The organism is Pseudoalteromonas sp. McH1-42, from assembly GCF_022347845.1.
Classification (GTDB): domain Bacteria; phylum Pseudomonadota; class Gammaproteobacteria; order Enterobacterales; family Alteromonadaceae; genus Pseudoalteromonas; species Pseudoalteromonas rubra_D.
Genome location: NZ_JAKRFU010000015.1, coordinates 1 through 57,671, shown reverse-complemented (window position 1 = coordinate 57,671; position 57,671 = coordinate 1). Strand labels below are relative to the sequence as shown.

Genomic DNA, 57,671 nt, shown 5'->3' with positions numbered 1-57,671 from the left:
TTGTAGAATGGGATACAGCCTGTGTGGAATGCTTCGCCATTACGGATAGGGCTACCCAGAGCACGGATCCTACCGGCATTAACACCAATCCCGGCGCGTTGGCTAACGTACTTAACAATCGCTGACGACGTAGCGTTAATAGAATCAAGGCTGTCTGCTGTCTCAATTAATACACACGAGCTGAATTGACGAGTCGGAGTACGTACGCCCGACATAATTGGCGTAGGCAGTGAAATCTTAAATTGTGAAACCGCGTCGTAGAAACGCTTTATGTAATCAAGGCGTGTCTCTTTTGGGTAATCTGAGAACAAGCTTGCTGCAACCAGAATATACAGGAACTGAGCGCTCTCATAGATTTCCCCAGTCACTCGGTTTTGCACCAAGTACTTACCTTCTAGCTGTTTAACGGCGGCGTAACTAAACGACATATCACGATCATGCTCCAGAAAGTCGTTTAACTGCTCGTATTCTTCTCGAGTGTAATCAGTCAACAAACCCGCATCATAGCGCTTATCTTCAACCAGTTTAGTCACATGATCGTACAAATGCGGTGGCTCAAACTGACCATAAGCCTTTTTACGCAAATGGAATACTGCCAGGCGCGCTGCCAGATATTGATAGTCTGGCGTATCTTTGGAAATGAGATCAGCGGCGGCTTTAATGATGGTTTCATGGATGTCTTCGGTGCGAATACCATCATAAAACTGAATGTGAGATTTAAGCTCTACCTGAGAAACAGACACATTGTTCAGGCCTTCAGCTGCCCAGTTTATCACTCGATGAATTTTATCTAAATCAAGCGGCTCTTTACGGCCGTTTCGTTTACTGACAGATAATTGTTGGTTCATAGCTACGCCTGTATTCCCCCGGAATGCGGTAATTGTCATCGCATATTCATAATTGCTTAGCATTTCACCACTATATATGGTGTCCGCTAGAAAGAGGATCACAAGATAGTGGGGTTATCGCTATTTTGCAATAGAGCAACTTTCTATGGATTGTGGATAACATAGGGATAATATTTTTATGTTAGCAAACACTAACCTTCTGCTATCCAACATGGCTGCAAACAAAAAAAAATCAACTCACGACAATCGATTTTTCTCTTTTTTTAAGAAAATTTTGCAAACTGCACGACTGTTTTTTTTCTGTGCAGGTTTGTTCTCAATATAGTTCAAAACACTACATATAGTGGCATTTTTTAATCAATGCCACTAAATATACGAAATGAGTGATTCTGGGTTAGTAAGATTTAGATCTGCAGACCAGCTGTGTGCCTCTTCCAGGGAAGGAATGAATCCCCACAAGGCTGCCGCTGACCGCATTCCTGCCGCCTTTGCCGCTTCAATGTCACGTTCAGCATCTCCAACATAGGTACACATGGTTGGATCTACGCCTAATTGTTCTGCGGCGAGTAGCAGTGGCTCAGGGTGTGGTTTGGCGACTTCCAGTGTGTCGCCGCATACCACCACCTCAATACCCTTAAGCTGGCTAATCTGAGCCAGCAGGGGCATGGTCAGAAATGTGGGCTTATTGGTCATAATCGCAATTTTAATTTCTCTGCTTAATAAGGTTTGAAGCAAAGTTTCAATGCCCTCAAAGCAGCACGAGTGGACAGCGATGTGTTGTGCGTAATGGTCCAGTAGCTGTTGTTTTAATGCTGCAAAGTCGAATTTACTGAGGTGCTCCCCAAACCCGACTTCCAGCAACGCCTTTACACCATTGGAAATAGCGGGGCTATATACCGAGCGTGATACCTCGGCCATTTCGTGCTGTTTTAAAACGTGATTGAGTGCGGCGCCCAGATCATCACTGGTGTCGAGCAGGGTACCGTCGAGATCAAATATTACAGCCTGTGTCATGCGAGTTTCTCAAAGTGGAGGAGGTAATTGACACTGACGTCATTCGTCAGCGTAAAGGTTTTACCAAATGGGTTATAATTGATACCAGCAGCGCGGCGTACTTTCAATCCTTCGGCTTCGGCCCAGCCTATCAGGGTCGAGGGACGGATAAACTTGTTATGGTCGTGGGTGCCCGGGGGAACCATCTTCAGCACGCGTTCAGCCGCGACAACTGCAAGCAAAAATGCTTTGTGTGTCTTGTTCAATGTTGAGAAAAACACGTCGGCACCTGGTTTTGCTGCTTTTGCAACAGCTGCAATAATAGAAGCCGGATCGGGTACATGCTCAAGCATTTCCATGCAAGTGACAACATCGAATTGTGCGCTATGGTGTGCGGCAAATTCTTCTGCTGATACTTTGCGGTAATCAATTTTAACGCCTGCTTCTAGCGCGTGTAGTTTCGCAACATTCAGTGGCTCCTGACCGAGGTCAATGCCATGCGCTTGAGCGCCCATTTTTGCCATGCTTTCTGTCAGAATACCGCCACCACAGCCAACATCGAGCACTTTTTTCTCAAACAAACCACCACAGCGATCGTTAATAAAGTCTAGCCGTAACGGATTAATGTCATGCAGTGGTTTAAATTCGCCTTCGCGATCCCACCAACGTTCAGCTATCTCTTCAAACTTTGCAATTTCACTTAAATCCACATTTTGATGTTCGGTCATAAAAAACTTCCTCGTTGAACTGAGCGCATTCTATCGGTATTGGATGAAATTTCCGAGTCATTTAGCCACTGCATTAGCCCAGAAACTATGATAGTATCCTCAGTCGAACTAATAATAATTGAACCTTTTGATGTCTATAGTGTGACACAAAAGGAAAAGACTCTGAAGGAAAGTGGTATTAAATGACTGATCTTGCCAATGAAATCCTCCCGGTCAATATCGAAGACGAATTGAAAAATTCCTATCTTGATTACGCGATGAGCGTCATCGTTGGACGTGCTTTACCTGACGTCCGTGATGGCCTGAAGCCTGTGCATCGTCGCGTGCTATTCGCGATGAACGAGTTGCGTAACGACTGGAACAAACCTTATAAGAAATCAGCCCGTGTTGTGGGCGACGTGATCGGTAAATACCACCCACACGGTGATAGCGCAGTTTACGACACCATTGTTCGTATGGCTCAGCCGTTTTCATTACGTTATATGCTGGTGGATGGCCAGGGTAACTTTGGTTCAGTCGACGGAGACTCTGCGGCTGCGATGCGTTATACCGAAGTACGTATGGCAAAAATGTCTCATGAGCTGCTGGCTGATCTGGACAAAGAAACCGTAGATTATGTGCCAAACTATGATGGCACTGAGCAAATTCCTGACGTGTTACCAACAAAAGTACCTAATCTGCTGGTTAATGGTTCTTCGGGTATCGCGGTTGGTATGGCGACAAACATCCCACCTCATAACCTGACTGAAGTGATCAATGGCTGTCTGGCTGTGATCCAAAATCCAGATATTACTATCGATGAGCTAATTGATTATATTCCGGGACCTGATTTCCCGACTGCGGCTATCATTAATGGTAAGAAAGGTATCGAGCAAGCATACAAAACCGGTCGCGGTAAAGTATATATCCGTGCCCGTGCTGAAATCGAAACCGATGAAAAAACCGGTAAAGAAACCATCATCGTTAACGAGATCCCATATCAGGTCAACAAAGCACGCTTGATTGAAAAAATCGCGGAGCTGGTGAAAGACAAAAAGGTAGAAGGGATCAGTGCACTACGTGATGAGTCTGACAAAGACGGTATGCGTATTGTTATTGAGATCAAGCGTGGTGAAGTGGGCGAAGTGGTACTGAACAACCTGTATGCTCAGACTCAGCTACAAACTGTGTTTGGTATCAACATGGTTGCGCTGGACAACAATCAGCCGAAGTGTTTCAACCTCAAAGAAATGCTTGAGGCCTTTATTGTCCACCGTCGTGAAGTTGTAACTCGCCGTACTGTATACGACTTGCGCAAAGCTCGCGATCGCGCACACACGCTGGAAGGTCTGGCAATTGCGCTAGCCAATATTGACCCAATCATTGAGCTTATCCGTAAGTCACCGACTCCAGCAGAAGCGAAGGCTGCATTGACGTCTCGTCCGTGGGAGTTGGGTTCAGTGCGCCCAATGCTTGAGCGTGCTGGTGAAGAAAATGTCGCGCGTCCAGACTGGCTTGATGCTGAGCTGGGGATCCGTGATGGCCAGTACTACCTGTCTGAACAACAGGCCCAGGCTATTCTTGATTTACGCTTACACAAGCTAACAGGCTTGGAGCACGAAAAGATCCTTGGCGAATATCAAGAGTTACTGGATCTCATTGCAGAATTACTCTTGATTTTGTCTTCACCTGATCGTCTGATGGAAGTGATCCGCGACGAATTGGCTGAGATCAAAGAAAACTATGGTGACGAGCGCCGTACAGAGATTTCTGCAGCTGCACATGACATTAGCCTGGAAGATCTGATAAACGAAGAAGACGTGGTTGTCACCTTGTCTCACGAAGGTTATGTAAAGTATCAGCCTCTGTCTGATTACGAAGCACAGCGTCGTGGTGGTAAGGGTAAAGCCGCAACTAAGATGAAAGATGAAGACTTCATTGAACGTCTGCTGGTTGCAAATACTCACGATACAATTTTGTGTTTCTCAACCTCAGGACGTTTGTACTGGTTGAAAGTGTACCAGTTGCCACTGGCATCTCGTGCCGCGCGTGGTAAGCCGATAGTAAACTTATTACCGCTTGAAGCGGATGAACGTATCACCACTATATTGCCGGTCAAACAGTACGAAGATGATAAGTTTGTCCTGATGGCTACCGCCAATGGTGTTGTCAAGAAGACACCGTTAACCGCATACAGTCGTCAACGTGCAAGCGGTATTATTGCCATTAATCTGAATGACGGTGACAACCTGATTGGTGCTGACATCACAGATGGTAATAACGACATCATGTTGTTCACTGATCATGGTAAAGTTGTACGCTTTAATGAAAAGCTGCGCGACTCAGAGACCGGTGAAGTGAAGATTGACCCTGAAACGGGTGAAGAAATGCTGGCGCTGCGTCCTATGGGTCGTACAGCAACCGGTGTACGTGGTATAAAGATGCCGGATGACGTCAAAGTGGTGTCATTGATTGTACCTAAGAACGACGGCGCTATTCTGACTGTAACTGAAAATGGTTATGGTAAGCGCACACCGCTTGAAGAGTACCCGGCTAAGAGCCGCGCAACGCAAGGGGTTGTTTCGATTAAAGTTACAGATCGTAATGGCCGAGTTGTTGGTGCAGTACAGGTGCAAGATAACGACGAGATCATGCTGATTTCGAACCGTGGTACCCTAGTTCGTACTCGCGTCAATGAGGTCTCAACGGTAGGGCGTAACACCCAGGGGGTTATCCTGATCAGAACGGTTGACGACGAGCAGGTAGTTGGTTTACAACGTATCGAAGAGATCGAAATCGACGACACCCTGGAAGGGGAAGCAGAGCTTGTTGAAACGCCTGATACTGATGAACAGGCGCCAGAGTAATCTGGTTCAATTTAAAAAAGCGGCTTAGGCCGCTTTTTTATTCTCCGAGGTATATTCAGGGCACGTAACATCACACAGTGTGTGCCCGTTAAAAATAAATAGTACACTGCCTGGTGCAGTATAAAAACTGGAATGAGGAAACTATGAGCGTTTATAACTTTTGTGCAGGACCGGCGATGTTGCCACCTGCTGTTATGAAAAAAGCCCAACAAGAATTTATTAACTGGCAAAATTTAGGGGTCTCTGTGATGGAGATCAGTCACCGTTCTGCGCCGTTTTTAGAACTGGCGCGAGAATGTGAGGCGAGCTTGCGTCGTCTGATGAATATTTCGGATGAGTTTGAAGTTCTGTTTATGCATGGGGGAGGTCGAGGCCATTTTGCCGCGGTTCCGCTAAACCTGCATCAGGACGACGCGCCCGGCGTATACATCGAGAACGGAATTTGGTCCTGCGGTGCAACGAAAGAAGGCCAAAAGTTTACTCAGGTAGAGTCTATTGACATTCGCCGGGATCAGGATGGTACCTTTGATGTCTTGCCTGTTTCACAGTGGAACCTACCTGAAAATGCAGCATTTATTCATTACTGTCCTAATGAAACAATTGATGGTATTGAGTTGTTTGAAGTGCCTAAGCATCCAACCGCGCCGATCGTTGCAGACATGTCATCAAATATTTTGTCGCGCGAAATGAACGTTGACGATTTTGATTTAATTTATGCCGGGGCGCAGAAAAATATTGGTCCGTCAGGCTTGAGCATTGCGATTGTGCGTAAGACATTGCTTGAGCGTGAGGGCCTGCCAAGACCCGCCATCCTAGACTACGCAATCGAAGCAAAACAGCAGAGTATGTACAACACGCCACCTACTTTTGCCTGGTACCTGGCTGCTGAAGTATTCAAATATCTTGAATCAATTGGTGGCGTCAAAGCCATGGAAGCGCATAACAAAGAAAAAGCCGCGCTTTTATATGATTACATTGATGGTTCGTCATTCTATCTGAACAAGGTGGCTAAACATTGTCGTTCTTTGATGAATGTACCGTTTTGGTTGCATGATGAATCTTTAAACGAGCAGTTTTTGGCACAAGCCGAGGACAATGGTTTGATTGCTTTGGAAGGTCACCGCTTCGTAGGAGGCATGCGTGCCAGTATATACAACGCTATGCCAATTGAAGGCATTAAAGCATTGATTGCGTTTATGGAGAAATTTGCCAAGGAGAACAGCTAATGGAACAGCTTAGACTAAGCGCCATAGACAAAGTAAATGGCAGTGTCACGCTGCCAGGCTCGAAAAGCTTGTCAAACCGTGTGTTACTGCTAGCCGCGTTGTGCGATGGTGTTACACAAGTGAATAATTTGCTCGACAGTGACGATATACGCCACATGCTCCTTGCGCTTTCTGAGATGGGCGTCAATGTTGAGTTGAACGAAGACAAAACGTCAGCTCGTGTTTACGGCCAAGGCGGGCGCTTCAAAACACCATCTGAAGCTTTATTTTTGGGCAATGCTGGCACTGCTTTCAGACCACTCACAGCTGTACTAGCGGCAAGTCAGGGGCAATTTACATTGATTGGTGAACCTAGAATGGAAGAGCGACCCATTGGTCACCTGGTCGATGCGTTACATGCACTGGGCGCCGATATCAAATATCTAAAAAATAAGGATTACCCACCGTTACAGATTAATGGCGATGCAATTGAGGGCGGCGAAGTAGAAATTGACGGTAGCATATCAAGTCAGTTTTTAACCGCATTACTGATGGCTGCGCCTTTGTTTGTTAAGGACAGCACAATTCGAATTAAAGGGGAGTTGGTTTCAAAGCCCTATATTGACATTACACTCGGTGTTATGGCGCAGTTTGGCGTTACTGTTAGTCATGATAACTACCAGGTGTTTCATGTTAAAGGGCAGCAAGGTTATGTTTCTCCGGGCAGTATCATGGTAGAAGGTGATGCATCATCGGCGTCTTACTTTATTGCAGCAGCAGCCATCGCTGGCGGTGAAATTGAAATTAATGGTGTTGGACGCAAGAGTGTTCAGGGCGACATAGGGTTTGCTTCTGTGATGGAGCAGGTAGGCGCTGATATTGACTGGCATGATGAAAAACTCGTTGTTCGCAAAGGGGAATTAAACGGGGTGGATATTGATGCTAATGCGATCCCGGATGCCGCAATGACACTGGCAACTGTAGCTTTGTTTGCTAAGGGAAAAACGGCCATCCGTAATATTTACAACTGGCGTGTCAAAGAAACCGATCGCTTGTATGCCATGGCAACAGAACTTAAAAAAATCGGTGCAGAGGTGACAGAGGGGCATGATTTCATTGAAATCACACCACCTGAGACTTTTAACCTGGCAGAAATTGATACTTATAACGATCACCGTATTGCGATGTGTTTTTCTATGGTGGCCGTGGGTGGTGTCGATGTGATCATTAATGATCCTGGCTGTACCGCTAAAACCTTCCCGACTTACTTTGAGGTTCTCTCTTCAGTCAGTCAATAACGGCTGTCGGTTCTTGTGGGGTAACCTACAAAGCTTGTAGTCGGCCAATGGCAGGCAGCGTCCGTTTAGTCTAGCTGCCTGCGCTTTTGGTTCTTGCCTGCTTCTTTGCGTAAATTTTTAATCAAACAAAAAGTTACATGTCAATAAGGATCTATTCAGTAAACTTGCGTATAATACCGCAGTTAATTTTTGGTGTGCATTTCGGGAGGTTTAAATGCAGGCTGTCATGCCAGTAATCACCGTAGACGGCCCAAGCGGCTCGGGCAAAGGAACGGTTTGTCGTTTATTAGCTGAGAAGCTTGATTGGGACGTGTTGGATAGTGGTGCAATTTACCGCGTTTTGTCTTTAGCTGCTATTCATCATCATATTGCACTCGATAACGAAGAGGCTTTAGTACCTCTCGCCGCGAATTTGGACGTTCAGTTTCCGATAGACGGTGTGACGAAAAAAATTAAAGTGATCCTTGAAGGTGAGGACGTCACTCACACGATCCGCAATGAAGAGGTCGGTGCAGCAGCGTCTAAAATCGCTGCATTACCTCGGGTTCGTGAAGCTTTGTTGCGTCGTCAGAGGGCTTTTCGTAGTGAAAGAGGTCTGATCGCGGACGGCAGAGATATGGGAACGGTTGTTTTCCCTCAAGCTGAACTAAAAATTTATTTAACAGCCAGCGCGCAAGAACGTGCAAGACGTCGTTATCTGGAGTTGAAGGATAAAGGGCTGGATGTTACACTAGATGGTCTTTTAATCGAGATTGAAGCTCGTGATGATCGAGATATGAACCGTAAGGTCGCGCCTTTGGTGCCGGCACACGATGCTATCGTACTCGATACAACGGAATTAGATGCGGAACAGGTGTTTACGAAAGTCACTACGTTAGTGCAGGACACCATTGCTGCCGGCAAGTTACCTGCATCAAGCTAGATTTTTTACTGCGTTGGCAGGAGGCCGACGTTATATTAACCACCCCATGCAGCATGGTTGCTAATTGGAATGTTTATTTATGAGACGTATTTAGTATGTCAGAAAATTTTGCGCAGTTATTTGAAGAAAGCCTAAAGGGTTTTGAAGCAGAGCAAGGCTCTATCGTTAAAGGTACTGTTATTTCAATCGAGAACAACATTGTTCTTGTTGATGCTGGCCTTAAGTCTGAAAGTGCAATCCCTGCAGAGCAATTCAAAAATGCTGCTGGTGAACTAGAAGTTGCAGTTGGCGACGAAGTAGATGTTGCACTTGACGCAATCGAAGATGGTTTCGGTGAAACTATCCTTTCTCGTGAGAAAGCGAAGCGTCATGAAGCTTGGATCCGCCTTGAGAAAGCTTGTGAAGAACAAGAAACTGTTGTTGGTATCATCAATGGTAAAGTTAAAGGTGGTTTCACTGTTGAAGTTGATTCAATCCGTGCATTCCTACCTGGTTCACTTGTTGACGTTCGTCCAGTACGTGACACAACACACCTTGAAGGTAAAGAGCTTGAGTTCAAAGTAATCAAGCTTGACCAGAAGCGTAACAACGTAGTTGTTTCTCGTCGTGCTGTTATCGAGTCTGAAAACTCACAAGAGCGTGAAGAGCTGCTGGCTAACCTTGTTGAAGGTCAAGAAGTTAAAGGTATCGTTAAGAACCTTACAGATTACGGTGCGTTCGTAGATCTGGGCGGTGTTGACGGTCTACTTCACATCACTGACATGGCTTGGAAGCGCGTTAAGCACCCAAGTGAAATCGTAAATGTTGGTGACGAGATCGCTGTTAAAGTTCTTAAGTTCGACAAAGAGAAGACTCGTGTTTCTCTAGGTCTTAAGCAACTTGGTGAAGATCCTTGGGCAGCTATCGCTGGTCGTTACCCAGAAGGCGCTAAGCTAACTGGTCGTGTTACTAACCTAACTGACTACGGTTGTTTCGTTGAAATCGAAGAAGGCGTAGAAGGTCTGGTACACGTGTCTGAAATGGACTGGACTAACAAGAACATCCACCCTTCAAAAGTTGTTTCACTAGGTGACACTGTTGAAGTTATGGTTCTTGAAATCGACGAAGAGCGTCGTCGTATTTCTCTTGGTCTTAAGCAGTGTAAAGCTAACCCTTGGCAGGAATTTGCTCGTCTACAGAACAAAGGCGACCAAGTTACTGGTAAGATCAAGTCTATCACTGATTTCGGTATCTTCATCGGTCTTGACGGTGGTATCGACGGTCTTGTACACCTGTCTGACATTTCTTGGAACACGCCTGGCGAAGAAGCTGTACGTGAATACAAGAAAGGCGACGAGATCTCTGCAATCGTTCTTCAGGTTGACCCAGAGCGTGAGCGCATCTCACTAGGCGTTAAGCAAATCGAAGCTGATCCTTTCAATAACTACCTAGACGCAAACAAAAAAGGTGCTATTGTTAAAGGTAAAGTGACAGACGTTGACGCGAAAGGCGCAACTGTTGAGCTTATCGAAGGCGTTGAAGGTTACATCCGTGTTGCTGACATCGCACAAGAGCGCATCGAAGACGCAACTAGCGTTGTTTCTGCAGGCGACGAGATTGAAGCTAAATTCGTAGGTGTTGATCGTAAGAACCGTACTATCAGCCTATCTGTTAAAGCTATCTTCGAAGCTGAAGAGAAAGAAGCGCTTGAGAAGCTGAAGAAAGAAGAGCCAGCATTTGAAAATGCAATGGCTGCAGCTTTCAAAAACGCTCAAAAAGACTAATATTCAGTCTTGAATAGAAGGGCACTTTTGCCCTTCTTTTTTATCTAAAGGAAACGCTATGACAAAGTCAGAACTAATCGAAAAACTTGCTGAGCAACATATTCACGTCCCAGTCAAAGACGTTGAGAATGCGGTAAAAGAGATTTTAGAGCAGATGGCAGGTTCACTTTCAAGCTCAGATCGTATCGAAATCCGCGGCTTTGGCAGCTTTTCTCTCCACTATCGCTCACCTCGTACTGGTCGTAACCCGAAAACAGGTGAAACCGTTGAGCTGGATGGGAAGTACGTACCTCACTTTAAGCCTGGTAAAGAGCTTCGTGACCGCGTGAACGCCAGTCTAGAAAACTGATTAATGAGGTAACGTTTGATCCAGGTAGTAAGAAAAGGATTATTTTTGATACTGGTGATAATCGCTTTTGTGTTGGGTACTCAAAATCCAGCCATAGTAAAAGTTGACTATATCATCGCCAGTTCAGAGGTACCGTTGGCCAGTTTAATAAGCTTATGTGTTGTATTTGGTTTAGTGCTAGGGCTGTTACTGAGCATTGGCAAGATAACACAGTTAAAGAGGCAAATTCGCCAACAGCAGAGAGTTAATCAATCGATACAAGCGCAAAGCAGTAAATGATTGAGTTACTTTTCCTATTGCTTCCGGTAGCAGCTGCTTATGGCTATGTCATGGGGAAAAACAGTGCTAAAAATCAAGCCCATGAACAAAACCGGAAAATTACCTCAGAATACAGCAAAGGGTTAAAGTTTCTTTTAGATAGAGAAGAAGATCAGGGCCTTGAACACCTGATTAAGTTACTAGAGGTGAGTGCTGATTCTGTTGAGCACTACCTCATACTCGCCACCTTATTCCGCAAAAGAGGTGAGCTCGACCGAGCCATCCGAATCCATGAATTGCTTCTTAAACAACCTAGCCTGGACATACAGGTCATCCAGTCCTGTAAGTTGGCTCTCGCTGAAGATTATATTATGGCGGGATTACTAGACAGCGCTGAGGAGCATTTGGTTGCGTTAGTTAAAGCGGACTATGAAGAGGCGTTGACGCCCATTATACAACTTTATTCGCAAACCCGGGAATGGCAAAAGGGTGTGAATATGTATGAGAGTCACGCCGAGCTATTTACCGAACAAATTTACTGTGCTGCAATTGCTAACTTTTATTGTGAAGCTGCACTTGAAAATCAGGCTTCTGAGCAAGAAACCTCAGATTATCTCACTGATTACCTGGAGCGCGCACTTAAGTTGCCGAGAACGACGATCAGGCCGCTGTATGAATTAGGGCATGATGCGCTTAGCAAAGAAGATAATGTTAAAGCCATTTATTACTGGCGTAAGCTGGTTTCACAGTTTCCCTGTGCCATTCCTCTAGTGCTGCAAGATTTGCATGTCTGTTATCAGCGTCTCAATATCGAGCATGAGTTCCATACGCTGGTCAACGATTTGCTGAAAACCAGTGGTGTACTGGTAAAAATAAAGCATTGCGAGGGGTTGGTGGAAGCGGGGCATACTCAGCAAGCTGTGGATTATCTCACTGACAGTTTAAAGCGGGAACCTTCAATCCGAGGGTTCAGTTTTCTATTAAAGCTGCTTGCCACAAGGCAGGATAAGTTTCAGTCGGTATTAAATGAAGTCGACAATCTGGTCTCTGCCTACGTTGAAACAAAGCCAGACTACCAGTGCCGCAATTGTGGGTTTACCAGTCATAAACTTTATTGGTTATGTCCCTCCTGTAAGTCTTGGGAATCTATTTTGCCAAGTCAGGGTGTGGACGGGTATTAAAACATCGATATTTTATAAGGCGAAATAGATCAACTATGTCAAACACAGAAATGAAAAAGGTGCTAATTGCACTGGATTACGACAATGAAGCTGCTGCGCTGGCGTTTGTATCCCAGCTTTCTCCTGATGAATGTCGTTTAAAAGTCGGAAAGGAAATGTTTACCTATTTCGGCCCTCAGTTTGTCTCTAAGCTTATTGACAAAGGGTTTGACGTGTTTCTTGATTTGAAGTTTCACGACATTCCAAATACAGTTGCGAAGGCGGTCACAGCTGCTGCAGAGCTAGGTGTGTGGATGGTCAATGTACACGCCAGCGGTGGCACTGAAATGATGAGCAAAGCGAAACAAGCTCTGGAAGCCTATGGTGATAAAGCACCTCTGCTGATTGCGGTCACCGTGTTGACCAGTATGGATCAGGCACAACTGAGCAAACTCGGTGTAGATAAGACCCCTCAGGAGCAGGTGGTTTATTTAGCGAAGCTTGCTAAAGAGTCTGGCCTCGATGGCGTTGTCTGTTCAGCACAGGAAGCGCAAACACTTAAGGCTGAATTGGGCAGTGACTTTTGTTTAGTAACACCAGGAATAAGACCTGCAGGCAGTGATGCAGGAGATCAGAAGCGGATCATGACGCCGGAACTGGCGATAAAGTCGGGCAGTGATTATCTTGTTGTTGGCCGACCAATCACTCAGGCCGCTGATCCAGTTGAGGCTCTGAGCGCTATCAACGAATCAATTAAGGGTTTGTAAACTTCGTCTTATTTCAGACCAGCTTGTGCCAGCTAGCTGGTCTTGCAACCTAAATTAATTGGACTCGGTTGCAGTAATACTTTCCACTCTCACTTTTTGCTTCTTAAACCTTGTTGGAACGGTACGCATTAGCGGAAAAATAACCTAACTCAGACAAGCCTGCTACACTGATATTATTATACCAATTTCACTTAATACTTGGTCTATTTGAAGGAGCAAATAGGACGCTAACAGCGTTAAAAATTTCTCATTTAGAACCTTATACCTTAGACATAGGTTCACAAATTTTTGCCTCGCCTATAGGGATGTAGGTGCCTCAGCGGTAGCAGGACGCGGGAGCGGTGTTTTCGACCCTATTTTCTCGCCTCAAAATAGATCACTTAATTAAGCAAATTGGTATTACAGGAAGTTGACGCATTGTTATTTTTTAAATCAAGGAGCAGATATGGACCAGCAACAAGTTACCAGTATAGTATATGGCCTCGCCAATGGCATTGACCCTATCACAGGAGAAATCCTGCCCGCACAGTCGCCGTATAACCATCCCGATGTGATCAGAGCACTTTTCCAGTCTTTACAGTGGCAGCCAAAACCGAAAAAGGTAAAGAAAACCCTGGCTCAAAAACAACAGGACAACCTGGATAAAGGATTGCCCGAGAATTACGGCTTACCTTGGTCTGACGACGATATAAAGCAGGTACTTGAGCAATATAAAGGGAACGTAGAGATTGATAAAATCGCTGTTACCTTGGCTCGTAAGCCGGGTTCAATCATTGCTGTATTGAATAAGCAGGGTGTAATAAATGATTTGCAAGCTCAGCAGCTTAACCAAGCTTACAGGTACCAGGCTCCCAGGTAACTGGGATGCAGCCTAGCAGTCACGGGGATTAATACCAATTTCACTTAACACCTGGTCTATTTGAGGGAGCAAATAGGATGCTAACAGCGTTAAAAACTTCTCATTTAGAACCTTTACTAAGGTATGAGTTCGCAAATTTTTGCCTCGCCTATAGGAATGTAGGTGCCTCAGCGATAGCAGGCCGCGGGAGCGGTGTTATTGACCCTATTTTCTCTCCTCAAAATAGATCACATAATTAAGCAAATTGGCATAATCTGGACTGGGTTATTCTTATTTTATCCTCAATTGAGTGCTAGTTTAAATGATGCTGTGTTAGCTGCACAGCTTTTAAACCGAGTAACAGCAATCTGGATATGACTGAACGAGCCAGAATAATGGCCAGTCCTTGTGGAGCGTTATGGTCTCATTGAGTACAGAACACTGCGTGTGGCATCAAAGCGACAGGTTTTCTTTTTTGGACTGATATCTGATTTATGCGGATTGGTATAGCCAACATCAGGAGTACAATGATGGATAAGTTTTTAGCTGCGGCAATTGAAGAAGCGAAGAAAGGGCTTGGTACAGGTGGGATCCCGATCGGCTCTGTCCTGGTTCACAAAGGTCAGATAATCGGGCGTGGGCATAATCAGAGGGTGCAGAAGGGGAGCACCGTCTTGCATGGTGAAATGGATGCGTTGGAAAATGCCGGTCGCCTAAGTGCATCAGTTTATAAAGAGTGCACTTTATATACGACCCTGTCACCGTGCCCCATGTGCTCCGGGACAATCTTGTTGTATGGCATTCCCAATGTTGTGATTGGTGAAAACAAGAACTTTATGGGTAGCGAGACCTTGCTTGCAGAGCATGGCGTTAAGCTCGAAGTCCGCCAGGACGCTGAATGTATCGAAATGATGGATGAATTTATTAAAACCCGCCCAGAACTGTGGAATGAAGATATTGGAGAGTGAGTTTTTGGCACATGAAACTAAGTAGATACATCATTCATTAGTGTGCGAGGAGCAATATAATGATACATGTCATTAAAAGGGGAACTTAGTGCACGAATTATTCGTCCTGCGGTTGTTTTGTGACCTGAATCTTTGTTAGGCTATTGTCTGGCAGTCTCAGAACACAATTATAAGAAGAATAGTAATGGGCAATCTATTTTTGAAAGAGCGGGAGAATTGGTGGACCTGGATTGTTTGGGGTGTATTAGGGTGTATTTCAACAGGCATTATGTTACCTCACATTAGTGAAGTTTGGTTGGCGCTGTTATCACCTGCCTGTTTCCTGCTCATTTTAACCAGTTGGATGAGTTATAGTCGACGCTTTGATTTTAGTCGCGCGTTTAAAGTGCTCAGTTGTGTTGCTGTTATGTCAGTTATCCCTGTGTTGTTGGAAAACCTTCACCCGGTGATAGATCCGACACAAGGTATTGTTGATATGGCATTAGTGATACTTATGTGTGTTGGGCTAAGTGTCATAGGCGCCTGGGTCGCCAGAAGACCCAAGCAGTACTATTGATGCGCGAGCAATAACCCTGCTGATGTCCCTTCGATGTATAAAAGGTAGCCATTTAGCCAGTGAGTTTTGCAAAAAGCTGAATTAGGGCTTTACTTTTTTATCCTGGCACCATAGAATGCGCGCCAACAACGGAGAGATGGCTGAGTGGTTGAAAGCACCGGTCTTGAAAACCGGCATACGTTAATAGCGTATCTAGGGTTCAAATCCCTATCTCTCCGCCACCTCATTCCCAAAACCGCCTATACGGCGGTTTTTTTCGTTCGGAGGCAGTGATGACTAAACAGGTTGTTATTCATAGTTCGTTATGGGTGATCTTTAGTTTTTTCTATTTGAGCGGCTTGCAGGCAGCTTTGGTTTTGGCAATTGATGGGCAAGCGTATCCCAGCATCTGGATTACTTTGCTATATACCTTCGCTTTTAACTTGTTAGTTGGTCATATCATCACTAAATACGAAAAGCTGCTGCCTATGATTGCCAGTGTGGTGATTGCTGCGTTTGGGGTCGTAGGTTTCGGTTGTTATTTTACAGAGCGGCTCGCAGGCTATAGCAACGAATTAATCATTGGGTTGACATTGAGCTTACCGTTTGCGACTTTCATCGTCAGAGAGTTTAAGCTTAAAAACCAAAATAAAGCCCAGTAAGACTAGGCTATCCAATCAAGCTGTGAGGTTGCATGGTAAGTGTGGCCTTTCCACTGAACTGACTGACAGCGCCTTTGCGCGCTGTTTTATAAAGTTATTCACCTCCCTGTTAGTCATCAGTACGCTGTGATACACTGCCGCTTCTTTTAAACTGATAAATAAGTGGATCTAATATGTCAGATTTATTCAACACAGATGCTGAAAAGGCAAGTTATGGTATTGGTTTGCAAATGGGTGAACAGCTTAAGTCTAACCCATTTGAAGGTTTGAACCTGAACTCGGTATTCGAAGGTATGAAAGATGCCTACGCCGGTGAAGCATTCCGTGTAGAAATCCCTGAGATCCAGGCTGCATTCGAAAAAATCAATGCAGAAATTCAAAAGCGTCGTGAAGAAGAAGCCAAAGTACTGGCTGCTGAAGGCACTGCATTCCTGGAAGAAAATGCAAAGCGCGCTGAAATCACTGTAACTGAGTCTGGTCTGCAGTACGAAGTAATCGAAACCGGTGAGGGCGACAAGCCAGCTGCTGATTCTACAGTTCGTGTTCACTACCATGGCACACTGATCAACGGCACCGTATTTGATAGCTCTTACGAGCGTGGTCAGCCAGCTGAATTCCCGGTAAACGGCGTAATCAAAGGCTGGACTGAAGCACTACAGCTAATGCCTGTTGGCTCTAAGTGGCGTCTATATGTACCGCATGACCTTGCTTACGGCGAGCGTGGTGCTGGTGCTTCAATTGCACCATTCTCAACTCTGATCTTTGATGTTGAATTACTGGAAGTTCTTTAATTTCAGTACTAAGGCTGCTTAGTTTAGCAGCCTCTTTTATATTTAAAGGAGATAACCATGAAAAAACTATTACTACTACTTTTGCTCTTACCTAACCTTGTACTCGCTTCTAAGGAAACGTCTGGTACCGTTACGCTGTCAGGCGCTAACAACATCATTTTAGTTGATTTTAGCAAACCAAACTCTAGTTGTGGTTCACGTTACTATCTGCCGCTGAGCTCTGAGTATGAAAAGGCGCTATTTTCTATGCTACTAGCAGCACAAATGTCCGGAAAGAAGGTCTGGGCCAATGGTGCTGGTGACTGTCAGACGGGTTACCCTTACAGAAATGCTTATAAGCTAGTAAATATGAAGGTATATGACTAAAGCATGTAGCCTCTTTTACGATTTTTTGAGCAGTGTCCACAATCAATACAAGAGCTTGTGAGATACTGCATTAGGGTCAATAGACAAATCGCCTCTACTACGACATTTTTTCGTTACTCATCAAAAAATGCGTACAGTTGTTCCAATACTTTAGCCTGGTTAGCATCTCGTACATCGAACTCTAAGCCATAGTAGGCATGTTCATCTGAGCGATCTTCTTTTCTGATTACTTTGGCTGGTATTTTTAGTGGCTGCTGTTGCATATATTCGGAGTAATTTTTCTTTGGTTCGTACAGGGTCAGGACTACGGTACTGTTAATATCCAGCTCCTGGTTCAGCTGCTGACTCAAAATAACGCCACAACCAACACAGCTTAATTCCCGGGTAATCGTTGAATAGATCTGATCACCTGTTTCAATGTTTAGTTTTATTTTTGCTTCAACTCTGTCCGAGCGCCTTTTCTCGTGCTGTTGCTGAATATAGGAGTCTTTATCTTCATCGAAGAAGAAGCTGTCCATTAAGTTATTGACCAACTCTGACGTCTGATATAAATCCCCGCCAATCATAGAGACCATTTGGGCTTTTTCTGCATTTTGCTGGAGCGATGCAAACAAGTGCTGAAGTTTCAGCTGCATTTCAATCATCTGATCACTTTGACGGTTTGACCGATCGGCGATTTGCTCATTGGCGGAGACTATCCTGTCAATCGTCAGGGTCATGGCTTTCAGTGCCTGGCCACTTTCGTCAGAGCGCGTTTTACTAATATTGACCTGCTCTATGATATTAGTCATTAAATTGATGACATCCGACACTTTAGTCAGTAGTTGTGTAATGACCTGTCTGATTTCATCAGTGGAGGCGGCTGTGCGCTTTGCCAGGCTTCTGACCTCATCGGCGACAACCGCAAAGCCTCTGCCTTGTTCTCCAGCCCTGGCTGCTTCAATCGCGGCGTTCAGTGCGATCAGTGCCGTTTGATCTGCGACTGTTGAAATAGCATCTGTTACCGCTTCGATTTGCTCACTGGCAGACTGTAACTCTCCGACTTCTTTGGAGGCAACCTCAACGACTTCGACTGTCCTGTTCATTTCTTCTAAATTACTGTTTACAGCAGCGATCCCTGAGTCGGCTTCCTGCCTGGCCTGGTCCAGGACGCCCTTGCTTTGTTCTATGGCGTTACTTGACTCGTGCAGCAGCTCCATAAAACAGTCAATAACCTGCATCACCTGGTTGTAACCGTCATTTTCGCTTTTCGCGACGGAGCTGATTTCGGTCGCAATTGCTGCAACCTGGTGCGCTGAATGTCCAACCTGCCTTGACTGCCGTCGGACTGTTGAAATAGTCGAAGACAACGACAGTGTCATATGATTAAAGCTTTCCGAAAGTTGATTTAATTCATCCTTATGGTGCATTGAGAAGTAGCTTTCTTTGGTCTGAAAGTTCCCGACGGAAATATTTTGCGCTCGCTCCAGCAGCAATTGGATACGTTGTTTGAGCTTGTTACTGAACAGCAGACTGATTGAACTGGCAATAATCACTGTGATCAGGGAAGCGATTGTAATGACGATAAACATATCGCTGAGTGCGGTTTCAACGGTGGTAATCCCATTTGCAGATACCTGAGCAACATGTGAGTTTAGTTCATTGAGTTGCGCAAAGATTTGTTTAGTCAACGGAGAAATCACTTCGCGTAAGTGCTTGGTGGCGAAGTTTGCGTCCGGACTTGCTTGTTTCTCAAAGGCTAAAATCGTCAGTGGCGCAATTTTTTCCCGCTCTTCACTATAAGCGCTCCATTTCATCAGTTGAGCTTCACTGAACAACTCTTCGTAATCATCCAAAATGGCGACAAATGCATCGCTGTTTACAAACCAGGCTTGATCGAAACCGTCTATGTTTTTTTGTTCTCTTGTTAACAGGAAGGCGCGTAACTCGGAGATCGCGGTTGCAAAACTCATTTTCGAGTCAACCAGGAGCTTAAACAGCTCCATACGCTCTTCGTCGGGATCTTCTTCAAGCTCGGACTCTATGAGCTCTGATAACAGCCCCACCATAGACTCAGCCAGCGGAATGGCCTGGGTGACCAGAATTTTGACTGCGGGCTCGTTGTCTACAGTATTACTAATATCGGAGACAACTTGTTGCTCGGAATTCAGTAGGCGCAGGTTTTGTTCAATGGTACCTAAAATGCGATTTTCAAAGCCGGTTTGCTGCGCCAGTGCTTGTAATTGCGCAAAGTGCTTGTCGATATTGTTCCAGGCTGCTTGCCTGGCTGCGATGGAGTTGCGTCTTTCTTCGGGGCTGTTTCCTGTGATGATTTGTTCTTTCAAAGAAATCTGAGTTTCTAGTATCGCCATTCTTAAATCTGAATTCGCTTTCACCAGCGGTAATGACACCGATGAAAATTGCGTAAAGCTTTGTCCGATAGAGCCTGTATTCAGGTAGACGAAAAAATTACTGAAGATACCGAGCGACGTGATGATACCAAATGCAATTAACATTTGTATCGCGATACTTGGCACGATGCGTGATATATCCATCTGTTCTCACTTAATAAACTAGCACGAAGAAACTGCCTTGGCTGATAAGGCAATACTCATATAACAGGTGTTGCGTGATAGGGTTTATTTTTTTGCATTATCGAAAAATATAGTCAATCCTTGCTGTAGTTCAAAAATTAACCTTAACTTTGTTGTTGAAGGGGGGAAAATGAGCACGTTGAAAGTGGTTTTGATTGCAGCAATTTGCATAGCCAGCGTGAAAGCAGGGGCCAACGTTGATGTGAACATAGGGGGGCTAGGCACTCCCGATAAAGATGACATTGAGTACCCGGATGATGAGGAGCCAAGCGATAGAGAGATCCTGTTGGGCAAAACGCTATTCTATGATACCCGGCTTTCGCGGCACCATAATCAGTCTTGTGCAACGTGCCATAACCCTGAACTGGGGTTCAGTGACGGTCTGGCCAAAGGCATTGGTAGTGGGGGAAATATCTTGGGTCGAAATGCGCCGCACTTGTATAACCTGGCCTGGTCTGTCACTTTCTTCTGGGACGGCAGAGCCGCTTCTTTGGAAGAACAAGCTTTGGGGCCTCTGGTATCTGATATGGAAATGCAAATGACCCCCAAAGATGTGGTCAAGCGTTTAAAAGACGTTAAGTTCTATCGGGACGAGTTTGCGCAAATTTATGGCGAGATTTCTTTTGAAAATGTCGGCCGGGCCATCGCCGCCTTTGAAAGAACCATCATCAGTGATAACTCGCCCTTTGACCAATATCTGGCGGGCAATAAATTTGCTATGTCACCTTCAGCAATCAGGGGCTTAAGTGTCTTTGTCGGCAAGGGGAGGTGTACCAAATGCCATGATGGTGAAAATTTTACAGACGATAGCTTCCATAATATCGGAATAGATAATAAAGATAACGGACGTTTCGAACTGGACAAAAGTGCGCAATTCAAAGGGGCATTTAAAACCCCAGGTTTAAGAAATATTATTATGAGTGCACCTTATATGCACGATGGTTCATTGGGCACGCTCGAAGAGGTCGTGGATCACTATGACAAGGGGGCTGTGGGCACAAAAAATGTAAGCCCGCTCATTGTGCCACTCAACCTATCAACTCAGGAAAAGGCGGATTTGGTTGCCTTTATGGCCGCGTTGACCGATCCCGTTGTGATCCAACGACCAATCATTCCTCAATAAAGGAAAAAACACCATGATTAAACGTATGCTAGCGCTGGGCCTGTGCATGGTTTTTAACGCACAGGCTGCCACATTAACCGGTGAACTTACTTTTGTTAAAAAGCCGCCTTTTGCAGGTATTTTGTATGCGAAAAACGGGGCAGGGCCTAAAGCTGCTGAACTAGACCAGGCGAATAAGGTGTTCGACAAAAAAGTGGTTGTGGTTGGTAAAAATGGTGAGATCACCTTTAAAAACTCAGATGAATTTCAGCATAATATTTTTGCCAATGATCCCAATTCAGGTGTGAAATTTGATGTGGGTTTAATGAATCAGGGTCAGACAACCAAAGTGTCTGCTGATTGGTCAGAAAATACACTGACTCGTATTGGGTGCAAAATCCACCCAAAAATGCGCAGTTACATTGCCAACGTGAATTCTGACACATACCAGGTACTGCCTTTCACGAAAAAACAAAAAACTTATAAAATCGACTTAGACGCCGGATCTGCCAGCACGTTTGTGTTACAAATTCCTAAATATGAGCCGGTCGAGGTTACGCTTTCTCCTGGAGAAGCAAAGTCGGTAGAAGTGATGTACAAGGGAAAACTCAGAGCCAACTTAAGTTTAACTTTAAAATAAGGCGCAGCGTATGAAACGCGTTTTGCTATCGCTGACGGCTGGTCTTATTGCTGCATCAGGCCAGGTCATTGCAGATCCATTTGGGGTTTACCCCTTTAAAATACCGCCACAGTATCAGGCTGAGTTGAGCGATTACCGTACAGACTGGACACGCGTAACGGGGTTTGAACACTCAGGATTACATTGGCAGCAATTTATCGTCGTGTTTCTGAATAAAGATGTCAGAGTGTATGAAAGCAACTATCTGGAGTATTTGCGGCTCTACCAGGATTACGATGAGGATGAAGACGAAGAAGAGCCTGTGCCTAACTTTAAGCCCTACTCACCGGGCACGATTGTTTTAAAAGAGAATTTTTCCTCTCAGTCGGGGTCGCCCCACGAAGCTCTGACAATCACTATGATGATTAAACGTCAGCCAGGCTACTCGCCTACACACGGTGATTGGGAATATGTGCAGTTCGATAAGCAAGGTAAAGTACTGCTAGCGGGTAAAGGCACGGATAGTGCGATACAAAAAGTGTGTGCCAGCTGCCACGAAAGTATCAAAGAGCGGGATTACATTTTTGCGAACTTCTATTCAAAGAGTAAGTGAATTATTGAATATTACACTGACAAGGGCGCACTAAAATGTGTATAAGTATGCGCCCGGGTGCAAGGCATTATTATAAATCTTCATTTTTAAATTTTTTGTTAACGTGATATTTGTTGTGTTTAATATTTATACAACATGGAGCACGTTATGTTTAAGAAAACCTGTCTAACTTTAGCTGTAGCTATATCTGGTCTGTCAACGCAGGCGGCCTGGGCACAAGATTCATTTTGCCCAAGGGTGGAAGGCTTTTACTCCACCTGGGATTATCCTGCGGGTGGTCAGCTGGATGTTCAGGATCTGGCCACTGATAAACTCACTCATATTATAGTGGCATTTGCCTATCCTAATGCCGATGGTACGCTGAACACGCTTGAGGCCGACCGCTATATTGATGACATTGTGGCACACGCGCACGCTAACAATACCGGTGTAATGATTTCAGTCGGCGGTGCCGGGGTTGACTTCCTGTCAATGGACGAACAGGCAAGAGCGAATCTGGTAACAAACCTGGTTGCTTACGCTGAGCTACACAACCTGGACGGTATCGATGTCGACTGGGAAGACTGGAGTACCTACAACCAGCCAAACCCGGTTGAGAGTGGTTATTTGCTTAATCTGGTCAAAGACCTCAGAGCTGCATTACCCGCACACCTTGAAGTGAGCGTAGATGTTCAGGCTGGAGGCTGGTCTGGCATTAATTTTCATCCAGATCTGGATGAGCATGCCGATTATATTCGCTTTATGGCCTACGACTACACCGGAGGCTGGGGTGGCTCACCGAAAAACCATCACGCAGCCTGGTCGTATATCCATGATGGTCTGGTGAATCCTGCGCAATGGAGCCAGAGCATGATCACTAAGTACGACGTGAGTAAAACCAGTCTGGGGATCCCTTTTTATAACAAATCATTCCCTGATGGCGTCAGTGGCCCGGTGATAACGTACACAGCGCGTGAGATTGTAGAAACCTTTGTTGATGGGGTAGGTGTGGACTACAACGCGGGCTTTTATGAAATGGATAATTATCTGCACTTTTGGGAAACCCCTGAATTGGTTCGCACAAAGTCGCAATTTGTTGCCGACAATGGCTATCCTGGCATTTTTATCTGGGAACTCCATCAGGACGCACGCGGTGACAAGAATAAGTTGTTAGATGCCATTGGCGAGGTGCTACCTAAGTGTCAGCCTTGTAGTGACGCCTGGCAACCATACCCCAGTGTTTACCAAACAGGGGATGTTGTGAGTTTTGAAGGGAAAAACTGGCGTGTCAATGGTGGTCCATTACATGGTGTTGCACCTATGACTGAGGGTCATGCTCACAGATATACTGAATTGGGTACATGTCAGAATTATGTGGCAGCCCGATAAGGTTCAGCTTATATAAAAAAGCCCCTAAAGGGGCTTTTTAACACTCAATAAGATTAGTAGGTTGCACTGCCTTTTGTGCGCGGGAAGGCGATAACGTCACGGACGTTGCCCATACCCGTTACGTAAGCAACTAAACGCTCAAAACCTAGACCAAAGCCCGAGTGTGGCACAGTGCCGTATTTACGCAGGTCGCGGTACCAGCTGTAATCCTCTTTATCCAGACCCATTTCTTCAAGGCGCTGATCCAGAACATCAAGGCGCTCTTCACGCTGAGAACCACCAATTATCTCGCCAATACCCGGTGCTACAACGTCCATCGCTGCAACGGTTTTTCCGTCTTCATTCTGACGCATGTAGAAGGCTTTAATGTCGCGCGGGTAGTTTTTGATAACGACTGGCGCATTAAAGTGTTCCTCGGCCAGGTAACGTTCGTGCTCTGATTGCAGATCGACGCCCCAGTCAACCGGGAATTCAAACTTCTTACCACAGTTTTTCAGGATCTCGATAGCATCGGTATAGTCAACCTGTGCAAAGTCTTTGTCGATAAATGACTCAAGACGCGTGATAGCCTGCTTTTCAATACGCTGGGCAAAGAACTCCATGTCATCACGGCGCTCATCCAATACGGCCTTAAAGGCATATTTCAGCATATCTTCAGCAAGGGCGGCGATGTCGTCCAGATCGGCAAAAGCAACTTCTGGCTCAACCATCCAGAACTCAGCCAGGTGGCGTGATGTATTGGAGTTTTCAGCACGGAATGTTGGGCCAAAAGTATAAATCTTTGACATTGCGCTGGCATAGGTTTCACCGTTTAGCTGACCAGATACAGTCAAAAAGGCTTCTTTACCGAAGAAATCTTCGCTGTAATCGATGTCACCTTTGTCTGTACGTGGCAGATTTTGCATATCCAGTGTAGAAACACGGAACATTTCACCGGCACCTTCACAGTCACTTGCCGTGATGATAGGCGTACTGATCCACATGTAGCCACGCTCGTGGAAGAAACGGTGGATAGCCTGTGACAGGCAGTTACGAACACGGGTAACTGCACCAATTACGTTAGTGCGCGGACGCAGGTGAGCATGCTCACGAAGATACTCGATACTGTGACGCTTAGCGGCCATTGGATAGGTATCCGGATTTTCAACCCAGCCCAGTACTTCAACCTTGTTAGCCTGAATTTCAAATGCCTGACCCTGACCTTCAGAGGCAACCAGAACGCCGGTAACGGCTACAGAGCAGCCTGCGGTAAGACGAGTCACTTCTTCATAATTATTAAGCGAATTAGGGACTACGGCTTGAATAGGATCGAAACAAGAACCGTCATGGACGGCTAGGAATGAAATACCTGCTTTTGAATCGCGTCGTGTACGGATCCAGCCTTTTACAGTAACCTGGCTGTCTACCGCAACGGTGCCTGCTAGTAGCTCCGTTATCGCTGTGTGGCTCATCTTTACTCCAAAATGATTATTTATAATTAGTCTGTTGCGTGTGTTGTTTAACTCACTGCCATGACCACGCTTTTTGCGCAGTCAGCTATGTCGTATCTTACCTGCGATAGACACATAAAAAAACCATCAAATGCCAGAGTAAGGCAATTTCTTTGGGCTTTTTTACACCCAATGGCAACTGACAGGGGATGTGAGTTCGATAATTGACCATTTGAGCTGATTCTTCCCGGAGATAGAGAGTAGTTTGGTGATTCGATACTAAAAAACAGCTTGCAGGTACTTGATGAATTACTTAAATGCGAAAATTATGGCATTATGTCACTCTACTACTAAGAAAAACTGGATATAAGTCGTTCAATAGATGAAACAGGCATTTATATTACGGGGATTACCTGGCTCTGGGAAAACACATTACGCCTATGCGCTGGCAGACGAGCTGGTGGCAGGCGATGAGACACAATTTGTCATTTGTGCAACAGATGATTACTTTCATAATGAGCAAGGCGAGTACCATTTTGAGAAGTTCAGGTTACCGGAATATCATAATCTGAATCTGGCACGCTTTATTAATGCGATGGCTGAGGGGATCCCGCTGGTGATAGCTGATAACCCTAATATTAAACGCTGGGAGTTTGTGGCCTATGCCAGTGCTGCACAGGCGATGGGATATCAGGTAAAAGAAGTGATTGTTGGCGAAGTCAAAGATAAGTCGATGCAGCATTTATATGCCAAACGCAACACACATGGCGTCGCTCTGAGAACTATCAGCAAAATGGCGTATATGTTCGAATGGTAACCAAAAACAATGGGTTATTAAATAAAGAAAAAGCCGACATGAATGTCGGCTTTCTTATGCATTGATGATGCCCTTACATGGCGTCGTATTCGTCTTGCCAGAAGAACTTCTCCTCGCCAAATGCTGGCTTGAGGCCGTCCAGCCAGGTCGCTTCTTCATCATATTTGGCAAAGAAAGGTCTCTGAACCCAGTCCGGGTTACGTGCCTGAATGAAACGCAACACGAATACTTTCTCACCGTTGATTTCAGTCACACCTGATACCTCGACTTTACCTGGACCCGCACTCATAGAAGGTCCGCGTACCGTCCGGCTTACACCCGAAACCTCTTTATAAGCGTCACGGAAAATTTCCCAGGTTCTGTACAACGGTAACTCAAAGTAGCGCTTGGCGCCGGTGTCACGCTCAATGAACATGTAATATGGGATCATGCCCATCTGAGTTTGCTCTTTCCACATTTCAGACCACATTTCAGGGTCGGTGTTAAGGTGGTTAAGTAGCGGAGCTTGAGTCCGGATCTGGGCACCCGTTTTACGTAGCAGCTTAATCGCTTCTTTAGCAATGTCAGTGCGCAGCTCTTGCTTGTGGTTAACGTGTGCCATGATTGACACATGCTTTCCGGCATCAACCAGCTCTTTGAGCAGTGCCAACAAGTCTTGTGCGTCTGGATCTGTGACATAACGGAATGGCCAGAAAGTCAGAGATTTGGTACCAATACGGATAGTACGAATGTGATCAAAGCGCGGCTCTTTTAGCGCTTCGAGGTACTTACGCAGTTTTACTGTACGCATTACCATAGGGTCGCCACCTGTCATAAGAAGATCGGTGACTTCGGTATGCTCTTCAAGGTAGCTGTGCAGCAGCTCTTCATCGTTGTTGTTAAAGCGTGTTGCTTTACCTACGAACTGTGCCCAACGGAAACAGAAAGTACAATAAGAGTGACAGTACTGGCCCTGTGCCGGGAAGAACAAGACAGTTTCTTTATACTTGTGCTGAATGCCTTCTACACGCTCTCCGTCAAAGGTCGGGACGTTTTTGTCCATCTGACCGGCCGGGTGCGGGTTGAGCTTTTGTCTTAGTTTAGTCGACAGCTCGAAGACTTCTTCTGGCGTATGCTCGCGCTTTAGCAGCGCTGCCATTTCTTCATAAGACTCATCGTCCAGCATGCCACGTTGCGGGAAAGTAAGCTGGAAAACGGGATCATTAGGCACCTTGTCCCAGTCAATGAGTTCTTCAATAACATAGTTATTAACGCGGAAAGGGAAAACGTTTGCAACCACCTTCATCTGGAAGCGCAGGTGCTCAGGCAGTTTTTCAAGTTGCTCAATTTTATCAATCTGACGATGTTGATAAACAGTAAAGCGGGGCGGCTGATAAGCTTCAGCTGGCTGCAATTTGACGGTTTGTTGCATAGTAGCTCGATTCTCGACTTTATTCGGAATTTACAATCAAAGTCGCCTAGTCTAACAAAGCCGTGAAATGATTTCAGGTACAATCGATGAAATATCGTAAATAATTGCAAAATTGGCAAAAAAATTACCAACTTTGCATTTTTTGTCGAACTTTATTGCAGTGCAGGTCTTGATTAATATGCGTCCTGCTCGATGGCCTGATAGATGCCTTCTGCCAGATATGCAATATCTTCATCCGATGTGATATAGGGAGGCATCAGATAGATCAGTTTGCCAAACGGGCGGATCCATAAGCCTTTTTCGATAAAGAAGCGCTGTATTTTTGCCACGTCAATTGTGCGATTTAGTTCAACAACTCCAATCGCGCCGAGTACTCTGACATCCTGCACGGCATCCAGTGCTTCGCAACGCTCAAGCATCCGTAAACTTTGTTCCAGACGCTGAACGTGCTGCTGCCAAACATTACTTTGCAATAGTGTCAGGCTGGCATTGGCGGCAGCACAAGCGAGTGGGTTGCCCATAAAAGTAGGGCCGTGCATCAGTACTTTGGCTTCGCCCTGGCTGATCCCAACGGCTATCTCATCAGTGGTAAGTGTTGCAGATAGTGTCATAGTACCACCGGTCAGGGCTTTACCCAGGCAGAGAATATCTGGGCTGATATCGGCGTGCTCACAGGCGAATAACTTTCCGGTGCGACCAAAGCCTGTCGCTATTTCGTCGAGGATCAGCAAAACGTCATACTTATCGCACAGTGTACGGAGCTTTTTGAGGTAGTCCGGGTGGTAGAAATTCATACCACCAGCATTTTGCACTATTGGCTCAATGATAAATGCTGCAACATCCTGGTGATGCGCGACAAATGACGCTTCGAGCTGCTGTAATTCTTCTTCAACAGCGCCTTCATTGAAACGCCCGGATGGTGCAGGTACAAAAATATGCTCCGGCAGGAAGCCCTGATACATACTGTGCATGGAATTGACCGGATCGCACACGCTCATCGCGGCAAAGGTATCACCATGATAACCCTTTTGGGCCGTCATAAGTTTGGTTTTGCGATTATGGCCCTGGCTTAACCAGTACTGCAGGGCCATTTTAATTGCCACCTCAACACTGACTGAACCGCTGTCCGCCAGAAACACCTTATTCAGTGGTGCAGGAGTCATGGCCACTAGCTTTTTACATAGTTCAACTGCGGGAGCATGTGTGAGTCCGCCAAACATCACATGACTCATCTTGCCTGCTTGTTCAGTGATTGCAGTTACAATATCCGGGTGATTATAGCCATGAATAGCGCTCCACCAGGATGCCATACCATCAATCAATTCTTCGCCAGTCTCCAGATGAATGCGATTACCTTGTGTATGACTAGCTGGATAAACGGGCAGCGGATCCAGCATAGAGGTATAGGGATGCCAGATATGGGTTTTATCAAAGGCTAAATCAATAGTGTTATTATTGCTCACTTGTAAACCTTGCTTAAGTGGTCTGTGTTGACAATGGTAAAGCAAGAAGTAGACTAAGCCAATCACCGTCATAACAACTGACTAAAAAATGTCAGTCAAAAGAAGAGAATAATTATGGAATTGGGCACAGTACGTCACGATTGGACGCATAAAGAAGTTAAAGCACTATTTGAAATGCCATTCAACGATCTGTTGTTTCATGCCGCGAGCATCCACAGAAAAAACTTTAATCCCAATGAAGTACAGATCTCTACACTCTTGTCTATTAAAACAGGTGCTTGTCCGGAAGATTGTAAATATTGTCCTCAGTCGGGCCACTACAAAACCGATCTGGAGCGTGAACGCCTGATGGAAGTTGAAAAAGTGGTTGCACAGGCCAAAGTGGCTAAAGAAAAGGGCGCAACGCGCTTTTGTATGGGCGCAGCCTGGTCTGATCCAAAAGACCGCGATATGCCCTATATTGAAAAGATGGTTCGCGAAGTCAGAGAACTGGGCCTTGAAACATGTATGACCCTGGGTAAACTCGATAATGACAAAGCACATGCGCTCAGAGAAGCAGGCTTAGATTACTATAATCACAACCTGGACACGTCACCTGAGTACTACGAACAGATCATTACCACACGTACTTATCAGGACCGTCTGGATACACTCGATCACGTCCGTGATGCCGGTATGAAAGTCTGTTCGGGCGGGATTGTAGGCATGGGTGAGCAAGCCTCTGACCGTTACGGCCTGCTTATGCAGCTAGCGAATCTACCTAAGCAACCAGAAAGTGTGCCAATTAACATGTTGGTTAAAGTGGCTGGTACCCCCCTTGAAGACGTTGAAGATTTAGATCACTTTGAGTTTATCCGTACCATTGCGGTTGCACGTATTATGATGCCATACAGCTATGTGCGTTTATCTGCGGGTCGTACAGCAATGAACGAGCAAATGCAGTCGATGTGTTTCTTTGCCGGTGCAAACTCGATTTTCTACGGCGATAAGCTACTCACCACAGAGAACCCGGAAGCCGATGCAGATATGAACCTGCTTAAAAAGCTGGGCATGCAACCGGAGAAACGTCAGGATTACTCAGACGAAGCCTATGAAGCGTCTCTTAATTCTGCAATCGCAGATAAAGCAACGTCTGAATTGTTCTACGAAGCCAACTAAATGGCTTTTGAGTTCATCGATGCAGCCCTCCAAGCCCGGGCTGCGGCATCTTTACTGCGTCATCGTCAGTGTATAGGCAAAGTTTCAGCCCGTGAAATCGAAGTTGACGGCGAAACTTACCTGAATTTTGCCAGCAATGATTATCTTGCCTTAGCCGATGAAACGCTTAGCCAGACGGCCCAGCCCGGCAGTCGCAGTTCGGCGCTGGTGACGGGGTTTCAATCAGTCCACTCGGCTTTTGAGGCACAGTTGTGTGATGCTTTTGGTTACGACAGGGCATTATTGTTCGCCAGTGGTTTTGCTGCGAATACCAGCGTGCTTCAGGCGCTATTTAACGATCCGGCTGTAGGGCGTGAATCTGAGTTGTTTCAGGACAAGCTTAATCATGCCAGCTTGCTGGATGGCGCATTACACAGTCAGGCTAAGCTAACACGGTTCAATCACAACGATATCACCCATTTGCGTGCGCGGCTGGAAAAGTCTAAAGCAAAAAACAAACTGATCGTGACTGAAGGTGTATTTTCGATGGACGGCGATTGCGCGCCTTTGGTGGATATCGCTCAGCTTGCAAACACGCACAGTGCCTGGCTGATGGTTGACGATGCCCACGCACTGGGCGTGCTGGGTGATAACGGACTTGGCAGTATTGACAGTGGTGTTAAGCCAGAGTTGTTGGTGATCACCTTTGGTAAAGCGATGGCTTGTCAGGGCGCTGCGGTGTTATGTAGTGAGCGCGTGCAGCAGTATTTATTGCAATTCAGCCGCGAATACATTTACTCCACGGCAATGTCACCAATGCTGACAGAAATTGCAATTAAGCAGTTTATTAAGTTATGCAGTGCCAGCTCACAAAGAGCAGCATTAAAAGATAACATTGCCTATTTTACCCAAACGGCGGCGCAACTGGGTATTCCGGTTCTGCCATCGACAACTGCCATACAGCCTGTCGTGCTTGGCTCGGCAGATAACGCACTCGCAGCCCAACAGCAATTGAAAGCGCAGGGAATATGGTTGACTGCCATCCGGCCACCGACAGTACCGCAAAATGCTGCCCGGTTACGTATCACCCTGACTGCGGCGCACACCTCAGCAGACATAGATACCTTGCTCAATGCACTTAAGGAGGCGATATGAGTGTTTCAGTAAAAGCACAGGTTGCCTCGCGTTTTTCGCGTGCATCTCAGGTTTACGTGCAGCATGCGAATGTCCAGCAACAGGCCGCAGAGATCTTACTTAAGAAAATCACTCAGCGATGTAACAGACTTTTAGACTTAGGCGCAGGTCCCATGCAGCATTACGAGGCGTTAAGTCAGCGTTGTGCGCAATTAGTAGCATTGGATTTGAGTGCTGGTATGTTAGGGCAAGGTCCTGAAGATGCGCTTAAAATCTGTGCGGATATGGACAACTTACCGCTCGCGGATAACTGCGTTGATGCTATTTTTAGTAATTTTGCGATTCAGTGGAGTCAGGATCAAGCCAGGTTATTTGCAGAGCTAAAACGGATTTTGAGACCCGGGGGGAAAGCCTACCTGAGCATTGTAGCCGACGGCTCTTTGTGCGAAATACAGCAGGCCTGGCAAAGCGTAGACGCGCACTGTCATGTTAATCGCTTTACCCCATTTGATGCGCTACTGACGCACGCCGACGACGCCGGGCTTATCATTGATGATGCTGAATTGATGTGCCTGAAAGAAACCTTTAGTACGGCTCAGGCGGCCTTTAAATCAGTAAAGGCGATTGGCGCCAACCAATTACAGCATGAAGGCCAGCGTCGTGGCTTGCTGGGAAAAGCACAATATCGTAAATTATTGGCTGGGTACCCGCTTACGAATGGTCGGGCTCAGTTGAGTTATCAGGTCGCCTTAATGGAGCTAACTAAATTATGAGTGCATTCTTTATCACTGGTACAGACACTGAAGTGGGCAAAACCCATGTGTCTTCGCTGCTGCTTAAATTATTGGCGCAAAGAGGCAAGAAAGCGCTCGGCTTTAAACCGCTTGCAGCAGGCGCTGAAGAAGCCTTTGGCCAGCTTGTGAACGAAGATGCGCTGAGTCTCATGGAAGCGGCTTCTGTGCACGGCAAATATGAGCAGATCAATCCATTTTGTTTCGAGCCACCTATCGCACCACATATCGCTGCGCAGCGTGCCGGGGTGACCATTAGCTGTGAGGCATTGAGTGAAAAATATCGTGAGTTAAGTACCTTAGGTGCAGAGTATACGCTTGTTGAAGGCGCCGGTGGCTGGGCGTTACCTATCAACGACACCCAATTCTTGTACGACTGGATTAAACAGGAGCAATTGCCCGTGATCCTGGTTGTTGGGATGAAACTGGGATGTCTGAACCATGCATTTTTGACCGAGCAAGCTATTAGTGCAGCCGGTTTGAACTGCGTAGGGTGGGTGGCCAATCAGGTTGATCCTGCCATGCAGGAATATGAAGCTAACCTGGAGACCTTAAAACAACGATTAAATGCACCTCTGCTTGGGGTAGCGCCGTACAGCGAAGGGACACCTAAATTGCAAATCCACAGTGCATTGCTCGATTTATTGGGCCTTCAGCACAGCGCAAATGCGTGACCCACTTGCGTCAACCGCACCGTAGCGATAACTCGGTATTTTCTATACTGAGTTACGCGGGTCTGAGTCTGGCCCTGCTGTTACTACTGTTTGTTATTCCTCGAGAAACACCCATTCAGGTTGTGCCTGTTATTCAAGGAAAGGCAATCAACCATTGCCACTACCGTTGTGCGCATGACAGAGCGATAAAAGTGCAATTGTTAGCGAGTGGCCATCTATACTTCATGTATGAAAAGGTCAGCTATCCTCTGGCTGAGCGCCGCAAGCTTGGTGAATTAATAGATAAGTTACTCTTTGAGGACTCAACAGAAAGTGTTTGGTTGTATATATCACCAGACGCGACAGTTGAAGATGTCATTACGGCGTCAAACTTGTTCCGACAGCACTCAGTGAACCGGATCGTCATTGGCAAACTTGAAACAGGAGCATAAGCGTATGATCAGTTGTAGTGACTACGACTATTTTGAGATTGTTTGCTTGTTTCACTATCCGGTGACTATCAATCTGCGTAGCGGTGAACAGCTCTCGGGCGTGGCCCTGGACTTGTGCCGTGATGCGCAGAAGAATGAGTGTTTAAAGCTGAGTGTGGGGGACCAAGCCAGCCTAGTGCAACTGACCCAAATCACCAAATTGACAATCAATACCACCAACCCACACTTTAGTGAAAAGCTTTTTAGCTAGCCTGTCGACTTTCTTGGTCAAATAGTAAAAACTGCTTGTTATGCTTTGTTTTATTTTTAGGAGTACGGATGACATTCAGGTTTAATGTATTTGGCAAACGCATGTCAGTAAGCCGGGTTGAGGCACAATGGCAGCTATTTAATGATTCTGACACGGGTATGCGCGCCAGGGTATATGATACCAATTTCACTTAATACCTGGTCTATTTGAAGGAGCAAATATGACGCTAACAGCGTTAAAAATTTCTCATTTAGAAGAACTAAATAGCAAAATTTTTGCCTCGCCTATATGGACGTAGGTGCCTCAGCGATAGCAGGACGCGAGAGCGGTGTTATCGACTATATTTTCTCGCCTCAAAATAGAACACTTAATTAAGCAAATTGGTATGATGTCGTGATCCCTCCCGAGCTGGATGAATCTGAACTGGCCCGATATCTCGACGATATTTATCACGAACACTCTTCAGAAGCCCATCCCAGGGTGATATTGCTCGATTAGTGGGTAAGTCGCCATTCGGGGTGGTGACTAGCTGTACCCTCAAAGCGCAGACATGCCTACGATAGTCGCAGCTCAGATAGTGTCGACTTTGCAGATTTTTGACTATCTTTAATAGCAATAAGGATATCCAGTCATTAAGCAGTTGATTGGGTTCATTAAGTGAATACCGGAGACACCATGAATCTGCTTAAGCGCTTTTCTATAATTCAATTGTCTATTATTAGCTCAGCTGCCTTACTTATTTTTATTCTTATACTGCTTAGCAAAGTCTCCTATCAGTATTGGCAAGACATTGAGGCAACCTCAAAAGACATCGCTTACATAGGGTTACTGGATGCAATGGAAAAGGTGGCGCATCATCATGCTGTTGAGCGGGGGCTCACGGCTGGCTTTTTGGGCAATCCTAGCGGGCAAACCCGACAAGCGGTTGCGGCGCAACGTATCAAAGCGGATGCTGCCGTTGCTGCGCTGGAAGGTTTGTACAATGGTGCATTTAAAGACGATGACAAAGTGCAAAAGTGGCTACCTAATTTGTTTACACTGCTGAGAGAAAAGAGCGCGTTGCGTCGTCAGGTGGATCAACAGCAGGGCAAAAATGCATTTAATTATTACAGCCATGTCAATCAACTTGCTCTGAATACCGCGATGCGCATGCAGGCTTATGTTACAAACCGGGAGCTGGCGTCCAATTTGTCCATCGCATTTTTGATGGCGCAGAGTAAAGAGCGCAAAGGACAATTACGGGGCAAAGTGAATGGGGTGCTGGCCAGGCAATCTGCTGATGACGCTGTGAAACGGGATCTTGCTTATTATCAGCTGCAACTTACTTTGTTAAAAGAGCAGCTTGAAACGGCGTTGTCCGGAGACACGCTGAGTGCCTATAAACAGCTGATGTCTGATAGCCGTGCTCAGGCGCTTGATAAGGTGATCACTGCCATTGCTAAGGGCGATAATATTGACTATTCACAACTACCGAATAGCGGGCAGTGGTTTTCGCAGGCGACCGGGCAAATTAAGGACGTTAAAGCTTTACTCGACAGCCAGTGGGCACATACGCGTGAAATCAGTGAGGCGTATAAAGCAGATCTGATCAGTCAAATGACCTGGTTGTTTGTGTTGTTCATGATTTTTATGCTTATCATCATAGTGATCAATACGCATTTGTTTACTTCTTTACGCAGTGAGCTGAATGAGCTAACCGGTATTTTGACTAAAGTTGCGAATAACGGTGATTTGACCTTAGATGTGAGGCTAAAAACCAGTGATGAGCTGGGTAAAATCTCCGAGTCGATTCACAATACGGTGTATGCCTTTAAGGATCTGCTGGTGGGGTTATCCAAGTCCATTAACGTAGGGACTAAGCTTGGTAATCAAATGGAAAAAGCTGCCAGTCATGTGACCGAAGATGCGCAGCGCACCCAGAGTCTTGCTACCAATATCGCAGCGGCCATTGAGCAAATGGCGGCAACCAGCGAAGACATCGCAAAAGCGGCGTCAGATACGTTAAACGCCAGTGATCAGCTCAATGATGAATCTAAAAAGTTACTTGAAGACAACCAGCGTAATCTGGATGCCATGCATGTACTGTCGCAGAATATGGAGCAGGTCAATGAAATGGCATTGAACATGGAGCAACAGGTGGAGGAGATCAACACTATCCTGGACTCTATCCGCAGTGTGGCCGATCAGACCAACCTGTTAGCGCTTAATGCGGCTATTGAGGCGGCCAGAGCTGGTGAACATGGTCGGGGCTTCGCGGTGGTTGCTGATGAAGTCAGGGGGCTTGCCAATAACAGTAAAGGTTCATCTGAGCAGATCTCGACTTTACTCAGCAACCTGAATGACATTAGTCGCAATGTGGTGAATGCCATCAAAGAAAATACCGGGTTGGCCAGTAATATCATGAGTGAGGTGGAGCAAACCCGGCAGGTCTCCATGCAGGTGAGTGACCATAGTACTCATGTGGAGCAACTCACGACCTCAGTAGCAACGGCAGCGCAGCAGCAGTCTGTTGTTGCACAGGATATTTCCAGTAACACCACAGCAGTATTAGATGCAGCGAATGAGGAACTTGAGACCTCACAGGCATTAAAACGACTCTTTGATGACATGAAACTGAACAGTGATACACTACAGCGTACTATGGACAATTTTAAAATTGATTAAGCGCAGTATTATCAACACGCTCTGCGCGGGACATCATGTGAGTGCAGGTTATGTGGAAAAAACTATGGCGCTGGGAATCAGGAAGACAAGACTCGGGCTACGATAAAATGCTGTTAGGCGGTGCAATCTGGCCCATTAAATTCGACTGTTACCTGATCCATTTCCCGGCGGGCAGTGAAATCAAACAACACGTGGATCAGGTCACCTCCGGTAAACATTACCGGCTCAATATTATTCTCAAACACGCCAAACAAGGCGGCGAATTCATCTGCCAGAATACCTTGCTAAACTGGTCAAGGGTTAAATTATTCAGACCTGATACAGAACCTCATGCTGTAAGCAGAATCACTGAGGGTAGTCGCTACGTATTGAGTATTGGTTGGGTCCATACGTGACATAAAGCTTATTTTCTGGAGTTGTAGACGAAAAACAGGCGTGTAATAAAGCCTTCTAAAAAAGTCTGTACCCTTAATGTCATTCATACGCATTACTTAGGCATGGTGAGCGTGTGAAATACAAAATATCTGTTGAGAATCTGAGGGGTGAGAAGTACAGGGTTCAATAGGTCCCAACTGACATACTGTATAGGGTGTTCAACTGATGAAAGTAATAGTTCTTCTTTTCTTATTGTTTGTTGCTTTTTTCTCTTCTGCTAAAAACAAAATTGCTAAATACCCCCGTGATATAAGTCCCGATTGCAGAGATGGCGTTGCAAAAATATACGACGAATGTTCGGATCAAAAGAACATCATTAAAATGGCCTTGCTGGAAGCAAACTCAACCAATAAAACGGTATTGCTAGTGTATGGCGCCGAGTGGTGTATCTGGTGCCATGTTTTTGATAAGTACATTGATGGTCAGCGTCGAAAATATGTTTATGAATGGCAATATGATAATGAGCCTCTGAAGTGGAAAATGTATGAAAGGGGTTCAAGAAATATAGACCGTAAGGCACTGGACCTGAATAAATATGTCTCAGACAACTTTGTTGTGGCCTATATAGAAGCCGATTATTCACCCAATGGAGCCGAAGCAATTGAAGGTATAGGGGTAAACTCTGAAGCGATACGAACCTTTCCGTTTTTCTTTTCCATTGATTCGACCGGACAATATGCCGGACATATGCAAGCCTATAACTCAATCAGTGGTCTTGAAAAACGTACGGATAGTGGCAGGGAATATCGAGGCTTTGACAGAGTCATCCTGTTAGGCGAGCTCAAAAAGCTCCGAAGTGCAGCAATGCTTAGTGACAGGCAGCTTCAACAATCTCTCAACCAACAGGGCTAAGCATTCTTATGAAATATCTAAGGGTCTGGGAGGGTATATTCAGCATGGCTCAGGTATTGAGCCAGGAAAACAAATCAAATAAGGATAGTTATGTATTTAATCTGGCTGTTGGCAATACATCTGGTGTTGTGTGTAATTATTGGTACGCGGGTTTGTCTGACCCCGACACTAACACTTTAGACTAAGTTAAAATTGCTGCTAATTGCGCTGCTCTTGCCTGTTTTTGGTTCTATTTTGAGTTTCGCGATAAGTCGCAAGATGGAGTTTGGAAACACCGACAGTGGCTGGTACTTTAGCGGCTCAATAGACTCCCCGGGTGATGGAGGTGGCGATGGAGGTGGTGCTGGAGGTGAATAGGCTCCTGGAAATGCACAGGGTCTTCCTATGCACAAAGGCTTGTAATCCAAGCATTATGTGCTTTGCGCAATGGGTAGCGCATAGGCAATAAAGATCATGTAAGATATATTCCGCCTCAGGGCTTATGTTTATCTAATCAAGGGAAGAACAATGAGAAAAAATCTAGGCCTTGTTATTATTTTAATCGCTGTACTACTGAGTACATTCCCTTCTTACGCCGATGAAGTCTATCGGCTCAGGTTGTTCTTTGGGCTGTCATTGCCAGATGGCGGCGGTGTCTCGCTGGAGCAATGGCAAGCGTTTCAAAATGACGAGATAGTGAAGACCTTTGATGGCTTTAATGTCGTGGACTCGGTGGGTTACTACAAAGGTAAGCCAGAGCGCTCGAAAGTCGTGACCGTGATTGTAGACGAACAGGGCGTTAAAAAGGCCAAAATACTGGCATCTCTGTATGCTAAAAAATTCAAACAGGATTCCGTGATGATAGTGAAAGTGCCGGTTGCTGAATGGAGCTTTATCGGGCCTGATTATGGCAGTACTTCCAAAGGCCAATAGCCTTTTATATTTTAAAAGCATATAAAATAGGTGAGGTTTTATTCCATGAACTCAGAAGTACTGATGAAGCTTTTACTGTTTTTAAGTTTTGTCTTTTGGTCGACACTGTCACATAGCAAGAGGGAAATAAGCATTGAGGCTTCATTAACACTGGAACAAACTTACCTTGAAGAAAGTCTGGTGAAGGGCGATGAAGTTGTCATCGAGATGGTGAAGTCCGGTAATTTCTCTCCTGACCCACAGGTCAGATTTGACTATCTTAATTTCTACTTTCCTGAAAAAGAGACCCGTGTATTGGGCTATCAGCTTGTTTATTTTAATTATGAACATGCAGATAAGTATATTGGGTGCTGTGTTAACCATGGAACAGCGGTTGTACTCAGCAAACTTCCCAGTGAATCTGGCACCGATTTGCAAAAATTTGCTAAGCGTAACTTCTGCATGATCTCAAAAGGTGATCATATTTATATGCCTGAGCAGATAAAAAACCGGATCATAATGGACGGTTTCGATTTAACTAATTTGATAGAGTTATCATGCAAAGAGCGCGATAGACGCGAATTTGAAGAAGAAGCTATGGTTCAAGAGGTACAATAAACTAAGTTATGCAAATCTTTTTAGCGTTAGTTATTTTGTCAATATCATCGGCGTCGTACGCCGATACTTTGGTTACGGCTGAGTATGAAGCAACGGTCACTAGATTATGTGAAGATACAGATGTTGTGTGTGATAACGTTGTTTTAAACTTAATACACAACTTTAAAGGCGAGAAGTTACGACTGGGCGGAAAAATACGACACAAAAACTGCCTTAGCCCGGACGTTGAATGCACGTTCATAGGGTATGAATTTGAAGGAAAGCAGCTGGTTTACATGCTCTTGCCTGATGGTATGTTTCAAATCATCAACCAAGATGGCGAACTAGTATATTCAGAGCAAGGGAGTTGGCTGTAAGCTTATTATGATCAGCATGAGTATAGAAACAGCTGTTTTATTGAGAATGATTGGCTATTTGCTTTTTTTAGTATTGCCGATATTCGTGCTGTTTTTTAAAGGCCTTTGCCGAAAACCTTTCAAAGTACTGACGAGGTATACGCTCTGTGTTGTGCTAATGTATCTTGCCTTAGCAGCTCCTGTGTACAACTTAAATTATCAGCTAGATTTGGTTGTTGCACAGATGGACAGAGATGGCAATGGATCCATTAGCCCTGTTGAAGAAGCTACCTGGACTGAAGCGGAAATAAAAGCAAGAAAGATGCGGGTTGCCGACGGGGGCAGGAATGTGTTTGGTTATGCCCTTGCGCCATACCTTGCATTAGTTTATAGCGCTATTGTGTTCTTAATGAGCTATTTGTCTATATTGTTCTTTGGGAAAATTAAAACCCGAATGTTTTCTTAGCAATGTATGAGAGCATTAATGCGTAAAATAATTAGGCTTGTAGTATTGCTTTGTGCTTTAACTTTGTGCGCGTCAGCGTATGCAAACCCCTGTAAAACTGTCTCAGGTACGTTATCGGTTTGGAACGGACACCCTCCAAGCTTAAGGCTATCGGATACATCGGATGGTATCCTATATGGTGTTGAAGAAGCGGGAGATGGGCCCAGGAAAGAAGCACTACCGCCGGGGCTTTATGAACGCTTTTTATCGGGTGAAAATCACATTATAGGCACTTTTTGCTTGGAAATACTGGAAGATAAATATTCTCTTGTATATGACAGCTCTGAAATTAGGTTGGTGAGAATCCGTCTTTATTCAGAGTGAATAACCCCAGCTCACTGAAGCGAGACTTTCAAAGTCAACATCGCGGGGTTGAGCAGGGGAAATTACCCTTGCTCCTTTTCTCTTGCCTGATAATTTGGCAGTAGCTCTTCTACAATCTTCTGTGCCGCAATGGTGTAGCGCACGCCGCTGAACATCACTGAGGTGTTTTCTTCAATACCGGTGATCCCGGTCAGTGTCCAGCCTTCGCCTTTTTCCGGGCACCATACTTTGGTGGTAGGGGGAATGACAATATACTCTTCGCTCATCTTAACGACTCCTGACGGCTGTTACTTAAGGTCCGATAGTTTATACTAATTCTGAGTAAAAGAGAGGGCTTTATTGAAAGCTTTTAGATGATGGAACCCCATGCAAATTAAAACACCCAGATTACTGCTGAGGCCGGTAAATTATCGTGATGTACCGGCGCTGGTGGCGCTGTTAAATGACCCTTTGGTAAGTCAGTATAATGATTACGGAACGCAACTGACGCAGCAGGAAGTCAGAGCAATGTTACAGGCCGATTTGGAAGACTTTTATGAAGGACATGGCGGGCGCTTTGCCATTGAGCATGAGGGTGTGTTTATAGGGACTATTGGACTATATGACTGTGACGTAAAGGCAAAACATATTCACCTCGGCATCGAGCTTGAACCAAAATTTTGGCATCAGGGACTGGCCTCAGAGGCGCTCAGTGCAACCCTAAATGCGTTGGGTACAATGGTACCTGGCTGCAAGGTGTCACTGGTATTGGGTAAGGTTCAGCAAAATAATTTGGCATGCCAGCGCTTGTTGAAACACTGTGGGTTTCGAAAAGTCAGAGATGGTGCCATTGCCATCTTCGCGTTTTGTCCGTTGCGTGAAGAGGCCGGTTACTTTGATGAGTATGCAGCCTTTGTCAGTAGTTAGCTATCTATGATAGTGCTTTTTCACCTCTCGGGGCTGTTCACTGAAATACAACTGAAATTGTCGGCTAAAATAGCTGTGATCCGTAAAGCCCACCGAAAAAGCAATTTCACTGATTGAATCGTTGGTCTCTATGAGTAATTTTCGGGCTTGTTCGAGCCGTACCTGAGTCAAAAACTGTTTTGGCGTGATATTCAGGTGCTTTTTAAAGCGTCTTTCTAGTGCACTGACTGACAGGTGGCTCGCCTCTGCTATATCCGTCAGTTTTAGTGGCTGAGCAAAGTTAGCTCTGATGTATTCTACTGGTGTCTTGAGCGCGCTCATTCCAGGTTGTGTGCAGCTAGGTGCATGGAGCTTTTTTGACATACCATAAGTACCGACAATCTCGCCTTGTGAAGAATACAGAGGGCGTTTGGAAGTAACATACCAGGCAAGGTCGTCGGAGCCTTCGGGTTGGTTTACTTCAAGCCGTTCGGTAACCAACTGACCAGCCATCACTTTTTCATCATCTACCATATATTGGTGGGCGAGGTGAGCTGGTGCAAAAGCCAGGTCGGTCTGACCAAGTATTTGATGTAAAGAAGACACACCTATGTGCGCAAGGAACGCTTCATTACCGTGCACGATTTCCCCTTTTGCATTTTTTACCCAAAATAACGTACCCGGGAGTATGTCGAGCATGGCTAATAATTGAGAAAAGTGAACAGAATCGAAGAACGTATCGCTCTGATTGCAATCATTATCCATAGCTTTGTAGCCTATTCTTTTTTACTTCTTTTTATTTATACAATATACATTATTTCAAGTCACTAAATTTAAAGAACTTTGTCATTAGGGTGTCTTCTTTGAATACAATGTTGCCGATTTTCTTGCATTATTGTCCGATTTTGACCTAACGCATATATTCACTTCCTATTTACCATTGTTGCGATATCAGAAAAATAAGACAGCAGAATTAAGTAAATGAAAAAAATTAAGATGGGAATGGTCGGCGGCGGCCCGGACGCCTTTATTGGGGCTATACATCGAATGGCAGCGCAGCTTGATGGACAAATCGAACTGGTATGTGGCGTATTCAGCAGTACGCCACAACGCTCATATGAATACGGAAGACACCTGGGTTTAAAGGCATCTCGCTGCTATCGGCATTTCAATGACATGCTTGAGCAAGAGTCGTCATTGCCAGAGGGCGAGAAAATGGAGCTATTAGCCATAGTGACGCCAAACCACCTGCACTTTCAAATGGCCAGCGATGCGATTAAACATGGTTTTCACGTGATTTCAGATAAACCAGCCACCATCTCATTGGCACAGGCACTTACCTTGGCTCGTCAGCTTGCCTGTTCTGACGTGTTATATGCGCTGACCTATACCTATACAGGCTATCCAATGGTCAAGGAAGCGAGATATCGGGTACATGCCGGTGAGTTAGGAACAGTTCGCAAAATTATTGTTAGTTATCACCAGGGTTGGCTGAGTGGTAAAAACGCTGAGAGTACAAAACAAGCCAGCTGGCGACTTGACCCTGAACAGGCCGGGTTAAGTTGTTGTATGGGAGATATTGGTGTCCATGCTGCTAATCTGGCTGAGTACATCAGCGGTCAGGCTATCACTCACGTATGCGCGGATCTTGATACAGCTTACGAGCACAGGGCACTGGATGATGATGGCACTGTACTCCTCAGATTTGGTGATGAAATCAAAGGTGTATTGCTGGCAAGTCAGGTAGCAACAGGAGAAGAGAACAACCTTTCCATCAGTGTTTATGGAGATAAAGGAAGCCTAAAATGGCAGCAGCAATCCCCCAACAGCCTGACACTCAGATATGCTGACAGCTCGACGCGGGTTATCCGCAGTGGGGTTGCCAATGAATCTCCCCTTGCTATTGCAAGCACAAGATTGCCGGCGGGTCACCCTGAAGGGTATGTAGAAGCCTTTGCCAATTTATATCGTAATTTTGCAGCGCAAATTCGGGCGAAAAAATCAGTTCAACCACCTTGTGACAGTGCACGAGACGTACCCGGGATCAAAGAAGGGATCCGGGGGATGGCGTTTATCGATAGTGTCGTGCGGGCCAATGGGTCATCACAAAAATGGCATGCTGTTCAGGGAGTGCAATTACATGACTGAAATTAAAGGGCCTGGTATCTTTTTAGCTCAGTTTATCGAGGATGAGGCGCCATATAATTCATTGGAGGGGCTTGCAGAGTGGGCATCAAGCCTGGGATACAAAGCAATTCAACTGCCCACCCACATTGAATCTCTTTTCGATTTAGCGCGTGCGGCCCAAAGTAAAGATTACTGTGAGCATATCAAGGCATTACTGGGGCGCTACAATCTGGTAATTTCAGAGCTCTCAACACATATACAGGGGCAACTGGTTGCTATAGCACCTTGTTATGTTGAGATGTTTGCGGGATTTTATCCAAACACCCTGAATAATGATCCCGATTCAATTTCTTTGTGGGCGAGTGAACAACTGACGCTCGCTGCTCAGGCAAGTAAAAACTTGGGGCTCAGTGCACATGCCACTTTTTCTGGCGCATTGCTTTGGCCTATGGTTTATCCCTGGCCTCAACGGCCAGCTGGTTTGGTAGAGCAGGGGTTTGAAGCACTTGCGCGGCGTTGGATGCCGATCCTTGAGGTTTTTGATATTGCAGGGGTAGACGTTTGTTTTGAACTGCATCCCGCGGAAGATTTACATGATGGAGCCAGTTTTGAGGCGTTTCTCAGACATGTAAATCATCATCCCAGAGCCAATATATTATATGACCCCAGCCATCTACATCTACAACAGCTGGATTATCTTGCCTTTATTGATTTGTATCACGACAGGATCAAGGCGTTTCACGTTAAGGATGCGGAATATCGTATTAATGGGCGGACCGGTGTGTACGGCGGATATCTTAGCTGGCAAGACAGAGCTGGACGTTTTCGCTCCCTTGGCGACGGTCAAATCGATTTTAGCGCAATCTTCAGCAAACTCACGCAATATGGCTTCGATGGCTGGGCTGTGTTGGAGTGGGAGTGTTGTATAAAGGATCCCTATATAGGCGCACTGCAAGGGGCCCAGATCATTAAAGATCTGATCATTAAACCGACATCAAAAGCCTTTGACGATTTTGTCGGCGGAGCCAGTTGTGAGAAGACAAACAGGCGTCTCCTTGGGCTAGAGGAGCGTGAAATATGAGCAAGCAAGTCAAGCAATGGGCATTTATTACAGCGTGCGTTGCGCTGACAGTAACAGCGATGACTTTTGCTATCCGTGCAGGCATGTTGTCGCAGCTTAGCCAGGTATTGCAGCTGACCGACAGCCAGCTTGGCTGGGTTAATGCAATGGCATTTTTCGGATTTCCTGTAGCCACAATCGTCGGTGGTGCACTTTACAAAGTGCTGGGTGCTAAGCGGTTACTCATGATTGCATTTATTGGCCATATCTTGGGTTTATTATGCACCCTGTTTGCCTCTGGGTTCTATAGCCTGATGTTTGCAACCTTCCTTATAGGTCTGGCGAATGGCGCTGTTGAAGCAGGCTGTAACCCAATGGTTACCCAGTTATTTCCCGGTAAACAAACAACCATGCTAAACCGGTTTCATGTTTGGTTTCCGGGCGGTATTGTGTTGGGAGCGCTGGTTTCAATATCAATGACCTATTTGGGCCTTGGCTGGCAGTCTCAGTTTGCCTGCCTACTTGTTCCGACTTTGCTATATGGCGCATTGCTTATTCGTTTACCCGACAACCTTACCGAAGAGCAGACGCCTGCGAATCCTCAGCGCGCTGCGTTAAAGGCTCTGTTTTCACCAATCTTTTTGTTCATGCTGTTGTGTATGACACTGACAGCGAGCACTGAGCTGTTAACCCAACAATGGATTGAGCGCATACTCCGGGAGTCCGGTGCGTCTGCCATGCTGACTTTGGCGCTGATCACTGGGGTTATGGCTGTCGGGCGTTATTTTGCAGGGCCTGTCATTAAGCAACTTAACCCACTGGGTGTGCTGCTAATGTCCTCTGTGACGGCGTATACAGGGATCCGCTTTATGTCCATTGCCCAGGGCACAGAGGTGTATTACGCAGCTATCATTTTTGCCCTGGGGGTTACTTATTTTTGGCCCACTATGCTTGGGTTTGTGTCTGAGAAGCTGCCCAGGACTGGTGCACTTGGCCTGGGAGTAATGGGGGCTGCTGGCATGCTTGCTGTTAGTATCTGGAACCCTGTTATAGGCCAGTTAATCGAGCGAGAGCAGGCACCAGGCACTCAAAATGCATTCGATACTTTAGTTGCTTTGAGTTACTTCCCACTTAGTCTGATTGTGGCTTTTGGAGTGCTTTTGTTGGGCAGCTTCTATAAAGCCAGACGCCAAACTCCTAACGAGGTATGCCATGACAGCTGAACACACTAATCAATCAAGAAGGCGCTTTTTACAGGGGGTACTCATTAGCTTGGGAGCTGGTCTGAGTCAGGGGTTTATTGGTGAGAATGCTCTGGCAGCAGCGCTGAGTTATCGGATTACGCCCGACGGTGAACCCCATCAGGCTAAAGTGTTGAGTGATGAACAGCTGAAGCTGCTAAAGAGAGTATGCAACACTATAATCCCGGCAACTGAAACGCCCGGCGCTGGTGATATAGGCGTTCATGGTTTTATTGATCATCAGTTGTATCACTGCTACGACCTGAATGCACATACCCGGATGCGGGCGATACTGAGCGTTATCGAAACCAGCAGTCTGCGTATATATGGACACTCATTCGAGCAGCTTAATGGCGAAAAGCAGGTCGTTCATTTAACCCGGTTAGAGACCGCAGCCAGGCCGTTCACAGAGCAGCAACGCGCTGATTTTAAACAGCTTAAGGGACTGGTTTGCTTTGGTTACTATACGTCAGAAACCGGTGCCAGTAAGGAGCTTGTATATCAGGCTTATCCCGGTGGTTTCAAAGGCCAGGTTGCCTATAGCGGGCAACCTGGCTATGGCTCTTTGGCTTATTACTGAGGAGCTATGATGTACATCAAAGAATCAAAACAAACGTATGATGCCATTGTAATTGGCTCTGGGATAACGGGAGGATGGGCTGCAAAGGAATTCTGTGAAAAAGGATTTAAAACTCTGCTCATCGAGCGAGGGCGAGTTGTTGAGCATCGTAAAGATTACATCGGCGAAGGCAAACCACCATGGGAACAGCCGCTTCGTAGCAAAGTGTCACTGGCGGAGGTTGAACAGCAATATCATATTCAGAAAAATTGCTATGCCTTTAATGACAGTACTAAGCACTTTTTTGGCAATGATAAAGACTTACCTTTTGAAACGGCAAAGGGCACTGATTTTTGGTGGATCCGCGCCAATCAGTTGGGTGGTAAATCTTTATTATGGCATCGCTTTTCATATCGCTGGAGTGATTTTGACTTTAATGCGAATAAATTGGATGGATATGGAAATGACTGGCCTATTCGATATCAAGACCTGGTGCGCTGGTATTCCTTTGTAGAGCGTCATGTGGGTATTTGCGGGCAGAAAGAGTCATTGCCACAACTTCCCGACAGTGAATTTTTACCTCCGTTTGATATGACGGCGCCGGAGTTATACATAAAACAACAGCTTGAAGCTGCTTTTCCCGATAGAAAGCTGATCCACGGCAGGCAGGCACATTTGACTAAACCCAGCGCACATCATCTGGCTCAGGGCAGGGGACAGTGTCAGGCGCGTAATGAATGCCAAAAAGGCTGTTCCTTCGGTGCATACTTCTCGACGCAAAGCTCAACACTTCCGGATGCAGCGAAAACCGGAAACTTACACATAGCGCCAAATAGCGTGGTGCACAGCCTGATCTACGATGCCATCAGCAATCGCGTTAAAGGTGTGCGAGTCATAGATAATGATGACCTGTCACAACGCGAGTATTTTGGCAAAGTGGTGTTTTTATGTGCATCTACGCTGGGTTCTACACAAATCTTGCTTAATTCTCGTAACAAGGCTTTTCCTAACGGCCTTGCCAATCGCTCTGGCGTGCTAGGCCATTATCTTATGGATCATAACTATAACGCCTGGGCCAGAGCAGAGATCCCTGGCTTTGAAGACACTTTTTATTCCGGCAGACGTCCGGGCGGCTTGTACATACCTAATTTCTACTTCAAGCCGGATCCAAAAAGACCATTTTTACGCGGATATGGCATGTCTGCGGGAGCTTATCGTGAGGATTGGAAGGCGTTGCAGCACAAGGATGGTATTGGTGCCGCATTCAAACAGCAGTTACAAAAGCCTGGAAAGTGGCAGTTCTGGCTGGGGGCACAGGGAGAGATGTTGCCCAGATTCGAAAACAGTGTGCAACTGCACGCATTTAAAAAAGACAAATGGGGTATACCGCAGCTTGAGATTGACTGCAGTTTCTCAGAAAACGAGCGATTGATGATGCTAAACGCCGCAGAGCAGGGCCAGACAATGCTAGAAAAGATAGGCCTGGAAAATGTTTCTTCCGGCCTGCATGACAAACCACCCGGATCAGGGATCCACGAGCTGGGTACAGCCAGAATGGGCAAGGATCCTAAAGACTCTGTACTTAACGGTTTTAACCAGAGTCATGATATTCCAAATCTATTTGTTACTGACGGAGCGAGCTTTTGCTCATCCGCGGTGCAAAACCCCAGTCTGACATTTATGGCATTAACAGTCAGAGCTGTGGACTACGCGGCGAAAGAAATCGCCGCAAGACGTATTTAAACAATAAGGATACTTACTATGACGTTTTTTAAACGCTTTCTCACAACGCTGGTATGCATGGGGCTGCTAACTGCATGTAACGCGCAAAAGGATGCTCACGGCGAAGACAATCAAGCGATTTTGCGCCTTGAACGGTCACAGATCCCCGCAATTAGTGTGCAGTTATGGTCGGTCAACCATACGCTGAAAAAGGACTTTAAGGGCACTTTAGAAGCTATCTCAGCAATGGGGTTTGATGCGGTTGAGTTTGCCGGAAACTTTGGCCCTTATCACAATGATCCACTGGGGTTAAAACGCTATCTGGATGCTCTTGGTCTTGAGGTAAGTGGTGCACACGTAAAAATGCGTGATTTAACCGACGATAAGTTTGAACAGACAGTGGCTTTTTATCAGCAGTTGGGCAGTCCTATGATGATAGTGCCCAGTGATAAACGGGCAGAGCAGGCCGAAACCATAGAATCTTTTGTGGCGGAGCTGAATAAAGTAACCATAAAAATGCGGGCTAAAGGTATGCGTTTTGGTTTTCATAACCATGACCGCGAGCTGGTGCCTTACAAAAACAGCACGTACTGGGATTATATTGCTGCAAATACGCCTGAAGATTTTGTATTGCAACTGGATGTGGGCTGGGCCGAGTACGCTGGAAAAGATCCCGTGGCTTACATTAATCGCTATCCGAACAGAACCATTACTACGCACTTTAAAGCCAAATATCCAGCAACAGTGACAAATAAGAAACCCCTAATCGGACAGGATGTGACTAACTGGCCCGCGGTGATCTACGCCAATGTTAAAAGTGGTGGGACGCAATGGCTAGTGCTGGAGCAAGAAGAATACCCGGACGGATTAACTCAACTAGAGGCGGTTCAGGTATCAAAGCAAGGGTTGGACGACGTCATTGCACAACTGACTAATTAGATCAGCGCAAAACTACATAATTTAGACCTTTTTTCATTGTGAATGCCACGAAGATGGCATAGCAGTCGGGTGCGTGATTGCACCCAAAGTTACACCAGAACAACAAAGCATATCAGCCCGTACCGTCAATCATTGGGCGGGCTTTACAAAGCACTACATATCAACAACAAGGATACAACAAGATGAAGAAACGCATTATTGCGGGGCTATGCTCGTTTAGTGCCTGTATTGCACCTTTAGCAGTGCACGCAAGCGTCAAACATGCCAATACTGAGACGAACGCAGTTGAAGCGAAACTTGCGCACAATGAGTGGCCTCAGGACCCGCTCGTACCCAGCTGTGGGGCAGATCACAATGGTCAGGACTGGGCAAAATTGCAAAAATCTACAACTAAGCAACCTGTGGGGTTGATGGCACCATATGCACAGCCCATGATGGTAGCAGCACAAAGTACGCCATTGTCGCCCGAGCTATTGCGCAACAGCACCGCAGTGGCGGGGCGCTACTATATTCCAGTTGTGTTCCATGTATACGGTGACACCTACAACTGCAGCGATGACAGCCAGAAGTGCCTGACCGACGAGAAAATACAGGATGCGCTGACCAAGTTAAACAATGACTTTCAGGGGTTGTCGCTTGACTCACCTGAGGTCGCTCCTCAGTTTCAGGCGATCCGTGAAAATTTGAATATCGAATTTGTGCTGGCGGGTAAAGACCCTCAGGGCAACCCAACTAATGGCATTGTCCGTTATAGCCACGATCAGACTGGCTACGGCAACCATGATGATGAAACGCTGGTGAAAATACAGGCCGATGCCTGGGACAACTTCAGTTATATGAATGTGTATCTCATGCATGACTTGTATGATGATGGTAAGGAGACTAATTCTGGTGTTGCCTGGTATCCGGAATTAGCGATGACTAAGGAAAATACCGCACGAGTCGTCTATAACGGCCATTATGTGGGTAACAACACCAGTGAGAATTTCCGCTCGGTACTGACTCATGAGTTTGGTCATTGGCTTAACCTGATCCACACCTTCGAAACTAAGCAATGCTCGATTACGAATGAAGCGTTTTGTCATTCAACTGGCGACCGTAGCTGTGATACACCTCAGATGTCTATGCCCGGTGAAATGCAGAATAATGCGCCTAACTGCCTGGGACAGCCGACTAACACCGAAAACTTTATGCACTACTCAGACAACTACGCCATGTTCACCCAAGTGCAGGTTGAGCGAATGACCGCCGCGCTCCATAATCCAGCACGCAGTACTCTATGGTCGAACGATAATTTGATCAAAACAGGTTTGTCGCAGTATGTTAGCAATGCGGGTCACCCCTGGGATGGTAATTCGGGGCTGGATGTCGAACCGCAGGGTGAGGTACTGGCCAGTTACCAAATCCCTTTTGCCGCCAAAGGGTCGGTGGAGACCTTTGAGATAAACCTGCCGGATACCGCACACAATATCCTGTTTTATCTTAATGGTCACAGTGAAGACCCGGATCTGTATGTGTCAAAAGGTCAGATCCCGACACCACCGGCCAATGCTGATGAGCCATGGATAGCCGATCTTATCTCATTTAACAGTCCCGGAGATAGTGAAGCAGTTACGGTGGATACACCGGATGCGAACTTTCCCTATTTTGCCTCTGTCCACGCGTTTACAGCGTACACTGACACCACGCTGAGCGTCATCCAGGGTGAGGATCCCTATCTTAATGACGGTGAGCAGCGTTATACCTTGTTTAAACTCGATGGTCTTTGGGCGAATAAGAAAAATGCATCCTGGCCAGATCGTGCCGGTAAAACCTTTGACTTCCAGTTCAGTGTACCGCAAGACGCAAGCCGTACCGTAATTGTTGTACCAGGTGGTTATCAGGGGCCCAAGATGGCTGATGGGTCAATCAAGAGAAATGGCGACTTAGATATGTACGTGGCCAAAGACAGGGCAGTCTCAAAAACACAGTTTGATTGCCGACCTTTCACCTGGAAAGGGATCACGGAATACTGTGAGTTTGAGGGCGGAGGTGATTTTGAGGTGATCATCGACCCCTTTGAAACTTACAACAATGCCAGCATTCAGGTGTATTACGAAATAGCAGACACGCAAAACCAATTACCGTTCGCGAATATCAACGGCCAGACGCGTGCAGAAGCGGTAGGCCACGCACTGGCGTTTTCAAGCGCCGGGTCTAACGATCCAGATGGTGAGATAGTCTCATTCCTGTGGGATTTTGGTGATGGCACGCAAAGCACACAAGCAGAGGTTGACCATATTTATACAATGACCGGTACTTATCCGGTTAGCCTTACGGTTACTGACAATGCTGGGAATCAAAGCACAGCACATGGCAGCGCAGTGATCACTGAGCTATCTCCTGAAGATGCCCCTTTATGTGAAGACTGTGAGCGTATTTATCTGGCTGACGAGCTAAACCTGGCAGCCAGTGCTGGTGGGCAGACTTATAACTATGAGTTTGCAGTACCGGATGCGGCATCTCTGGTAACCTTTGAGCTGGTCGAGCGTTACAATGGGGACCCGGATATTCATGTTAGTCGAAATCAGGCTGTGTCTAAATCTCAGTATGACTGTCGCCCCTGGGAGGCGCCAAATCAGACCGAATTGTGTCAGTTTGAACAAGGTGGTGTGTTTAACGTGATGATTGACCCGTTCAAGGATTATGAATCGCTGCGCTTCAAGGCGTACTATGATATCCATCGTGATGCCGACCATTCCGCACCAAATCGTTTACCGATAGCCAACGCAGGCGGTAACCAAACCGTCAGAGCCGGGGAACAGATCTTACTGGATGGACGTCAGTCGAGCGATCAGGACGGCGAGCTTATTACCTATCTGTGGGATCTTGGGCATGGCACGACTCAGATGGGTGAAACTATCAGTCATCACTTCGAACGCGCTGGCAGTTACCCCGTTCGCCTTACTGTGACCGATGATAAAGGTGCGAGCAGCAGCACACAGGTTATCATTCGGGTACTTCCGATTGGCGATTTCGATGAAGACGGCAATGTTGACAGTGATGACATCAGCGCGATGCGCGCCGCCATTGCTGCAAACCTGCCACTGGACAGCTCGTTTGATATCAATGGCGATGGCGTGATTGACAATGCTGATGTCACCCAGATGACTGCTTTATGTAGCTTTGCAAATTGCTCGAACATTCCACCGCCACCTCAGCCTCCGCTTGCACAGGCTAGTGTATTGACGAGCGACATTCAAATCGGCCAGTCCGTGGCGTTCAGCAGTGTGGGTTCGGACGATGAGTTCGGTCAGATCACAGCTTTCCACTGGGACTTTGGCGATGGCACACAAAGTGACTTTGCTAACCCAAATCACAGTTACGCACAAGCTGGCGTATATCAGGCAACTTTAACAGTGACCGACAATGACAATATGACAGCCAGCGCAGTTGTCACAGTAGTCGTTGACCATCCGCCCCTGACTAACGCTTGCGAGGGCTCAGATGGTTCAGCGGTGAGACGTCTGACTCCGAGTCAACCGCACTGCATCAACAGCACCCGAGGCTATTCATTTGCAGAAATGGATCGCGGTCCAAAAACAGTTGCTGTTACATTGATTAATGCGCCCGCCGATACCCGTATTTATTTCGGTGACGGTCACTGGCCCAAAGCTGATGGCAGCGATCATGACGCGGTGTCAGTGACAGACGCTGATCAGCAGTGCCTGTTCTATGAAATCACAGATCAATCTCGCTACTGGGGCTATCTGGTGATGTCAGGTAATCCGGTCGGTGCCACCATAGTCGTTGATTATGACGTTGCAGGCTGTCGCCCACATTAATCCCTGAAGACTATAAGCCACACCCTGTGTGGCTTATTTATTGTTACACCTATCGGGCACTGTCTTGAGGGTTAACTGTGCCCGCCATATAACAACACAACTAAATGAGACAACAACATGTATAAAGTAATCAAGATGACACCTCTGGTCATCGCGCTAAGCTCAGCCCCTGGCTGGGCGCATGGTGACAGAGAAACCGCCACCCCCATAAATGACTTTAACGATGACGACGTTGCGCATATCCATGCCGAGACTGAGTATAAAGCGGACGCAATGCACAGTAACAGGCAAATCACACCAAAATCAGAACTGCCCTTTGCAAGCCGTGCCTTTATGTCTTTCAGTAATGTGCTTTCGACTTCATCCAGCTGCCCCGATGAGGTATTCAGTCATCTCAGTGGTTCAGTTTTTCTGGAGGCGATAAGACGTCATGGTAAAGTCTGTATCGATACCTTATTTAACGACAGGCCTGAAACCCTGACTCTGGGGGCCTACACAGATGCTAATTTTGCAACCGTTATCAATGAGCTAAATACCCGCTTGGTTAGCTACGATGGTCAGTCTGATGTTACCTACCTTAGCGCTCTGTTTTACTGGCTAAAAGCTTATTCGTATTACGATTTCAGACGTTTTGTGAACCCGACGACACAGCAAGCTATGGTTAGTGCTATCAATACTCTCTACGCCAATGAGCACTTCTTTGATAAAACTGAAACCAATGCTCAGCTGATCCGCAGTGCGACGGGCATCATTAAAAATGCACAAATAGGTCAGTTTCTGGTGCGACTGACGCTTGGTCTGTTGGCCAGGTATGATGAATCCTATGAGCAAATTAATGACTGGGGCCGCTCAGCAACCCCTTTGTTCTGGCAGGTTCTGAATGACTGTGCCCGTGATACAAGCTGTCGTTCGCAACAGCACACACATGCTTTGATAGACGCAATTACGAATTTCATCAACGACAACTTGATTTGGCTGAGCAAGTCAGCCAATGATTACCATTTGTTCAATCTGGGGTATCAACTGGTTAATTTTTATCGTGGAGAACAAGACGCTCACTTTGCCCAGTTAGAATCCAAGTTACGTACTGAGATCACGCGTATACTGAACAATTACGGACCGCTCAAAACCGACCGTGAACGGACTCTTTATCTGGCTGTACTCGAATCGATAAATTATAACCGTCAGTGTGATACTTACTCAGTGTGTGACAAGCCACAGGAAATCATTACCCAGGTACTTGGTAATCGCCTAACGTGCCCGTCAGGTAATCTGTTTATCTGGGCACAGGATATGACTGAGGAGCAGCTGGCATGGACCTGTAACTCGCTCAAGGTCCATGAAGAGCACTTTCATCAACTATTGCGCACTGATCGGGTCCCGGTTACACCGGATGATAATGACTCGCTCAGAATGGTGATATTCAATGATAAAAAAGAATGGGTTACATACGGTGGCGTGCTGTTCAATGTCAGTACCAGCAATGGAGGGACCTATCGAGAGGGGGATCCGTCCAAGCCGGGCGATCAGGCCACCTTTTATGCTTATGAACACGTATCTGAGCGCCCGATTTTTGATATCTGGAACCTGCGCCATGAATATGTTCATTATCTGGAAGGGCGTTATATCTCACAAGGCGACTTCAATGACAGCAATAGTGCAGGCCGTACAGTCTGGTTCGGTGAAGGGATTGCGGAATATAGCTCGCTGAAGAACTGTAACCCTTATGCTGTTGAGGAGGCCAGAAAGGGGACTTATTCACTTTCCACTATATTCAGCAACGAGTATGGAGTGGGGCAAACACGGATCTACGACTGGGGCTACCTGGCAACACGCTTTATGTACGAGCGACAAAACGCCGCGTTCTTCGATATGCTGGCGTTGTTTAAGGACGGTGATTTTGCGGGGTACCGTTCTGAACTGGTAGACAAATGGGTCGCTCAGAAGTTGTATGACGACCAGTTTTCAAACTGGCTGACACAAGTAGAGTCGACAGGGTGTGTTATTGATACCACGCGTCCTCCCTCACCAGTGGAGCCTGTGAATGTTGATGACATTCAGGGGAGTGATCAGGTTGGCATCAATGCCTGTGGGATGCAGTCAGTGTCTGACAGAACACAGGCAGGTCAGGCCAGGTGTTTGTCAGGTACAGATACCCGACAGCTTAAAGAGTACCCCATTTACGTGCCCGAAGGGCTACAAAACGTTTCTCTGGAGATCACGCTACGCCATGGCACGGGCAATGCGGATCTTTATTATGAGTATGGCCGCCCGGATAACGGCTGGCGTTATACCCATGAATCAAGAGGGCCCGATAACGATGAAACTCTGGTGTTAGATAACATTGAAAAAGGTTGGCACTATATTGCGGTTGGCACCGAAACGGGCTATCAAAATACCACTTTGTTAGCTCGATATATTCAGCAGCCCATTGCGGGTGAAAACGAACTGCAAAATGGGGTCGCTGTCCCCGTCAATGTGTCTGACAGTGGTCAACTGATGTATACCATGGCGGTGCCTGCTGGCGCGACTAATATTACCTTCAGCACCACGGGCGGAACAGGGGAGCTGGACTTGCATGTGAAGTTTGGTAGCGAGGCAAGCAAAACAGACTATGACTGTCGCCCCTGGAAAGTCGGTAACCGTGAAACCTGTCATTTTAGTACAACGAGTGGCGGCGTTTATTATATCTTGCTGAGCGCCGACCCCATGTTTAGCGGAGCTACGCTGATGGGGCATTATGATGTTAACTAGGTCAATCAGCTAAAAACTTGTCAGTGGTATTAATCGGTAAGTGTAGCGGTTTAGCTGCTACCCTAATGAGGGCATATGAGCGTTAACAATGTGCCCTTGTTTTGAAAACTCGTTCATCACTGGGAGTGCCGGCGTCACTTCGTCAGGTATCAAGAACAGATTTAAGCCAATTAATAGCATCTCTTTCGTCTGTGAAAGCTCTAAACATCTGCTCCACATCTTTTCTGTAATGCGCGAACCTGACTTCAACCTCTATACTCCATCTGCAATTGTCAACATTTGCAAAAGCGACACACCCTGAATCAAAAAAGTGCGCCATAGCTTGCGCCCCAAGCTCATAGGCATCAGCAGTGGCACCTTCGTATTCATAGTTATAGAAAAGAATTGCATACCTAGTTAAATGAGATAAGTTGATTTGCTCCTTAATATCACCAACTATCTTTTGATATCCTTCTTTATTGAAGCTCCCTTTACTCTCCACACGTATAATATTGTTGTAAATAGTCTCGCAGCGCCACTGACCATGTGTATTGAATTCTGACATGTAAACTCGATATACAGATGTTCTATCACCTATAAAAGAGTTTAGATGAATCCAGAGGAACCACACAGTAAATAAAGCTCTGGTCGTTTTTATTTAGGGGGCAAGTGACAATAAAACACAGGGGCCCCACTGTAGATAGGCGGTAAACACGAGTTGTAAGAAGCACCTTTTACGGGTACTTCGTATCGCTGAGATGCACTCAAGTACTCTGAAAGCTGAGCACCTATATCGAGGTGAAAAAATAAAGTTTGTTGCCATCCAAATCTCGAACGTACGCACCGTAAAAATGCTCACCTCTGTTTCCAGGGAAACCTTCATCCTTGCCGCCAAGGTCAATGGACTTATTATACAATGCGTCAACCAACGATGGGTCTGATACTTCAAATGCAACCATGACGCCATTGCCGACGGTTGCAGGTTCACCGTCATATGGCTTGATTAAACAAAATTTACTTTTCTCAGGTTCCGTTGCCCAAACTATAAAACGTTCTTCCACCCAAAACCTAGTAGCACCTATCTCAGCAAAAACTGCATCATAAAAACGACTACTTGTCTCCAAATTGTTGGTACCTACCGTGACATATCCAATCATATTGCTTAGCCTACCTATATAATTTCGTTTAGTTATTTTTAGTGCTTCAGCCAATCTAGTTAAGGGCTTTCAAACCTCAGACTAGCTTCTGCCATGTCCAATGATAGATGTAATTCGTATCTTTAAAAATGCACAATCTTGCACTATGATTCTGCAAAAATACACAGCTCGAGATCGTATGTTTAATTGGGATGATATGCGCTACGTTTTACAAGTAGCGAATACAGGTAGCTATTCTGCGGCTGCTAAAATACTTAAAGTTAATCACACTACGGTAGCAAGAAGAGTGTCAGCTTTAGAACAACAAATAGACCTACGGCTATTTACACAGACCTCTGGGGGATTAGTACTGACTGAAGAGGGGCTGTCTATTATTAATGATATAGAAACACTGCAAGACACTACGAATTGTATATCGCGGAAGTTGCAGGGGAATGATCAAACTCTGTCGGGCAGCATAAAGATCACGATGCCAAACGATCTCTACAAATATCTTCTGTCAGACTCAATTGCCAAATTGCTCAACGATTACCCGCAAATCGTATTGAATATGAGCTTAACGGATGCGCTTCATGACCTATCTGCACGAGAATCTGATTTAGCGATGAGGTTTACGATGTCCCCTCCGAAAGACGCGGTAGGTGTCAAAATTGCCTCCCTGAGCCATGCAATATATGGGCACAAAAGTAGACCGATTGTTCGGGAAAACTCGGTCGGACTAGTGGTCTGGGCCCATGAGGTTAATGTTCCCAAGTGGGCTACGTCGAATTTTGAATTTTGTCACATTGCTTTACGTGTCGATGATCTTGAAGGGATGTTGGCAGCCGTCGAATCCGGAGCTGGCGTTGCACTTATGCCTTGCTACTTATCAAAACTTATTCCTCAATCGAACATTGTAAAAATCAAAGACTATGATTTGAGTGTTCCCAGTTGGGAATTGTGGATTCTCTATCATGTTGATGTTAGTAATTCAAAAAAGATTCAAATTGTCAAAGAGCGCCTTGTTACTACTTTAAGAGAATTTAGCTCTATCTTTTAGAAGAGTTGGGCTCTTTCTCTAAATGAATTAAGAGCATGATTGTGTTCAAATCTAGGCATTATGAAAACCGTGCATGGAATCCGTAGTAACCAGGCGTCCGTTTTCACGCCAAAAAAGTTCGTGTTGTTAAGGCTGCTGACTTTTCAAAGACCTCCTATAATGTTGTAAGAGAATAACTACTGGATGGTTTGATGATTAATATTATTAAGCACGCCTTTGACTACATAATCAATGTCGGCTGTTATGAAGATGTCCACGATGTACACAAAGTAAAAGTTACGAATACTTTAGCACTGTTGTCGGCGTTAATAGTAGTTGTAGAACTTTTTATTCTAAGGTTTTTTTGTAATCAAAATGTTATAGTTTTAATGAGCTTGTTTTTGATTGTGATCTGTATTTCTTCAGTCTTCCTTCAGTATTTACGACACTTTTATCTTGCTAGGATGATGCTGTTTATAAGTATTATTCTGTATCTTTTTTTACAGTCGTTCTGGGTTGTAGGCAAAGACGCTGGTGTGCAAAATACTTTCTTTACTTTACTGCCAATACCATTGTAACTCCCCCATAAACTGCAACAGTTCTTGAGTAGAATTTCCATTAACAAAAGAAGGAAGTTTTACGATGAGAAAAAGCAAGTTCACCGAGTCACAA

54 protein-coding genes and 1 tRNA gene (1 of these 55 running past the window's edge) are annotated in these 57,671 nt (G+C 45.8%); 44 read left to right on the top strand and 11 right to left on the bottom strand.

All coding sequences use genetic code 11. The features are described 5' to 3' along the window. From nrdA to ubiG, 3 genes are all read right to left on the bottom strand, one after another. Nucleotides 1–848, bottom strand: partial view of a class 1a ribonucleoside-diphosphate reductase subunit alpha gene (gene nrdA, locus MHN31_RS14745; RefSeq protein ID WP_049866282.1) — the 5' portion only. 1,438 nt of this gene lie to the left of the window's left edge; only the first 848 of its 2,286 coding nucleotides appear in the window; the start codon lies at nucleotides 846–848; its stop codon lies off the left edge, out of view. Between the two features lie 366 nt (nucleotides 849–1,214). Next, nucleotides 1,215–1,862: an HAD-IA family hydrolase gene (locus MHN31_RS14740; protein WP_239444599.1), complete on the bottom strand. Its 648-nt coding sequence runs from the start codon at nucleotides 1,860–1,862 to the stop codon at nucleotides 1,215–1,217. After that, on the bottom strand, nucleotides 1,859–2,569 hold the full coding sequence (gene ubiG / locus MHN31_RS14735; protein ID WP_010384516.1) for a bifunctional 2-polyprenyl-6-hydroxyphenol methylase/3-demethylubiquinol 3-O-methyltransferase UbiG: 711 nt from the start codon (nucleotides 2,567–2,569) through the stop codon (nucleotides 1,859–1,861). Before ubiG ends, MHN31_RS14740 begins: the two co-directional genes overlap by 4 nt. A gap of 182 nt (nucleotides 2,570–2,751) precedes the next feature. On the opposite strand from ubiG, the gene gyrA reads away from it, so the two are divergent. From gyrA to MHN31_RS14655, 16 genes are all read left to right on the top strand, one after another. Continuing rightward, the gene (gyrA, locus tag MHN31_RS14730; protein ID WP_239444598.1) at nucleotides 2,752–5,415 is read left to right on the top strand and encodes a DNA topoisomerase (ATP-hydrolyzing) subunit A; all 2,664 of its coding nucleotides are present in this window, start codon (nucleotides 2,752–2,754) and stop codon (nucleotides 5,413–5,415) included. A 143-nt stretch (nucleotides 5,416–5,558) separates the two neighbouring features. After that, entirely contained in the window at nucleotides 5,559–6,641 is a 1,083-nt protein-coding gene (gene serC / locus MHN31_RS14725; protein ID WP_125559706.1) for a 3-phosphoserine/phosphohydroxythreonine transaminase, read from the top strand. After that, entirely contained in the window at nucleotides 6,641–7,918 is a 1,278-nt protein-coding gene (aroA, locus tag MHN31_RS14720) for a 3-phosphoshikimate 1-carboxyvinyltransferase (RefSeq protein WP_125559704.1), read from the top strand. The genes serC and aroA overlap by 1 nt, the downstream gene beginning before the upstream one ends. A 214-nt stretch (nucleotides 7,919–8,132) precedes the next feature. Then, nucleotides 8,133–8,840 carry a (d)CMP kinase gene (gene cmk / locus MHN31_RS14715; protein ID WP_125559702.1) on the top strand — a complete coding sequence of 236 codons (708 nt, stop codon included), beginning with the start codon at nucleotides 8,133–8,135 and terminating at the stop codon, nucleotides 8,838–8,840. Nucleotides 8,841–8,935: 95 nt separating this feature from the next. Next, a complete protein-coding gene (gene rpsA / locus MHN31_RS14710) occupies nucleotides 8,936–10,603 on the top strand; it encodes a 30S ribosomal protein S1 (RefSeq protein WP_010384522.1) in 1,668 nt (555 codons plus the stop codon). Nucleotides 10,604–10,661: 58 nt separating this feature from the next. Further along, nucleotides 10,662–10,952, top strand: a complete 291-nt coding sequence (gene ihfB / locus MHN31_RS14705; protein WP_010384523.1) for an integration host factor subunit beta — start codon at nucleotides 10,662–10,664, stop codon at nucleotides 10,950–10,952. A 15-nt stretch (nucleotides 10,953–10,967) separates the two neighbouring features. Continuing rightward, entirely contained in the window at nucleotides 10,968–11,231 is a 264-nt protein-coding gene (locus tag MHN31_RS14700) for a lipopolysaccharide assembly protein LapA domain-containing protein (protein ID WP_082225503.1), read from the top strand. Then, nucleotides 11,228–12,391, top strand: a complete 1,164-nt coding sequence (lapB, locus tag MHN31_RS14695) for a lipopolysaccharide assembly protein LapB (protein ID WP_239444597.1) — start codon at nucleotides 11,228–11,230, stop codon at nucleotides 12,389–12,391. Before MHN31_RS14700 ends, lapB begins: the two co-directional genes overlap by 4 nt. 35 nt (nucleotides 12,392–12,426) lie before the next feature. Then, nucleotides 12,427–13,137 carry an orotidine-5'-phosphate decarboxylase gene (gene pyrF, locus MHN31_RS14690; RefSeq protein WP_125559696.1) on the top strand — a complete coding sequence of 237 codons (711 nt, stop codon included), beginning with the start codon at nucleotides 12,427–12,429 and terminating at the stop codon, nucleotides 13,135–13,137. 445 nt (nucleotides 13,138–13,582) lie between these two features. Next, entirely contained in the window at nucleotides 13,583–13,996 is a 414-nt protein-coding gene (locus MHN31_RS14685) for a hypothetical protein (RefSeq protein ID WP_239444596.1), read from the top strand. Nucleotides 13,997–14,505: 509 nt separating this feature from the next. Continuing rightward, nucleotides 14,506–14,943, top strand: coding sequence for a nucleoside deaminase (locus MHN31_RS14680; RefSeq protein WP_125559692.1), 438 nt, complete (start codon nucleotides 14,506–14,508; stop codon nucleotides 14,941–14,943). A gap of 184 nt (nucleotides 14,944–15,127) precedes the next feature. Next, the gene (locus tag MHN31_RS14675) at nucleotides 15,128–15,499 is read left to right on the top strand and encodes a hypothetical protein (RefSeq protein WP_125559690.1); all 372 of its coding nucleotides are present in this window, start codon (nucleotides 15,128–15,130) and stop codon (nucleotides 15,497–15,499) included. A 130-nt stretch (nucleotides 15,500–15,629) separates the two neighbouring features. Next, nucleotides 15,630–15,720: transfer RNA gene (locus tag MHN31_RS14670), tRNA-Ser, on the top strand. A gap of 51 nt (nucleotides 15,721–15,771) precedes the next feature. Next, on the top strand, nucleotides 15,772–16,140 hold the full coding sequence (locus MHN31_RS14665; protein ID WP_138536007.1) for a hypothetical protein: 369 nt from the start codon (nucleotides 15,772–15,774) through the stop codon (nucleotides 16,138–16,140). 173 nt (nucleotides 16,141–16,313) lie between these two features. Then, a complete protein-coding gene (locus MHN31_RS14660) occupies nucleotides 16,314–16,931 on the top strand; it encodes an FKBP-type peptidyl-prolyl cis-trans isomerase (RefSeq protein WP_049865357.1) in 618 nt (205 codons plus the stop codon). Between the two features lie 57 nt (nucleotides 16,932–16,988). Next, on the top strand, nucleotides 16,989–17,297 hold the full coding sequence (locus MHN31_RS14655; protein WP_049865358.1) for a hypothetical protein: 309 nt from the start codon (nucleotides 16,989–16,991) through the stop codon (nucleotides 17,295–17,297). Nucleotides 17,298–17,410: 113 nt separating this feature from the next. Here the strand turns inward: MHN31_RS14655 and MHN31_RS14650 are convergent, their stop codons facing one another. Next, the gene (locus MHN31_RS14650) at nucleotides 17,411–19,831 is read right to left on the bottom strand and encodes a methyl-accepting chemotaxis protein (RefSeq protein ID WP_239444595.1); all 2,421 of its coding nucleotides are present in this window, start codon (nucleotides 19,829–19,831) and stop codon (nucleotides 17,411–17,413) included. 169 nt (nucleotides 19,832–20,000) lie between these two features. Here MHN31_RS14650 and MHN31_RS14645 point away from each other — a divergent pair, with 169 nt between their 5' ends. The 4 genes from MHN31_RS14645 (at nucleotide 20,001) to MHN31_RS14630 (ending at nucleotide 23,572) form a co-directional block, all read left to right on the top strand. After that, nucleotides 20,001–20,993, top strand: coding sequence for a cytochrome c peroxidase (locus tag MHN31_RS14645; protein WP_239444594.1), 993 nt, complete (start codon nucleotides 20,001–20,003; stop codon nucleotides 20,991–20,993). Nucleotides 20,994–21,006: 13 nt separating this feature from the next. After that, nucleotides 21,007–21,612 carry a hypothetical protein gene (locus MHN31_RS14640; protein ID WP_010384540.1) on the top strand — a complete coding sequence of 202 codons (606 nt, stop codon included), beginning with the start codon at nucleotides 21,007–21,009 and terminating at the stop codon, nucleotides 21,610–21,612. A 10-nt stretch (nucleotides 21,613–21,622) separates the two neighbouring features. Beyond that, nucleotides 21,623–22,204 carry a cytochrome P460 family protein gene (locus tag MHN31_RS14635; protein ID WP_239444593.1) on the top strand — a complete coding sequence of 194 codons (582 nt, stop codon included), beginning with the start codon at nucleotides 21,623–21,625 and terminating at the stop codon, nucleotides 22,202–22,204. Between the two features lie 147 nt (nucleotides 22,205–22,351). Continuing rightward, nucleotides 22,352–23,572 (top strand): glycoside hydrolase family 18 protein, encoded by a 1,221-nt coding sequence (locus MHN31_RS14630; RefSeq protein WP_239444592.1) that lies wholly within the window; start codon nucleotides 22,352–22,354, stop codon nucleotides 23,570–23,572. Nucleotides 23,573–23,625: 53 nt separating this feature from the next. Here MHN31_RS14630 and asnS read toward each other — a convergent pair whose 3' ends face one another. Continuing rightward, nucleotides 23,626–25,023, bottom strand: coding sequence for an asparagine--tRNA ligase (gene asnS, locus MHN31_RS14625; protein WP_010384545.1), 1,398 nt, complete (start codon nucleotides 25,021–25,023; stop codon nucleotides 23,626–23,628). Nucleotides 25,024–25,384: 361 nt separating this feature from the next. Here asnS and MHN31_RS14620 point away from each other — a divergent pair, with 361 nt between their 5' ends. Next, entirely contained in the window at nucleotides 25,385–25,819 is a 435-nt protein-coding gene (locus MHN31_RS14620) for an AAA family ATPase (RefSeq protein WP_239444591.1), read from the top strand. 73 nt (nucleotides 25,820–25,892) lie between these two features. Here the strand turns inward: MHN31_RS14620 and MHN31_RS14615 are convergent, their stop codons facing one another. Together MHN31_RS14615 and bioA are read right to left on the bottom strand one after the other, a co-directional pair. Continuing rightward, the gene (locus MHN31_RS14615; RefSeq protein WP_010384549.1) at nucleotides 25,893–27,230 is read right to left on the bottom strand and encodes a lysine 2,3-aminomutase; all 1,338 of its coding nucleotides are present in this window, start codon (nucleotides 27,228–27,230) and stop codon (nucleotides 25,893–25,895) included. 173 nt (nucleotides 27,231–27,403) lie between these two features. Continuing rightward, complete coding sequence (gene bioA, locus MHN31_RS14610; RefSeq protein WP_239444590.1) at nucleotides 27,404–28,693, bottom strand: adenosylmethionine--8-amino-7-oxononanoate transaminase; 1,290 nt, start codon at nucleotides 28,691–28,693, stop codon at nucleotides 27,404–27,406. Between the two features lie 114 nt (nucleotides 28,694–28,807). Here bioA and bioB point away from each other — a divergent pair, with 114 nt between their 5' ends. The 13 genes from bioB (at nucleotide 28,808) to MHN31_RS14550 (ending at nucleotide 39,371) form a co-directional block, all read left to right on the top strand. Continuing rightward, nucleotides 28,808–29,851: a biotin synthase BioB gene (bioB, locus tag MHN31_RS14605; protein WP_010384553.1), complete on the top strand. Its 1,044-nt coding sequence runs from the start codon at nucleotides 28,808–28,810 to the stop codon at nucleotides 29,849–29,851. After that, nucleotides 29,852–30,985 (top strand): 8-amino-7-oxononanoate synthase, encoded by a 1,134-nt coding sequence (locus MHN31_RS14600; RefSeq protein ID WP_239444589.1) that lies wholly within the window; start codon nucleotides 29,852–29,854, stop codon nucleotides 30,983–30,985. Further along, nucleotides 30,982–31,737: a methyltransferase domain-containing protein gene (locus MHN31_RS14595; RefSeq protein ID WP_239444588.1), complete on the top strand. Its 756-nt coding sequence runs from the start codon at nucleotides 30,982–30,984 to the stop codon at nucleotides 31,735–31,737. Before MHN31_RS14600 ends, MHN31_RS14595 begins: the two co-directional genes overlap by 4 nt. Continuing rightward, nucleotides 31,734–32,429, top strand: a complete 696-nt coding sequence (bioD, locus tag MHN31_RS14590) for a dethiobiotin synthase (protein ID WP_049865943.1) — start codon at nucleotides 31,734–31,736, stop codon at nucleotides 32,427–32,429. The genes MHN31_RS14595 and bioD overlap by 4 nt, the downstream gene beginning before the upstream one ends. Nucleotides 32,430–32,434: 5 nt before the next feature. Beyond that, nucleotides 32,435–32,860: a hypothetical protein gene (locus MHN31_RS14585; RefSeq protein ID WP_239444587.1), complete on the top strand. Its 426-nt coding sequence runs from the start codon at nucleotides 32,435–32,437 to the stop codon at nucleotides 32,858–32,860. 4 nt (nucleotides 32,861–32,864) lie between these two features. Next, on the top strand, nucleotides 32,865–33,110 hold the full coding sequence (locus MHN31_RS14580; RefSeq protein ID WP_239444586.1) for a Rho-binding antiterminator: 246 nt from the start codon (nucleotides 32,865–32,867) through the stop codon (nucleotides 33,108–33,110). Nucleotides 33,111–33,178: 68 nt separating this feature from the next. Continuing rightward, nucleotides 33,179–33,304, top strand: a complete 126-nt coding sequence (locus MHN31_RS24260) for a hypothetical protein (protein WP_275446819.1) — start codon at nucleotides 33,179–33,181, stop codon at nucleotides 33,302–33,304. Nucleotides 33,305–33,785: 481 nt separating this feature from the next. Next, a complete protein-coding gene (locus MHN31_RS14575) occupies nucleotides 33,786–35,774 on the top strand; it encodes a methyl-accepting chemotaxis protein (RefSeq protein ID WP_239444585.1) in 1,989 nt (662 codons plus the stop codon). 50 nt (nucleotides 35,775–35,824) lie between these two features. Continuing rightward, nucleotides 35,825–36,169 carry a 2OG-Fe(II) oxygenase gene (locus tag MHN31_RS14570; RefSeq protein ID WP_239444584.1) on the top strand — a complete coding sequence of 115 codons (345 nt, stop codon included), beginning with the start codon at nucleotides 35,825–35,827 and terminating at the stop codon, nucleotides 36,167–36,169. 205 nt (nucleotides 36,170–36,374) lie between these two features. Next, nucleotides 36,375–37,061, top strand: coding sequence for a hypothetical protein (locus tag MHN31_RS14565; RefSeq protein ID WP_125559665.1), 687 nt, complete (start codon nucleotides 36,375–36,377; stop codon nucleotides 37,059–37,061). Between the two features lie 507 nt (nucleotides 37,062–37,568). Further along, complete coding sequence (locus MHN31_RS14560; protein WP_239444583.1) at nucleotides 37,569–37,973, top strand: DUF3574 domain-containing protein; 405 nt, start codon at nucleotides 37,569–37,571, stop codon at nucleotides 37,971–37,973. Nucleotides 37,974–38,018: 45 nt separating this feature from the next. Beyond that, a complete protein-coding gene (locus tag MHN31_RS14555; protein ID WP_239444582.1) occupies nucleotides 38,019–38,570 on the top strand; it encodes a hypothetical protein in 552 nt (183 codons plus the stop codon). A gap of 372 nt (nucleotides 38,571–38,942) precedes the next feature. After that, the gene (locus MHN31_RS14550) at nucleotides 38,943–39,371 is read left to right on the top strand and encodes a hypothetical protein (RefSeq protein WP_239444581.1); all 429 of its coding nucleotides are present in this window, start codon (nucleotides 38,943–38,945) and stop codon (nucleotides 39,369–39,371) included. A gap of 425 nt (nucleotides 39,372–39,796) precedes the next feature. Here the strand turns inward: MHN31_RS14550 and MHN31_RS14545 are convergent, their stop codons facing one another. Beyond that, nucleotides 39,797–40,000 carry a hypothetical protein gene (locus MHN31_RS14545; protein WP_010384575.1) on the bottom strand — a complete coding sequence of 68 codons (204 nt, stop codon included), beginning with the start codon at nucleotides 39,998–40,000 and terminating at the stop codon, nucleotides 39,797–39,799. Between the two features lie 100 nt (nucleotides 40,001–40,100). Here MHN31_RS14545 and MHN31_RS14540 point away from each other — a divergent pair, with 100 nt between their 5' ends. Beyond that, a complete protein-coding gene (locus tag MHN31_RS14540) occupies nucleotides 40,101–40,640 on the top strand; it encodes a GNAT family N-acetyltransferase (protein ID WP_239444580.1) in 540 nt (179 codons plus the stop codon). On the opposite strand, the gene MHN31_RS14535 is transcribed toward MHN31_RS14540, so the two are convergent. Further along, nucleotides 40,641–41,384 (bottom strand): AraC family transcriptional regulator, encoded by a 744-nt coding sequence (locus MHN31_RS14535; protein ID WP_010384579.1) that lies wholly within the window; start codon nucleotides 41,382–41,384, stop codon nucleotides 40,641–40,643. Between the two features lie 216 nt (nucleotides 41,385–41,600). Here MHN31_RS14535 and MHN31_RS14530 point away from each other — a divergent pair, with 216 nt between their 5' ends. The 8 genes from MHN31_RS14530 to MHN31_RS14495 all read left to right on the top strand — a co-directional run bounded on the left by MHN31_RS14530 (nucleotide 41,601) and on the right by MHN31_RS14495 (nucleotide 54,845). Continuing rightward, nucleotides 41,601–42,767 (top strand): Gfo/Idh/MocA family oxidoreductase, encoded by a 1,167-nt coding sequence (locus MHN31_RS14530; protein ID WP_239444579.1) that lies wholly within the window; start codon nucleotides 41,601–41,603, stop codon nucleotides 42,765–42,767. Beyond that, nucleotides 42,760–43,827: a sugar phosphate isomerase/epimerase gene (locus MHN31_RS14525; protein WP_239444578.1), complete on the top strand. Its 1,068-nt coding sequence runs from the start codon at nucleotides 42,760–42,762 to the stop codon at nucleotides 43,825–43,827. The genes MHN31_RS14530 and MHN31_RS14525 overlap by 8 nt, the downstream gene beginning before the upstream one ends. Continuing rightward, the gene (locus MHN31_RS14520; RefSeq protein WP_239444577.1) at nucleotides 43,824–45,029 is read left to right on the top strand and encodes an MFS transporter; all 1,206 of its coding nucleotides are present in this window, start codon (nucleotides 43,824–43,826) and stop codon (nucleotides 45,027–45,029) included. Before MHN31_RS14525 ends, MHN31_RS14520 begins: the two co-directional genes overlap by 4 nt. After that, entirely contained in the window at nucleotides 45,019–45,627 is a 609-nt protein-coding gene (locus MHN31_RS14515; RefSeq protein WP_239444576.1) for a gluconate 2-dehydrogenase subunit 3 family protein, read from the top strand. Before MHN31_RS14520 ends, MHN31_RS14515 begins: the two co-directional genes overlap by 11 nt. A 9-nt stretch (nucleotides 45,628–45,636) precedes the next feature. After that, nucleotides 45,637–47,349, top strand: a complete 1,713-nt coding sequence (locus tag MHN31_RS14510; RefSeq protein WP_239444575.1) for a GMC family oxidoreductase — start codon at nucleotides 45,637–45,639, stop codon at nucleotides 47,347–47,349. 18 nt (nucleotides 47,350–47,367) lie between these two features. Beyond that, nucleotides 47,368–48,267, top strand: coding sequence for a sugar phosphate isomerase/epimerase (locus MHN31_RS14505; protein ID WP_239444574.1), 900 nt, complete (start codon nucleotides 47,368–47,370; stop codon nucleotides 48,265–48,267). A 182-nt stretch (nucleotides 48,268–48,449) separates the two neighbouring features. Next, nucleotides 48,450–52,091: a PKD domain-containing protein gene (locus MHN31_RS14500; RefSeq protein ID WP_239444573.1), complete on the top strand. Its 3,642-nt coding sequence runs from the start codon at nucleotides 48,450–48,452 to the stop codon at nucleotides 52,089–52,091. A gap of 117 nt (nucleotides 52,092–52,208) precedes the next feature. After that, complete coding sequence (locus MHN31_RS14495; RefSeq protein ID WP_239444572.1) at nucleotides 52,209–54,845, top strand: M9 family metallopeptidase; 2,637 nt, start codon at nucleotides 52,209–52,211, stop codon at nucleotides 54,843–54,845. Between the two features lie 142 nt (nucleotides 54,846–54,987). Here MHN31_RS14495 and MHN31_RS14490 read toward each other — a convergent pair whose 3' ends face one another. After that, entirely contained in the window at nucleotides 54,988–55,389 is a 402-nt protein-coding gene (locus MHN31_RS14490; protein ID WP_239444571.1) for a hypothetical protein, read from the bottom strand. A gap of 223 nt (nucleotides 55,390–55,612) precedes the next feature. Continuing rightward, nucleotides 55,613–55,981, bottom strand: coding sequence for a VOC family protein (locus tag MHN31_RS14485; RefSeq protein ID WP_239444570.1), 369 nt, complete (start codon nucleotides 55,979–55,981; stop codon nucleotides 55,613–55,615). Between the two features lie 178 nt (nucleotides 55,982–56,159). Here MHN31_RS14485 and MHN31_RS14480 point away from each other — a divergent pair, with 178 nt between their 5' ends. After that, nucleotides 56,160–57,020: a LysR family transcriptional regulator gene (locus MHN31_RS14480; RefSeq protein WP_239444569.1), complete on the top strand. Its 861-nt coding sequence runs from the start codon at nucleotides 56,160–56,162 to the stop codon at nucleotides 57,018–57,020. Nucleotides 57,021–57,671 lie beyond the last annotated feature (651 nt).

Coding starts and splice junctions, on each gene's coding strand:
- MHN31_RS14740 (WP_239444599.1), bottom strand. CDS start 1,862: ATGACACAGGCTGTAATATTTGATCTCGACGGTACCCTGCTCGACACC.
- ubiG (WP_010384516.1), bottom strand. CDS start 2,569: ATGACCGAACATCAAAATGTGGATTTAAGTGAAATTGCAAAGTTTGAA.
- gyrA (WP_239444598.1), top strand. CDS start 2,752: ATGACTGATCTTGCCAATGAAATCCTCCCGGTCAATATCGAAGACGAA.
- serC (WP_125559706.1), top strand. CDS start 5,559: ATGAGCGTTTATAACTTTTGTGCAGGACCGGCGATGTTGCCACCTGCT.
- aroA (WP_125559704.1), top strand. CDS start 6,641: ATGGAACAGCTTAGACTAAGCGCCATAGACAAAGTAAATGGCAGTGTC.
- cmk (WP_125559702.1), top strand. CDS start 8,133: ATGCAGGCTGTCATGCCAGTAATCACCGTAGACGGCCCAAGCGGCTCG.
- rpsA (WP_010384522.1), top strand. CDS start 8,936: ATGTCAGAAAATTTTGCGCAGTTATTTGAAGAAAGCCTAAAGGGTTTT.
- ihfB (WP_010384523.1), top strand. CDS start 10,662: ATGACAAAGTCAGAACTAATCGAAAAACTTGCTGAGCAACATATTCAC.
- lapB (WP_239444597.1), top strand. CDS start 11,228: ATGATTGAGTTACTTTTCCTATTGCTTCCGGTAGCAGCTGCTTATGGC.
- pyrF (WP_125559696.1), top strand. CDS start 12,427: ATGTCAAACACAGAAATGAAAAAGGTGCTAATTGCACTGGATTACGAC.
- MHN31_RS14685 (WP_239444596.1), top strand. CDS start 13,583: ATGGACCAGCAACAAGTTACCAGTATAGTATATGGCCTCGCCAATGGC.
- MHN31_RS14680 (WP_125559692.1), top strand. CDS start 14,506: ATGGATAAGTTTTTAGCTGCGGCAATTGAAGAAGCGAAGAAAGGGCTT.
- MHN31_RS14675 (WP_125559690.1), top strand. CDS start 15,128: ATGGGCAATCTATTTTTGAAAGAGCGGGAGAATTGGTGGACCTGGATT.
- MHN31_RS14665 (WP_138536007.1), top strand. CDS start 15,772: ATGACTAAACAGGTTGTTATTCATAGTTCGTTATGGGTGATCTTTAGT.
- MHN31_RS14660 (WP_049865357.1), top strand. CDS start 16,314: ATGTCAGATTTATTCAACACAGATGCTGAAAAGGCAAGTTATGGTATT.
- MHN31_RS14655 (WP_049865358.1), top strand. CDS start 16,989: ATGAAAAAACTATTACTACTACTTTTGCTCTTACCTAACCTTGTACTC.
- MHN31_RS14650 (WP_239444595.1), bottom strand. CDS start 19,831: ATGGATATATCACGCATCGTGCCAAGTATCGCGATACAAATGTTAATT.
- MHN31_RS14645 (WP_239444594.1), top strand. CDS start 20,001: ATGAGCACGTTGAAAGTGGTTTTGATTGCAGCAATTTGCATAGCCAGC.
- MHN31_RS14640 (WP_010384540.1), top strand. CDS start 21,007: ATGATTAAACGTATGCTAGCGCTGGGCCTGTGCATGGTTTTTAACGCA.
- MHN31_RS14635 (WP_239444593.1), top strand. CDS start 21,623: ATGAAACGCGTTTTGCTATCGCTGACGGCTGGTCTTATTGCTGCATCA.
- MHN31_RS14630 (WP_239444592.1), top strand. CDS start 22,352: ATGTTTAAGAAAACCTGTCTAACTTTAGCTGTAGCTATATCTGGTCTG.
- asnS (WP_010384545.1), bottom strand. CDS start 25,023: ATGAGCCACACAGCGATAACGGAGCTACTAGCAGGCACCGTTGCGGTA.
- MHN31_RS14620 (WP_239444591.1), top strand. CDS start 25,385: ATGAAACAGGCATTTATATTACGGGGATTACCTGGCTCTGGGAAAACA.
- MHN31_RS14615 (WP_010384549.1), bottom strand. CDS start 27,230: ATGCAACAAACCGTCAAATTGCAGCCAGCTGAAGCTTATCAGCCGCCC.
- bioB (WP_010384553.1), top strand. CDS start 28,808: ATGGAATTGGGCACAGTACGTCACGATTGGACGCATAAAGAAGTTAAA.
- MHN31_RS14600 (WP_239444589.1), top strand. CDS start 29,852: ATGGCTTTTGAGTTCATCGATGCAGCCCTCCAAGCCCGGGCTGCGGCA.
- MHN31_RS14595 (WP_239444588.1), top strand. CDS start 30,982: ATGAGTGTTTCAGTAAAAGCACAGGTTGCCTCGCGTTTTTCGCGTGCA.
- bioD (WP_049865943.1), top strand. CDS start 31,734: ATGAGTGCATTCTTTATCACTGGTACAGACACTGAAGTGGGCAAAACC.
- MHN31_RS14580 (WP_239444586.1), top strand. CDS start 32,865: ATGATCAGTTGTAGTGACTACGACTATTTTGAGATTGTTTGCTTGTTT.
- MHN31_RS24260 (WP_275446819.1), top strand. CDS start 33,179: ATGACATTCAGGTTTAATGTATTTGGCAAACGCATGTCAGTAAGCCGG.
- MHN31_RS14575 (WP_239444585.1), top strand. CDS start 33,786: ATGAATCTGCTTAAGCGCTTTTCTATAATTCAATTGTCTATTATTAGC.
- MHN31_RS14570 (WP_239444584.1), top strand. CDS start 35,825: ATGTGGAAAAAACTATGGCGCTGGGAATCAGGAAGACAAGACTCGGGC.
- MHN31_RS14565 (WP_125559665.1), top strand. CDS start 36,375: ATGAAAGTAATAGTTCTTCTTTTCTTATTGTTTGTTGCTTTTTTCTCT.
- MHN31_RS14560 (WP_239444583.1), top strand. CDS start 37,569: ATGAGAAAAAATCTAGGCCTTGTTATTATTTTAATCGCTGTACTACTG.
- MHN31_RS14555 (WP_239444582.1), top strand. CDS start 38,019: ATGAACTCAGAAGTACTGATGAAGCTTTTACTGTTTTTAAGTTTTGTC.
- MHN31_RS14550 (WP_239444581.1), top strand. CDS start 38,943: ATGAGTATAGAAACAGCTGTTTTATTGAGAATGATTGGCTATTTGCTT.
- MHN31_RS14545 (WP_010384575.1), bottom strand. CDS start 40,000: ATGAGCGAAGAGTATATTGTCATTCCCCCTACCACCAAAGTATGGTGC.
- MHN31_RS14540 (WP_239444580.1), top strand. CDS start 40,101: ATGCAAATTAAAACACCCAGATTACTGCTGAGGCCGGTAAATTATCGT.
- MHN31_RS14535 (WP_010384579.1), bottom strand. CDS start 41,384: ATGGATAATGATTGCAATCAGAGCGATACGTTCTTCGATTCTGTTCAC.
- MHN31_RS14530 (WP_239444579.1), top strand. CDS start 41,601: ATGAAAAAAATTAAGATGGGAATGGTCGGCGGCGGCCCGGACGCCTTT.
- MHN31_RS14525 (WP_239444578.1), top strand. CDS start 42,760: ATGACTGAAATTAAAGGGCCTGGTATCTTTTTAGCTCAGTTTATCGAG.
- MHN31_RS14520 (WP_239444577.1), top strand. CDS start 43,824: ATGAGCAAGCAAGTCAAGCAATGGGCATTTATTACAGCGTGCGTTGCG.
- MHN31_RS14515 (WP_239444576.1), top strand. CDS start 45,019: ATGACAGCTGAACACACTAATCAATCAAGAAGGCGCTTTTTACAGGGG.
- MHN31_RS14510 (WP_239444575.1), top strand. CDS start 45,637: ATGTACATCAAAGAATCAAAACAAACGTATGATGCCATTGTAATTGGC.
- MHN31_RS14505 (WP_239444574.1), top strand. CDS start 47,368: ATGACGTTTTTTAAACGCTTTCTCACAACGCTGGTATGCATGGGGCTG.
- MHN31_RS14500 (WP_239444573.1), top strand. CDS start 48,450: ATGAAGAAACGCATTATTGCGGGGCTATGCTCGTTTAGTGCCTGTATT.
- MHN31_RS14495 (WP_239444572.1), top strand. CDS start 52,209: ATGTATAAAGTAATCAAGATGACACCTCTGGTCATCGCGCTAAGCTCA.
- MHN31_RS14490 (WP_239444571.1), bottom strand. CDS start 55,389: ATGTCAGAATTCAATACACATGGTCAGTGGCGCTGCGAGACTATTTAC.
- MHN31_RS14485 (WP_239444570.1), bottom strand. CDS start 55,981: ATGATTGGATATGTCACGGTAGGTACCAACAATTTGGAGACAAGTAGT.
- MHN31_RS14480 (WP_239444569.1), top strand. CDS start 56,160: ATGTTTAATTGGGATGATATGCGCTACGTTTTACAAGTAGCGAATACA.